This window comes from Lentzea sp. NPDC051838, from assembly GCF_040681245.1.
Lineage (GTDB): Bacteria > Actinomycetota > Actinomycetes > Mycobacteriales > Pseudonocardiaceae > Lentzea.
The window spans coordinates 1-53,971 of sequence record NZ_JBFAYI010000044.1 but is presented as its reverse complement, the minus strand read 5'-3'; the positions used below and the strand labels follow the sequence as shown (position 1 = coordinate 53,971).

General features: G+C 68.1%; 61 protein-coding genes and 1 rRNA gene. 40 read left to right on the top strand and 22 right to left on the bottom strand.

Annotated elements, in window-relative coordinates:
- Nucleotides 1-98, top strand: a 5S ribosomal RNA gene (gene rrf, locus AB0M24_RS44485); the annotation flags it as partial.
- 341 nt (nt 99-439) lie between these two features.
- Nucleotides 440-1,138 carry a GNAT family N-acetyltransferase gene (locus tag AB0M24_RS44480; RefSeq protein ID WP_363780646.1) on the top strand — a complete coding sequence of 233 codons (699 nt, stop codon included), beginning with the start codon at nt 440-442 and terminating at the stop codon, nt 1,136-1,138.
- Nucleotides 1,139-1,214: 76 nt separating this feature from the next.
- On the opposite strand, the gene AB0M24_RS44475 is transcribed toward AB0M24_RS44480, so the two are convergent.
- A complete protein-coding gene (locus AB0M24_RS44475; RefSeq protein WP_363780644.1) occupies nt 1,215-1,664 on the bottom strand; it encodes an Lrp/AsnC family transcriptional regulator in 450 nt (149 codons plus the stop codon).
- A gap of 80 nt (nt 1,665-1,744) precedes the next feature.
- Here AB0M24_RS44475 and AB0M24_RS44470 point away from each other — a divergent pair, with 80 nt between their 5' ends.
- The 6 genes from AB0M24_RS44470 (at nt 1,745) to AB0M24_RS44445 (ending at nt 8,215) form a co-directional block, all read left to right on the top strand.
- Nucleotides 1,745-2,176 (top strand): rhodanese-like domain-containing protein, encoded by a 432-nt coding sequence (locus AB0M24_RS44470; protein ID WP_363780643.1) that lies wholly within the window; start codon nt 1,745-1,747, stop codon nt 2,174-2,176.
- Nucleotides 2,177-2,201: 25 nt separating this feature from the next.
- A complete protein-coding gene (locus AB0M24_RS44465; protein ID WP_363780641.1) occupies nt 2,202-2,957 on the top strand; it encodes a type 1 glutamine amidotransferase in 756 nt (251 codons plus the stop codon).
- A gap of 85 nt (nt 2,958-3,042) precedes the next feature.
- Nucleotides 3,043-4,176, top strand: a complete 1,134-nt coding sequence (locus AB0M24_RS44460) for an inorganic phosphate transporter (protein WP_363780640.1) — start codon at nt 3,043-3,045, stop codon at nt 4,174-4,176.
- Nucleotides 4,173-4,358 (top strand): hypothetical protein, encoded by a 186-nt coding sequence (locus AB0M24_RS44455; RefSeq protein WP_363780638.1) that lies wholly within the window; start codon nt 4,173-4,175, stop codon nt 4,356-4,358. Before AB0M24_RS44460 ends, AB0M24_RS44455 begins: the two co-directional genes overlap by 4 nt.
- A gap of 27 nt (nt 4,359-4,385) precedes the next feature.
- Nucleotides 4,386-7,286, top strand: a complete 2,901-nt coding sequence (locus AB0M24_RS44450; protein WP_363780636.1) for a bifunctional [glutamine synthetase] adenylyltransferase/[glutamine synthetase]-adenylyl-L-tyrosine phosphorylase — start codon at nt 4,386-4,388, stop codon at nt 7,284-7,286.
- Entirely contained in the window at nt 7,283-8,215 is a 933-nt protein-coding gene (locus AB0M24_RS44445; protein ID WP_363780634.1) for an NADP-dependent oxidoreductase, read from the top strand. The genes AB0M24_RS44450 and AB0M24_RS44445 overlap by 4 nt, the downstream gene beginning before the upstream one ends.
- A 66-nt stretch (nt 8,216-8,281) precedes the next feature.
- On the opposite strand, the gene AB0M24_RS44440 is transcribed toward AB0M24_RS44445, so the two are convergent.
- Nucleotides 8,282-8,515, bottom strand: a complete 234-nt coding sequence (locus AB0M24_RS44440; protein ID WP_363780632.1) for a hypothetical protein — start codon at nt 8,513-8,515, stop codon at nt 8,282-8,284.
- A gap of 101 nt (nt 8,516-8,616) precedes the next feature.
- Between AB0M24_RS44440 and AB0M24_RS44435 the strand changes: the two genes are divergently transcribed.
- Complete coding sequence (locus tag AB0M24_RS44435; RefSeq protein ID WP_363780630.1) at nt 8,617-9,192, top strand: hypothetical protein; 576 nt, start codon at nt 8,617-8,619, stop codon at nt 9,190-9,192.
- The gene (locus tag AB0M24_RS44430) at nt 9,189-9,692 is read left to right on the top strand and encodes an NADAR family protein (RefSeq protein WP_363780628.1); all 504 of its coding nucleotides are present in this window, start codon (nt 9,189-9,191) and stop codon (nt 9,690-9,692) included. Before AB0M24_RS44435 ends, AB0M24_RS44430 begins: the two co-directional genes overlap by 4 nt.
- Here AB0M24_RS44430 and AB0M24_RS44425 read toward each other — a convergent pair.
- On the bottom strand, nt 9,679-10,203 hold the full coding sequence (locus AB0M24_RS44425; RefSeq protein WP_363780626.1) for an NUDIX hydrolase: 525 nt from the start codon (nt 10,201-10,203) through the stop codon (nt 9,679-9,681). The genes AB0M24_RS44430 and AB0M24_RS44425 overlap by 14 nt on opposite strands.
- Nucleotides 10,204-10,277: 74 nt before the next feature.
- On the opposite strand from AB0M24_RS44425, the gene AB0M24_RS44420 reads away from it, so the two are divergent.
- A complete protein-coding gene (locus AB0M24_RS44420; RefSeq protein WP_363780624.1) occupies nt 10,278-10,547 on the top strand; it encodes a hypothetical protein in 270 nt (89 codons plus the stop codon).
- 51 nt (nt 10,548-10,598) lie between these two features.
- On the opposite strand, the gene glnA is transcribed toward AB0M24_RS44420, so the two are convergent.
- On the bottom strand, nt 10,599-12,023 hold the full coding sequence (gene glnA / locus AB0M24_RS44415) for a type I glutamate--ammonia ligase (protein ID WP_363780622.1): 1,425 nt from the start codon (nt 12,021-12,023) through the stop codon (nt 10,599-10,601).
- Between the two features lie 169 nt (nt 12,024-12,192).
- Between glnA and AB0M24_RS44410 the strand changes: the two genes are divergently transcribed.
- Nucleotides 12,193-12,666 (top strand): RDD family protein, encoded by a 474-nt coding sequence (locus AB0M24_RS44410; protein WP_363780620.1) that lies wholly within the window; start codon nt 12,193-12,195, stop codon nt 12,664-12,666.
- Nucleotides 12,667-12,837: 171 nt separating this feature from the next.
- On the opposite strand, the gene AB0M24_RS44405 is transcribed toward AB0M24_RS44410, so the two are convergent.
- Nucleotides 12,838-13,566, bottom strand: a complete 729-nt coding sequence (locus AB0M24_RS44405) for a DUF4191 domain-containing protein (RefSeq protein ID WP_363780618.1) — start codon at nt 13,564-13,566, stop codon at nt 12,838-12,840.
- A 61-nt stretch (nt 13,567-13,627) separates the two neighbouring features.
- On the opposite strand from AB0M24_RS44405, the gene AB0M24_RS44400 reads away from it, so the two are divergent.
- From AB0M24_RS44400 to AB0M24_RS44380, 5 genes are all read left to right on the top strand, one after another.
- The gene (locus AB0M24_RS44400; protein ID WP_363780616.1) at nt 13,628-15,697 is read left to right on the top strand and encodes an ATP-dependent DNA helicase UvrD2; all 2,070 of its coding nucleotides are present in this window, start codon (nt 13,628-13,630) and stop codon (nt 15,695-15,697) included.
- A gap of 135 nt (nt 15,698-15,832) precedes the next feature.
- Nucleotides 15,833-16,108: a hypothetical protein gene (locus AB0M24_RS44395; RefSeq protein WP_363780614.1), complete on the top strand. Its 276-nt coding sequence runs from the start codon at nt 15,833-15,835 to the stop codon at nt 16,106-16,108.
- Between the two features lie 97 nt (nt 16,109-16,205).
- The gene (locus AB0M24_RS44390) at nt 16,206-16,529 is read left to right on the top strand and encodes a WhiB family transcriptional regulator (protein WP_363780612.1); all 324 of its coding nucleotides are present in this window, start codon (nt 16,206-16,208) and stop codon (nt 16,527-16,529) included.
- A 286-nt stretch (nt 16,530-16,815) separates the two neighbouring features.
- Nucleotides 16,816-17,688: a methyltransferase gene (locus tag AB0M24_RS44385; RefSeq protein WP_363780610.1), complete on the top strand. Its 873-nt coding sequence runs from the start codon at nt 16,816-16,818 to the stop codon at nt 17,686-17,688.
- 782 nt (nt 17,689-18,470) lie between these two features.
- The gene (locus tag AB0M24_RS44380; RefSeq protein ID WP_363780652.1) at nt 18,471-19,502 is read left to right on the top strand and encodes an IS30 family transposase; all 1,032 of its coding nucleotides are present in this window, start codon (nt 18,471-18,473) and stop codon (nt 19,500-19,502) included.
- A 280-nt stretch (nt 19,503-19,782) separates the two neighbouring features.
- On the opposite strand, the gene pdxH is transcribed toward AB0M24_RS44380, so the two are convergent.
- The 6 genes from pdxH to AB0M24_RS44350 form a co-directional block, all read right to left on the bottom strand.
- The gene (gene pdxH / locus AB0M24_RS44375; protein WP_363780608.1) at nt 19,783-20,439 is read right to left on the bottom strand and encodes a pyridoxamine 5'-phosphate oxidase; all 657 of its coding nucleotides are present in this window, start codon (nt 20,437-20,439) and stop codon (nt 19,783-19,785) included.
- A 155-nt stretch (nt 20,440-20,594) separates the two neighbouring features.
- A complete protein-coding gene (locus AB0M24_RS44370; RefSeq protein ID WP_363780606.1) occupies nt 20,595-21,296 on the bottom strand; it encodes an urease accessory protein UreD in 702 nt (233 codons plus the stop codon).
- Nucleotides 21,293-21,955, bottom strand: coding sequence for an urease accessory protein UreG (ureG, locus tag AB0M24_RS44365; RefSeq protein WP_363780604.1), 663 nt, complete (start codon nt 21,953-21,955; stop codon nt 21,293-21,295). The genes AB0M24_RS44370 and ureG overlap by 4 nt, the downstream gene beginning before the upstream one ends.
- On the bottom strand, nt 21,918-22,529 hold the full coding sequence (locus AB0M24_RS44360; protein ID WP_363780650.1) for an urease accessory UreF family protein: 612 nt from the start codon (nt 22,527-22,529) through the stop codon (nt 21,918-21,920). The genes ureG and AB0M24_RS44360 overlap by 38 nt, the downstream gene beginning before the upstream one ends.
- On the bottom strand, nt 22,526-24,208 hold the full coding sequence (locus tag AB0M24_RS44355; protein ID WP_363780602.1) for an urease subunit alpha: 1,683 nt from the start codon (nt 24,206-24,208) through the stop codon (nt 22,526-22,528). The genes AB0M24_RS44360 and AB0M24_RS44355 overlap by 4 nt, the downstream gene beginning before the upstream one ends.
- On the bottom strand, nt 24,205-24,804 hold the full coding sequence (locus AB0M24_RS44350; protein ID WP_363780600.1) for an urease subunit gamma: 600 nt from the start codon (nt 24,802-24,804) through the stop codon (nt 24,205-24,207). The genes AB0M24_RS44355 and AB0M24_RS44350 overlap by 4 nt, the downstream gene beginning before the upstream one ends.
- A 144-nt stretch (nt 24,805-24,948) precedes the next feature.
- Here AB0M24_RS44350 and AB0M24_RS44345 point away from each other — a divergent pair, with 144 nt between their 5' ends.
- From AB0M24_RS44345 to serC, 5 genes are all read left to right on the top strand, one after another.
- Nucleotides 24,949-25,773 (top strand): ABC transporter ATP-binding protein, encoded by an 825-nt coding sequence (locus AB0M24_RS44345; protein WP_363780598.1) that lies wholly within the window; start codon nt 24,949-24,951, stop codon nt 25,771-25,773.
- Nucleotides 25,770-26,582, top strand: a complete 813-nt coding sequence (locus tag AB0M24_RS44340) for an ABC transporter permease (protein ID WP_363780596.1) — start codon at nt 25,770-25,772, stop codon at nt 26,580-26,582. The genes AB0M24_RS44345 and AB0M24_RS44340 overlap by 4 nt, the downstream gene beginning before the upstream one ends.
- A complete protein-coding gene (locus AB0M24_RS44335) occupies nt 26,561-27,616 on the top strand; it encodes a sensor histidine kinase (protein ID WP_363780594.1) in 1,056 nt (351 codons plus the stop codon). The genes AB0M24_RS44340 and AB0M24_RS44335 overlap by 22 nt, the downstream gene beginning before the upstream one ends.
- Nucleotides 27,613-28,215: a response regulator transcription factor gene (locus AB0M24_RS44330; RefSeq protein ID WP_363780592.1), complete on the top strand. Its 603-nt coding sequence runs from the start codon at nt 27,613-27,615 to the stop codon at nt 28,213-28,215. The genes AB0M24_RS44335 and AB0M24_RS44330 overlap by 4 nt, the downstream gene beginning before the upstream one ends.
- A gap of 123 nt (nt 28,216-28,338) precedes the next feature.
- Entirely contained in the window at nt 28,339-29,466 is a 1,128-nt protein-coding gene (serC, locus tag AB0M24_RS44325; RefSeq protein WP_363780590.1) for a phosphoserine transaminase, read from the top strand.
- Between the two features lie 52 nt (nt 29,467-29,518).
- On the opposite strand, the gene AB0M24_RS44320 is transcribed toward serC, so the two are convergent.
- Genes AB0M24_RS44320 through AB0M24_RS44305 form a run of 4 tightly spaced genes read right to left on the bottom strand, consistent with a single transcriptional unit; the run spans nt 29,519 to nt 32,851 of the window.
- Nucleotides 29,519-30,631 carry an ABC transporter permease gene (locus AB0M24_RS44320; RefSeq protein ID WP_363780648.1) on the bottom strand — a complete coding sequence of 371 codons (1,113 nt, stop codon included), beginning with the start codon at nt 30,629-30,631 and terminating at the stop codon, nt 29,519-29,521.
- Between the two features lie 29 nt (nt 30,632-30,660).
- Entirely contained in the window at nt 30,661-31,311 is a 651-nt protein-coding gene (locus tag AB0M24_RS44315) for an ABC transporter ATP-binding protein (RefSeq protein WP_363780588.1), read from the bottom strand.
- A complete protein-coding gene (locus AB0M24_RS44310) occupies nt 31,308-32,348 on the bottom strand; it encodes a peptidoglycan-binding domain-containing protein (RefSeq protein ID WP_363780586.1) in 1,041 nt (346 codons plus the stop codon). The genes AB0M24_RS44315 and AB0M24_RS44310 overlap by 4 nt, the downstream gene beginning before the upstream one ends.
- A gap of 8 nt (nt 32,349-32,356) precedes the next feature.
- Nucleotides 32,357-32,851 (bottom strand): hypothetical protein, encoded by a 495-nt coding sequence (locus AB0M24_RS44305; RefSeq protein WP_363780584.1) that lies wholly within the window; start codon nt 32,849-32,851, stop codon nt 32,357-32,359.
- 89 nt (nt 32,852-32,940) lie between these two features.
- Between AB0M24_RS44305 and AB0M24_RS44300 the strand changes: the two genes are divergently transcribed.
- The 9 genes from AB0M24_RS44300 (at nt 32,941) to AB0M24_RS44260 (ending at nt 38,254) form a co-directional block, all read left to right on the top strand.
- On the top strand, nt 32,941-33,600 hold the full coding sequence (locus AB0M24_RS44300) for a response regulator transcription factor (protein WP_363780582.1): 660 nt from the start codon (nt 32,941-32,943) through the stop codon (nt 33,598-33,600).
- Complete coding sequence (locus AB0M24_RS44295; RefSeq protein WP_363780580.1) at nt 33,597-34,751, top strand: ATP-binding protein; 1,155 nt, start codon at nt 33,597-33,599, stop codon at nt 34,749-34,751. The genes AB0M24_RS44300 and AB0M24_RS44295 overlap by 4 nt, the downstream gene beginning before the upstream one ends.
- A gap of 101 nt (nt 34,752-34,852) precedes the next feature.
- On the top strand, nt 34,853-35,809 hold the full coding sequence (gene sepH / locus AB0M24_RS44290) for a septation protein SepH (protein WP_363780577.1): 957 nt from the start codon (nt 34,853-34,855) through the stop codon (nt 35,807-35,809).
- A 40-nt stretch (nt 35,810-35,849) separates the two neighbouring features.
- On the top strand, nt 35,850-36,158 hold the full coding sequence (locus tag AB0M24_RS44285) for a hypothetical protein (RefSeq protein ID WP_363780575.1): 309 nt from the start codon (nt 35,850-35,852) through the stop codon (nt 36,156-36,158).
- Between the two features lie 64 nt (nt 36,159-36,222).
- A complete protein-coding gene (locus tag AB0M24_RS44280) occupies nt 36,223-36,633 on the top strand; it encodes a hypothetical protein (protein ID WP_363780573.1) in 411 nt (136 codons plus the stop codon).
- Nucleotides 36,627-36,989, top strand: coding sequence for a hypothetical protein (locus AB0M24_RS44275; protein WP_363780571.1), 363 nt, complete (start codon nt 36,627-36,629; stop codon nt 36,987-36,989). The genes AB0M24_RS44280 and AB0M24_RS44275 overlap by 7 nt, the downstream gene beginning before the upstream one ends.
- The gene (locus AB0M24_RS44270; protein WP_363780569.1) at nt 36,986-37,441 is read left to right on the top strand and encodes a hypothetical protein; all 456 of its coding nucleotides are present in this window, start codon (nt 36,986-36,988) and stop codon (nt 37,439-37,441) included. The genes AB0M24_RS44275 and AB0M24_RS44270 overlap by 4 nt, the downstream gene beginning before the upstream one ends.
- An 8-nt stretch (nt 37,442-37,449) precedes the next feature.
- Complete coding sequence (locus tag AB0M24_RS44265) at nt 37,450-37,866, top strand: hypothetical protein (RefSeq protein ID WP_363780567.1); 417 nt, start codon at nt 37,450-37,452, stop codon at nt 37,864-37,866.
- Entirely contained in the window at nt 37,832-38,254 is a 423-nt protein-coding gene (locus tag AB0M24_RS44260) for a hypothetical protein (RefSeq protein WP_363780566.1), read from the top strand. The genes AB0M24_RS44265 and AB0M24_RS44260 overlap by 35 nt, the downstream gene beginning before the upstream one ends.
- Here AB0M24_RS44260 and AB0M24_RS44255 read toward each other — a convergent pair.
- On the bottom strand, nt 38,241-38,465 hold the full coding sequence (locus AB0M24_RS44255; RefSeq protein WP_363780564.1) for a hypothetical protein: 225 nt from the start codon (nt 38,463-38,465) through the stop codon (nt 38,241-38,243). The two genes, AB0M24_RS44260 and AB0M24_RS44255, sit on opposite strands and share 14 nt — an antisense overlap.
- 157 nt (nt 38,466-38,622) lie before the next feature.
- On the opposite strand from AB0M24_RS44255, the gene AB0M24_RS44250 reads away from it, so the two are divergent.
- Complete coding sequence (locus tag AB0M24_RS44250) at nt 38,623-40,365, top strand: ABC transporter ATP-binding protein (RefSeq protein ID WP_363780562.1); 1,743 nt, start codon at nt 38,623-38,625, stop codon at nt 40,363-40,365.
- The gene (locus AB0M24_RS44245; protein ID WP_363780560.1) at nt 40,362-42,203 is read left to right on the top strand and encodes an ABC transporter ATP-binding protein; all 1,842 of its coding nucleotides are present in this window, start codon (nt 40,362-40,364) and stop codon (nt 42,201-42,203) included. Before AB0M24_RS44250 ends, AB0M24_RS44245 begins: the two co-directional genes overlap by 4 nt.
- 48 nt (nt 42,204-42,251) lie before the next feature.
- Here the strand turns inward: AB0M24_RS44245 and AB0M24_RS44240 are convergent, their stop codons facing one another.
- The gene (locus AB0M24_RS44240; RefSeq protein WP_363780558.1) at nt 42,252-42,680 is read right to left on the bottom strand and encodes an SgcJ/EcaC family oxidoreductase; all 429 of its coding nucleotides are present in this window, start codon (nt 42,678-42,680) and stop codon (nt 42,252-42,254) included.
- Nucleotides 42,681-42,770: 90 nt separating this feature from the next.
- Here AB0M24_RS44240 and AB0M24_RS44235 point away from each other — a divergent pair, with 90 nt between their 5' ends.
- Together AB0M24_RS44235 and AB0M24_RS44230 are read left to right on the top strand one after the other, a co-directional pair.
- Nucleotides 42,771-43,184 carry a MarR family transcriptional regulator gene (locus AB0M24_RS44235; RefSeq protein ID WP_363780556.1) on the top strand — a complete coding sequence of 138 codons (414 nt, stop codon included), beginning with the start codon at nt 42,771-42,773 and terminating at the stop codon, nt 43,182-43,184.
- A gap of 59 nt (nt 43,185-43,243) precedes the next feature.
- Nucleotides 43,244-43,849, top strand: coding sequence for a DUF2537 domain-containing protein (locus tag AB0M24_RS44230; protein WP_363780554.1), 606 nt, complete (start codon nt 43,244-43,246; stop codon nt 43,847-43,849).
- Here the strand turns inward: AB0M24_RS44230 and AB0M24_RS44225 are convergent.
- A complete protein-coding gene (locus AB0M24_RS44225) occupies nt 43,846-44,637 on the bottom strand; it encodes an RNA methyltransferase (protein ID WP_363780552.1) in 792 nt (263 codons plus the stop codon). The two genes, AB0M24_RS44230 and AB0M24_RS44225, sit on opposite strands and share 4 nt — an antisense overlap.
- A 209-nt stretch (nt 44,638-44,846) precedes the next feature.
- Between AB0M24_RS44225 and AB0M24_RS44220 the strand changes: the two genes are divergently transcribed.
- A complete protein-coding gene (locus tag AB0M24_RS44220) occupies nt 44,847-46,343 on the top strand; it encodes a glutamate--cysteine ligase (protein WP_363780550.1) in 1,497 nt (498 codons plus the stop codon).
- Nucleotides 46,344-46,346: 3 nt separating this feature from the next.
- Here AB0M24_RS44220 and AB0M24_RS44215 read toward each other — a convergent pair whose 3' ends face one another.
- From AB0M24_RS44215 to AB0M24_RS44205, 3 genes are all read right to left on the bottom strand, one after another.
- Nucleotides 46,347-47,231, bottom strand: coding sequence for a hypothetical protein (locus AB0M24_RS44215; protein WP_363780548.1), 885 nt, complete (start codon nt 47,229-47,231; stop codon nt 46,347-46,349).
- Nucleotides 47,232-47,299: 68 nt separating this feature from the next.
- Complete coding sequence (locus AB0M24_RS44210) at nt 47,300-47,710, bottom strand: hypothetical protein (RefSeq protein WP_030467775.1); 411 nt, start codon at nt 47,708-47,710, stop codon at nt 47,300-47,302.
- Nucleotides 47,707-49,359 carry an ABC-F family ATP-binding cassette domain-containing protein gene (locus AB0M24_RS44205; RefSeq protein WP_363780546.1) on the bottom strand — a complete coding sequence of 551 codons (1,653 nt, stop codon included), beginning with the start codon at nt 49,357-49,359 and terminating at the stop codon, nt 47,707-47,709. Before AB0M24_RS44205 ends, AB0M24_RS44210 begins: the two co-directional genes overlap by 4 nt.
- Before the next feature lie 91 nt (nt 49,360-49,450).
- Between AB0M24_RS44205 and AB0M24_RS44200 the strand changes: the two genes are divergently transcribed.
- On the top strand, nt 49,451-50,071 hold the full coding sequence (locus tag AB0M24_RS44200; protein ID WP_363780544.1) for a superoxide dismutase: 621 nt from the start codon (nt 49,451-49,453) through the stop codon (nt 50,069-50,071).
- A gap of 285 nt (nt 50,072-50,356) precedes the next feature.
- On the opposite strand, the gene AB0M24_RS44195 is transcribed toward AB0M24_RS44200, so the two are convergent.
- Nucleotides 50,357-50,623 carry a DUF2530 domain-containing protein gene (locus AB0M24_RS44195; protein WP_363780542.1) on the bottom strand — a complete coding sequence of 89 codons (267 nt, stop codon included), beginning with the start codon at nt 50,621-50,623 and terminating at the stop codon, nt 50,357-50,359.
- Nucleotides 50,624-50,639: 16 nt separating this feature from the next.
- Between AB0M24_RS44195 and AB0M24_RS44190 the strand changes: the two genes are divergently transcribed.
- Genes AB0M24_RS44190 through AB0M24_RS44180 form a run of 3 tightly spaced genes read left to right on the top strand, consistent with a single transcriptional unit; the run spans nt 50,640 to nt 53,917 of the window.
- Nucleotides 50,640-52,073, top strand: a complete 1,434-nt coding sequence (locus tag AB0M24_RS44190) for an NCS2 family permease (protein WP_363780540.1) — start codon at nt 50,640-50,642, stop codon at nt 52,071-52,073.
- Nucleotides 52,074-52,113: 40 nt separating this feature from the next.
- Nucleotides 52,114-52,539: a MarR family transcriptional regulator gene (locus AB0M24_RS44185; RefSeq protein ID WP_363780538.1), complete on the top strand. Its 426-nt coding sequence runs from the start codon at nt 52,114-52,116 to the stop codon at nt 52,537-52,539.
- 58 nt (nt 52,540-52,597) lie between these two features.
- Nucleotides 52,598-53,917 carry an MFS transporter gene (locus tag AB0M24_RS44180; protein WP_363780536.1) on the top strand — a complete coding sequence of 440 codons (1,320 nt, stop codon included), beginning with the start codon at nt 52,598-52,600 and terminating at the stop codon, nt 53,915-53,917.
- Nucleotides 53,918-53,971: the final 54 nt, after the last annotated feature.

Sequence of the window (53,971 nt, the reverse complement as noted above, 5' to 3'; positions counted from 1 at the left end):
GGGAAACACCCGGTCCCATTCCGAACCCGGTAGTTAAGCCCTTCTGCGCCGATGGTACTGCACTGGTTACGGTGTGGGAGAGTAGGTCGCCGCCGGACAATCTTTCAGAAGACCCCTGAGGGTCGAGCACTTCGGTGCTCCCCTCAGGGGTCTTCTGCATGTCCGGACCGAATTCCGCTTGCCCACCCTGATCTGATGGATCCCATGGACGCGGTGGTGCACCCAGACCTGGCATCGTTCGACGCCGCCACGCACGATCGGCTGGCAGCCGATCCGGTGCGCAACACAGTGGCGCTCACCTCACTGGACCGAATCCGCCGCCTCCCACCCGAACACCCACCCACCCTGATCACCTTCCACGACAACGGCGAGGTGATCGGCTCCCTGATCCGCACTCCACCCTGGCCCTTCCAAACAGCCGATCTCCCCCCTGGAAGCAGTGGCTCTGGCAGCGCACACCGCCGCCGAGATCGACCCGGACGCCCCAGGAGTGACCGGCCCGCGGGCAACATCAGAGGCGTTCGCCACAGCCACGGGCAAGAACTACATCGAATCCCTGGCAACCAGGCTCTACCGCCTGGGCACCCTCACCCCACCCAGGACAGCGGCCTCGCCCCACGAACCACCCGCCGCCGACCCTGCAACTGCTCCACCCGCGGAGCATGTCGACCGCCCAGTCACCGCCGCCGAGCCCTCGGACTCCCCAACCGTCGCGGGATCCGGCCGCCTGGCAACAGAAGCCGACCTCGAGCTCCTCACCGCCTGGCGCCAGGCCTTCCTCACCGAAGCCGTCCCCGAAGCCCCGACCGAGAACCTGACCGAAGTCGTCCGCGGCTCCCTCCGCCTGGGCAACGGCCATGCCCTCTGGGAAGTCGACGGCACGCCGGTCGCCTGGGCCGTGGCCAGCCTCCCGAACGCCGGCATGACCCGAGTGGGCCCGGTCTACACCCCACCGGAACACCGCAAGCACGGCTATGGCGCCGCGGTCACCGCGATGGTCAGCCAGTGGGCCCTCGACCAGGGTGCCTCCGACGTCCTCCTCTTCGCGGACCTGACCAACCCGGTCTCAAACTCGATCTACCAACGCATCGGCTACGAGCCACTCGACGACTGGGCGGAGTTCTGGTGGCAGCGGTGACCCACGAGTTCCTCAACGCCGACCCGGTCAACCACAGCGCCTGCCTGACCACAGCGGACTCAGCCCGCGGGTGGGACTAGTCGAACAGCTCGGGCGTCACAGGCCTGTTGCGGACGTGCGAGGAGAAGACGAGCGAGGTGGTGGTGTCGCCGTAGCGCTGCATCACCTCGACCAGGTCTTCCAGTTCGACCATTGAGCGGCAGACGACGCGGAGCAGCCAGCAGTCATCTCCTGTCACGTGGTCGGCGTCGAGGATCTGCGGCAGGGTCAGCACGGCCGAGCGGAACCGGGGTGTGTCCAGGGAGCGCACGCGGACCCGGACGATCGACTCGATCGGCAGGCCGATCCGGCTGGGGGAGACCACGGCGACGAAGCCCGTGATGACGCCCAGGGATTCCAGGCGGCGGACGCGTTCGGTCACGGCCGGCGCGGACAGCGACACCTCGCGGCCCAGCGCGGTGAACGACATGCGGCCGTCGGCCTGCAGCAAGGTCAGGATCTTCCAGTCCACCGCGTCGAGTTCCACCTGGAAATCATAGGCAGAACGAGGCAAACGCCTTGACTTCCGCATGCCGTGACCGGGGCAAAGCAACCAGGATCAAAGGCATGACCAACGCACTGCGCTTCCCCGCCGCCGACCCGGACCAGGCCGCGAAGTTCTTCGAGGCGGAGCTCGCGTTCGAAGCCGACCCGGACGACGTCTACCGCGACATGCAGGACAACAACACACACGGGTACGTCCTCGTCGAGACCAGAAGCGCGGAAGCGTTCGCGCAGGCACGCATCCCCGGGGCGATCAACCTGCCCTATCGTGACCTGCCTGACCAGCTGGATCTCGACCCGAACCTGGTCTACATCTGTTACTGCGAGAGCTTCCAGTGCAACGCCGCCACCAAGGGTGCTCTCGCCCTCGCGCGACGCGGCTTCAAGGTGAAGAGGCTCGCCGGAGGCATCACGGCCTGGAAGAGCGCGGGCTACCCCGTCGACACGGACGTGCAAACCCTGGCAGGTGTTTCTAAGGTCGCGTGTCATTGCTGAGTCAAGCCGACATAGGCTCACATGCGTGACCGCACCGCGCTTGCTCGTCCTGCAGCCTTCGAAGTCCGACCCGTTGGCCAGGCTGGGTGACTGGCTGGAGGCCGACGGGATCGAGCTCCACCTCGTGTCGCTGCGGGACGAGCCCGCGCCGGACAGCCTCGACGGCTACCAGGGCGTGGTCTGCCTCGGCGGTGAGATGGGCGCGCTCGACGACCTCGACTACCCGTGGCTCGCCGACGCCCGGCGCCTGCTCTCCAAAGCCGTCGCACAACGCGTCCCCACCCTCGCGATCTGCCTCGGCGCGCAGCTGCTCGCGGCCGCGACCGGTGGGCAGGTGCGGAAGGGGCCGAAGGGGCCCGAGGTCGGCGTGCTGCTCGTCGCCAAGCGCGATGCGGCGGGCAACGACCCGTTGTTCGCGGATCTGCCGTTCACGCCGGACGTGCTGCAGTTCCACGAGGACGAGGTGCACCTGCTGCCGCCGGGTGCCGAACATCTGGCAGCTTCCCCGAAATATCCCAATCAGGCGTTTCGGGTGGGGGCGTGCGCGTACGGGCTGCAGTTCCACATCGAGACGACGCCGGAAATCGTCTTGAACTGGGCGGCCAAGGATCCTGAATCGGCGGCCTGCGCGCGGGCGCACCACTTCGACCTGGACTTCCTCGAAGAGGCGCACCGCGACTTCGAGGAGGTGTGGCAGCCGTTCGTCGCCAGATTCGCGAAGCTGGTGCGGGGAGAACTGTCGCCCGCGGGGTGTTTGGGCACACAACTTCCCTTGGTGTGACGTTACTTTCGTAGGTTATAAGGCATCCTGAGTACCCGGTACCGTCATCATCGAGCACCTTGTTCGATCCAGCCGGAGGATCAGTGTGGATCCCGCTCTTGTAGTGATCATCGTCGTTGTCACTGCTCTCATCTTCGACTTCACCAACGGGTTCCACGACACGGCCAACGCCATGGCCACCTCCATCGCCACGGGTGCGCTGAAGCCGCGCACGGCGGTAGCGCTGTCGGCGGTTCTCAACCTCGTCGGCGCCTTCCTGTCCGTCGAGGTGGCCAAGACCATCTCCGGCGGCATCGTCGACGACGCCCAGATCACGCCCGCGGTCATCTTCGGCGGGCTGGTCGGCGCGATCATGTGGAACCTGGTGACCTGGTACATCGGTCTGCCGTCGAGCTCGTCGCACGCGCTGTTCGGTGGTCTGATCGGCGCGGCCTGGGTCGCGTCCGGAGTGGACGCCATCCACTTCGCCAAGGTCCTCGACAAGGTGATCGTGCCCGCGATCGCGGCACCGCTGGTCGCCGGTCTGGTCGCGGCGCTGGCCACGATCGTCGTCTACCGGCTCAAGAAGTCGACCGACCCGCGCGTCTCGCACACCGGGTTCAAGGTCGGCCAGGTCGCGTCGGCATCGCTGGTCTCGCTCGCGCACGGCACGAACGACGCGCAGAAGACCATGGGCATCATCACGCTCGCGCTGATCACGTCCGGTTCGCTCGCTCCCGGTTCGGCGCCGCCCGTCTGGGTGATCGTCAGCGCCGGTCTCGCGATCGCGCTCGGCACGTACCTCGGCGGCTGGCGCATCACGCACACGCTCGGCCGCGGCCTGACGACGATCGAGCCCGCGCAGGGCTTCGCGGCGCAGACCTCGACGGCCACCGCCATCCTCGCGTCGTCGCACCTCGGCTTCGCGCTGTCCACCACGCACGTCGCGTCCGGCGGCATCATGGGCTCCGGCCTCGGCCGTGACCGCCGCGGTGTGAAGTGGGGAACCATGGGCAAGATGGCGGCCGGATGGCTGCTCACGCTGCCCGCCGCGGGCATCGTCGGCGCGATCGCCGGCAAGTGGGCCTCCAGCGGCACCACCGGCGTCATCGGGGTCGCCGTGATCGGCGGCGCGGTGGCGATCGGCATCTGGATCCTGTCCCGGCGGGAACCGGTCAAGCCCGAGCACATCGTCGACGAGGTGGCCGCGCAGGCCGAGCTGCACAAGGTGGCGGCATGACGATCAAGTGGGAAGCGCTGCTGCAGGTCTTCGGCGCCACGCTGCTGGTGACGTTGCTGGTGGTCACGCTGTTCGTGCTCGGCATCCGCGCGCTGTCGGGCGACAAGAAGGTCCCCGCCTACGCGAGCTTCGCCGGGTGCGTCGCGGTCGTGTTGTACGGGCTCTCTCTGATCGTCTTCTAGCGCGGTGAGGACTAGGTTTAGCTCTTGATGAGCGAACCAGTCCGCCACGCGTCACCGGCAAGATTCGGACTCACCGAGCCGCGCAGCGAGGAAGTGCTGCGCGGCCTCGGCCTGTGGGGTGACCGGCGACCCGCGGACGGTTCCGAGCCGGTGCTGGCCGCGCTCTCCCGTTCACCCGACCCAGACCTCGCGCTGCGAGGATTGGAGCGCCTCCAAGCTTCCGCCGACTGGGATGCGGTGTCGGTCGCGCTGCACAAGGACGAGTTGGTGCGCGGGCGGCTGCTCGCGGTGCTCGGCTCGTCCACCGCGCTGTCGGACTTCCTCGTGGTCAACCCCGAGCGCTGGCGTTCGCTGACTGATGACGTGGACGTGTCGCTGGAGTTGGCCGACGGTGACGTTCTGCGCACCGAGTACCGGGCGAAGCTGTTGCTCGTGGCCGCCAACGACCTGGCGCACGTCGTCGAGCCGTCGCTGCCGTTCGTGCCGTACGACACCGTGGCCGCGCAGCTCTCGGATCTGGCCGTGTCGGCGTTGCGGGCGTCGCTGAAGCTCGCTGCTCAGAAGGTCAACGGCGCGGACCGGTGCCAGCTCGCGGTGATCGCGATGGGCAAGTGCGGTGCGAACGAGCTGAACTACGTGAGCGACGTCGACGTCGTGTTCGTCGGCGAGGGCGATCTGGGCGTGGCGACGCGGCTCGCCAGCACGATGATGCAGATCGCGGGCCAGTCGTGCTTCGAGGTGGACGCGGCGCTGCGGCCGGAGGGCAAGGCGGGCGCGCTGGTCAGGACGTTGGACGGGCACGCGTCGTACTACAAGAAGTGGGCGCGGACCTGGGAGTTCCAGGCGCTGCTGAAGGCACGGCCGGTCGCGGGCGATGCCGAGCTGGGGCAGGCGTACCTCGACGTCGTGCGGCCCTATGTGTGGACGGCGGCGGAGCGCGAGAACTTCGTCGAGGACGTGCAGGCGATGCGCCGCCGCGTCGAGGACCACGTGCCTTCCGGGCTCGCTGATCGGGAGCTGAAGCTCGGCCGCGGTGGTCTGCGGGACGTCGAGTTCGCCGTGCAGCTGCTGCAGCTCGTGCACGGTCGGTCGGACGAGGATCTGCGCATTCAGGCGACGACCGCCGCGTTGGCCGCGCTGGGCAAGGGCGGGTACGTCGGGCGCAACGACGCTGCTGATTTCGGGCGTTCGTACCGGTTCCTGCGCACGTTGGAGCACCGGCTGCAGCTGCAGCGTTTACTGCGCACGCACCTCTTCCCGGCCGACGACGACGCGACGGCGTTGCGGTGGCTGGCGCGGTCTGTCGGCTTGGCGGCGGACGGGCGGAAATCCGAGGGGCAGGTGCTGCTCGCGGAGTTCCGCAAGCACGCCAACCAGGTTCGGCGGCTGCACGAGAAGCTGTTCTACCGGCCGCTGCTGCAGTCCGTGGCGGGCGTGCCGACCGAGGCGTTGCGACTCACGACCAAGGAAGCCGTGGCGCGGTTGGCGGCTCTCGGCTACACGTCGCCGGACGGAGCGTTGCGGCACATCCAGGCGTTGACGCACGGGGTGTCGCGGCGTGCTCGCATCCAGGGCGCGTTGCTGCCGGTGCTGCTGGACCTGTTCGCGCTGACGCCCGATCCGGACGGTGGGCTGCTGGCGTACCGGAAGGTGTCGGAGGCTTTGGCCGAAACGCCTTGGTACCTGCGGCTTCTGCGTGACGAGGGCGCTGTCGTCGAACGGCTCGCGGCGCTGCTTGGCACCTCGCGGTTCGTACCGGATCTGCTGGTGCGGGCGCCGGAGGTGTTGCGGCTGCTCGCGGACACCGACGCGCTGGTCGGGCGTGATCCGCACTCGATCGGAAACCCGTTGCGCAGCGCGGTTTCCCGGTACGACGACCTGCCGCGCGCGGTGGCGGCCGCGCGGTCGTTGCGGCGGCACGAGATGCTGCGTGTGGCGGCCGCGGACCTGTTGGGGTTCATGCCCATCGAGACTGTGTGCGTCTCGTTGTCCGAGGTGTGGGGCGCGGTGCTGCAGAGCGCTTTGGACGCCGCGGTGCGTGCGGGTGGCGCGCCCGTTGCCTCGTTGGCCGTGATCGGCATGGGACGGCTTGGCGGGCACGAGCTCGGGTACGGTTCGGACGCGGACGTGATGTTCGTGTGCCGGCCCTTTGAGGGCGTGTCCGATGCCGAGGCGGTGAAGTGGGCGAGCGGTGTCGTGGAGAACATCCGCCGGCTGCTGGGCGCGCCGTCGCAGGACCCGCCGCTGCAGGTCGACGCGGATCTGCGGCCTGAGGGCCGGCAGGGACCGCTGGTGAGGACGCTGGACTCGTACCGCGCGTACTACCGGCAGTGGGCGGAGATCTGGGAGAAGCAGGCGCTGCTGCGGGCGCGGTTCATCGCGGGCGATTCGTCGTTGGGCGCCGACTTCGAGGCGTTGATCGAGCCGCTGCGGTATCCGGCTGAAGGTTTGGACGCCGCGTCGGTGCGGGAAATCAGGCGGATCAAGGCGCGGGTCGACGCCGAACGGCTGCCGCGCGGTGCCGACCCGAGCACGCACACGAAGCTCGGGCGCGGCGGGCTGGCGGACGTCGAGTGGACCGTGCAGTTGTTGCAGCTGCAGCATTCCGGTGCCGTGCCGGGGTTGCGCACGCCGTCCACAATGGCCGCGATGGAGGCCGCTGTGTCCGCGGGTTTGCTGGCTTCCGACGACGCGGCTGCTCTGACGGCTGCCTGGAATCTCGCGACGCACGCGCGCAACGCCGTGACGTTGGTGCGGGGCAAGGCTTCCGACCAGCTGCCGACGTCCGGGCGCGATCTCGTCGCCGTGGCTTCCGTGATGGGGTATCCGCTCGGTGGCGATCCGGGAGTGTTCCTGGAGGAGTATCGCCGTACGACCCGTCGTGCACGTGCAGTGGCGGAACGAGTCTTCTACGGTGAGGGACTGTGAAAGCGATCGCGTTTACCCGGTTCGGCGATGCCGACGTCATGTCGTGGCAGGAGCTGCCCGACCCGCTGCTCGGGCCTGACCAGATCCTGGTGGAGGTTCGCGCGGCCGGCGTGAACCCGGTGGACTTCAAGATCAGAGCCGGGTACCTGCAGGGTCTGATGCCGCACCACTTCCCGTTGATCCCCGGCTGGGACGTCTCCGGTGTCGTGCGGGCGGTCGGCATCGGCGTGACCGACTGGAAGCCGGGCGACGAGATCCTGGCGTACGCGCGCAAGGACCACGTCCAGTTCGGTGCGTACGCCGAGCTGATCTCCATTCCTGACCGGATGATCGCGCGCAAACCGTCCAACGTGGACTTCGTGACCGCAGCCGCCTTGCCGTTGACCGGTTTGACCGCGTTGCAGTCGTTGAAGGCTGTCGGCACGGGCGCCGGCGACGTGGCCCTGGTGCACGCCGCCGCGGGTGGCGTCGGGCATCTTCAGGTGCAGATCGCTCGCGAGCTGGGTGCCGCGCGGGTGCTCGGCACGGCGTCGCCGCGCAACCACGAGTTCGTGCGGTCGCTCGGGGCCGAACCCGTCGCGTACGGGGATGCGCTGGTCGACGCCGTCGCGGAGCTCGTCGGTGGTGACGGCAAGGTCGACGTGGTGATCGACAACGTCGGCGGGCTGGCGTTCGACCAGTCGTTGCAGCTGGTGCGGGACCGGGCGCGGATGACGTCCATTGTGGACGGACCGAGGGTGCTGGAGAACGGCGTGATCAACACCTGGGCGCGGCCGAACGCGGAGCAGACCCAGTGGCTGGTCGATCTTGTGGCGGCCGGTTCGTTGCGCGTCGAGGTGCAGCAAACGTTTCCACTGGCCGAGGCGGTGAAGGCGCACAGGTTGCTCGAAGGCGGGCACGTGCGCGGGAAAGTCGTACTAACTAACTGAAATCTTCATGTATGGCTTCAGGTTTGGGGGCACTCCTGGTGGGGTGCCCCCATCTTTCTGGGCTGCTCAGTCCTCGTCCGAGTCGGGGTCGACAGCAGGAGCGCTGGTGTAGACCTCGACGACCCACTCCTCCTCCAACGCCTCCGCGTCGTCCGTGTCGGGCACGAGACGGTTGTAGACGCGGACACCGAGGTCGAGCACGTCAGCGGCCTGAACCGCTTCGAGCGCATCAGGTGCGGAGTCGAAGATGTGGGTGGTGAGCAGCTGCGGAGCCGTGAATTCGGCGACTTCTTGAGACACGCGCGGACACTAGCGCATTGACGTTTCACCCATTCGAGATGAGACTAGGCGCGCTCAACGGGGGAGCTGTGTTTTGTCACGGGGGTCGAACAGAGGAAGTCATGCAGCATCGTCGGGTCACGCGCCGAGGGAAGACCGTGATCGCCATTGCGGGCGTGGCTGCCGGTGTGCTCGCGTTACTCGGTGTGATTCAGTTTGCACTGAGTGGTGACAACTCCGCCGCACAGCCGAACGTGACGGCCACGACGACTACGTCGAACGGCGTCGAAACCCCTGATGGCGCACTGGAAACCACCGAGCCGTCGGCCGACGTCAAGGTCACCACGGGCTCCTTCAAGCAGCAGCGCGGCATGCTCACCGTCGAGGTGACCCGCGTAGAGGCCGCGAACGGGCGCGTGAAGCTCTTCGTGACGGCCACGAACGCCTCCCAGGCCCGCATGACCCTCCCCGTCGACGGCATCGCGGTCCTGGACGATCTGAAGCGCACCTACGCGGCCTCCAGCAGCAAGTGGGACAGCCTCGTCACCCAGGGCACCACGACGTCGGGCACGGTCGTGCTCGACGAGAAGCTCGGCTCGGGTGTGAACTCGCTCACGCTGACGTTCAGCTCGATCTCCGGTCAGTTCGCTCCGACCGGCGCCGCGATCACCGTGACGGGCATCCCGGTCCCGAAGTGAAGTTCCTCTTCTTCTGGGGCCATCGCCCTGAGCGCGACGGCAGCATCGGCAAGGGCTGCCTGTCCCAGTGGTGGCCGTGCACCTTCGACGTCGACGGCGTCTCGTTCGCGTCCGCCGAGCACTACATGATGTGGCGCAAGGCGTTGCTGTTCGACGACACCGCCGTCGCTGCTGAGGTCCTGGCAGCGCGCACTCCGGCCGAAGCCAAGGCGTTGGGGCGCAAGGTGTCCGGTTTTTCCGAGTCTGCCTGGGTCGCCGCGCGCATGGAGATCGTTGTGGCTGCCAACCTGGCGAAGTTCGGCCAGGATCCCGCGCTGCGTTCCTACCTGCTGGGAACGGGTACTCGCGTGCTCGTCGAGGCCAGCCCGCTGGACCGCGTGTGGGGCATCGGTTTGGAGGCTTCTGACCCGCGTGCCTCGGATCCTGCTGCCTGGCTCGGCCAGAACCTGCTCGGCGAGGCCCTGATGGAGGTCCGCGCCGAGCTGGCTACTTCAGCGTGAGGTAGGTGGTCAGTGCCGCCAACGTGATCCCGCACGGCACCAGTCCTTTTCGGATGGACGCGGGAATCTCGTTGAGCGCCACCCACTCGACCTTCGCGGCCTCGGCCGGATCGTGCTCACCCGTCTTGACCGCTCCGGTGGCGACGAAGAGGTGCGTGGTGTGCGAACTGATGCCGCTCAACGGGTTGATGGTGGTGAGCCGCTCGATCGTCGTGGGCCTGTAACCGGTTTCTTCCTCGGTCTCCCTGAGCGCCGCCTGCTCCGCGGTCTCACCGTCCTCGCAGCGGCCGGCAGGGATCTCCCAGCCCCACGCGCCGGTGGTGAACCGGTGGCGCCACATCAACAGCACCTGGTCGTTCTCGACCACCACCACGGCCGTGGACGGGTGGGGCAGCCGGACCACATGGTGCTCGAACCGTTCGCCGTCGGGGATTTCCACGTCGTCGAGGTCGACGCTCATCCACTCCGACTCGTAGATCCGGCGAGTGCCGTGCACTGTCCACTGTGTCACGGTGAAGCAGTACCACGTGAACCCCGAGCCCGCGCCGTACGTGTGTCCAGGCGTCGGGAAAGCAGGGAGAGGCGATGTTCAGCTACTCGGGACCGGCCTGGCTCGTCTACGCGGATGGCAGAACGGTGGAGCTGGACCGCGCGGACCTGATCGAGACGGTGGCCGACGGCCTGTGGCAGTGGTCCGGCGCGGGAACGTCCTCGGAACCGCTCATCGACGGTGAAGCCCTGATGAAGCTGCCGACCGGGACCGAGGCCGGCATCGTGGTCTCCAACGTCCGGGTCATCACCGGCGCGCGCGGCGTGGCGTGCAGCGCGACGTTGTTCGGCACCTACACGGACTGAGGGCCGGGTGACTGTCCAGTCACCCGGCCCTCAACCGCAATGCTCAACCGATCACACGTCGTAGTACAGCGCGAACTCGTAGGGGTTCGGGCGCAGACGCAGCGGGTCGATCTCCTGCTCACGCTTGTACGAGATCCAGGTGTCGATCACGTCCGGGGTGAACACGCCGCCCTCGAGCAGGAACTCGTGGTCGGCCTCCAGGTTGTCGAGCACGGCGTCCAGCGTCGCGGGGACCTGCTTGACGTCGCGGGCCTCCTCGGGCGGCAGCTCGTAGAGGTCCTTGTCGATCGGGGCCGGCGGCTCGATCTTGTTCTTCACGCCGTCGAGGCCCGCCATGACCATCGCCGAGAAGGCGAGGTACGGGTTGCCCGAGGAGTCGGGGCAGCGGAACTCGATGCGCTTGGCCTTCGGGTTGTTGCCCGTGATCGGGATGCGGACGCACGCCGAGCGGTTGCGCTGGGAGTAGACCAGCGAGACCGGGGCCTCGTAGCCCGGGACCAGGCGGTGGTAGCTGTTCACCGTCGGGTTGGTGAAGGCCAGCAGCGACGGGGCGTGGTGCAGGATGCCGCCGATGTAGTGGCGGGCGGTGTCGGACAGACCCGCGTAGCCGCTCTCGTCGTGGAACAGCGGCGCGCCGTCCTTCCACAGCGACTGGTGGGTGTGCATGCCCGAGCCGTTGTCGCCGAAGAGGGGCTTCGGCATGAAGGTGACGGTCTTGCCGGCCTGCCACGCGGTGTTCTTGATGATGTACTTGAACAGCATCAGGTCGTCGGCGGCGTGCAGCAGCGTGTTGAAGCGGTAGTTGATCTCCGCCTGGCCCGCGGTGCCGACCTCGTGGTGGGCGCGCTCGACGGCGAAGCCGTTCGCCTCCATGTTGAGGACCATCTTGTCGCGGAGGTCCGCGTAGTGGTCGGTCGGCGTGACGGGGAAGTAGCCGCCCTTGTACTTCACCTTGTAGCCGAGGTTGCCGCCGTCTTCCTCGCGGCCCGTGTTCCACCAGCCGGACTCGGAGTCGATCTTGTGGAACGACGCGTTCGCGGTGGTGTCGAACTGGATCGAGTCGAAGATGTAGAACTCGGCCTCGGCACCGAAGTACGCGGTGTCGGCGATGCCCGAGTCGGTGATGTACTGCTCGGCCTTGCGCGCGATGTTGCGCGGGTCGCGGCTGTACGCCTCACGCGTGAACGGGTCGTGCACGAAGAAGTTGACGATCAGCGTCTTCTCGATCCGGAACGGGTCGAGGCGCGCGGTGTAGAGGTCGGGCAGCAGAAGCATGTCCGACTCGTGGATCGACTGGAAGCCGCGCACGGAGGAGCCGTCGAAGGCGAGACCCTCTTCGATCGCGTCGGCGTCGAACGCCTTGGCCGGCAGCGTGAAGTGCTGCATCACGCCGGGCAGGTCGCTGAACCGCACGTCGACGAACTTGACGCCCTCGTCGGAGATGAACTTCAGCACCTCGTCGGAATTCTTGAACACCCTCGTCGACTCCTTGACTATGGACAACGGCTGGTCATCGCGAGCGACCGTATGCGGCTGGTGTTGCCCGTCCGTCACTCGGATGTTTCGCCAGTGTTAACGGGGCCGCCCAACCGGGCAAGGCGACCTGCCGGTCCTCACCCGTTGAGCACGGCTTTACTCTGGTGGGGTGAGCAGGTGGACCGGTTCGTGGCTGTCAGGACCCCGCTCGGTGCTCGAGCCGGGTGACGAGTCGAACGACGGCAGGCAGCAGCGCTGGCGTGGCGAGCGTCACGGCTTCCCCGAGAAGGGGCCGGGCTCCATCGCCTCGATCGGGCGGCGCACGTTCGCCATCCTCGTCGACTTCCTGCTCAGCGCCGGTGTCGCCGCCGTGTTCACGCAGCCGGACCTGCCGAAGAACTGGAGCCTGCTGGCCTGGTTCGTCATCACGGTGGTCGCCGTGGCGTTCTTCGGGTTCACGCCGGGGCACGCGCTGCTCGGCCTGCGGGTCGCGCGCATCGACGGCAAGACGTTCGTGCACCTGCCCCGCGCGCTGCTGCGGACGATCCTGATCTTCCCGCTGATCCCGGCCCTGGTCTGGGACGCGGACGGACGATGCCTGCACGACAAGGCGGCCGGCACCGTCGTCATCAAGGTCCGCTAGCTCACTCACCGACGCGGCTCTGGGTGTCCGCACCGGTCCCGTCGGCAATGACGATTGGCGCACGCGACACCGCACACGACGCCCATGACGAAGAAAGCCTCTCCGATCACCGCGGCGGCGGCTTCTCGGAGAGGCTGTCCAAGTTCTGGCGGGGAACTACCTAGCGGCTGATCAACGACGGCGGAGCGTGCGCTGAACGTTGCGCATCTTGGCGCCCGCGGGCATGGGGCCCTTGGGCAGCGCGGCGCCGCGGCTCGACAGCGCGGCGAGGCGGGTCTCCAGCGAGTCGACCTGGGCGGCCGTGATGTTGCGCGGCAGCTTCATCAGGGTCGACTGCAGCTTCTTCAGCGGGACCTGGCCCTCTTCGGTGCCGATGATGAAGTCGTAGATCGGGGTCTCGCCGACCACGCGCGAGATGCGCTTCTTCTCCTGGGCGAGCAGCGGCTTGACCCGCTGCGGAGCACCCTCGGCGACGAGCACGACGCCAGGACGGCCGAGCACGCGGTGCACAGCGTCGAGCTGGGTGGTGCCCGCGACGGCCGGCGTCACGCGCCAGCGGCCGCGCAGGTTCTCCAGCGCCCACGCGCCGGCGCCCGGCTGGCCGTCGGCCTTGCGGAAGACGTTGCTCTGCACGCGGCGACCGAAGATGATCACGGCCAGCAGCGCGCCGATCGCGACGCCCAGCGGCACGAACATCCAGACCGCGTTGAAGACCAGGCCCAGGACCACGGCGATCGCGGTGACACCGAGGATCGCCCCCAGCATCAGCGGAATCAGCGCCTTGTCCTCGCGGCGCTGCATCTTGAACGCCTCGAAGATCTGCTTGCGCCGTTCGCGTGAAGCCGCGCGGCGAACCTTCGCCGCTTCCTTCGCCGCCGCTTTGTCCTGCTTGCCTGCCATACGCACAGGATACGGCGCGGTGGTCTCGGCGTTGCATCGGCCATCTGCGAGACTGCCGGGCATGGAGGCGTTGCTGGAGGGTCTAGATCCGGAACAGCGCGCAGCGGTGGAAGCACCGCGCGGCCCGGTGTGCGTGCTGGCCGGAGCCGGCACCGGCAAGACCCGCACGATCACCCACCGCATCGCCTACCTGTGCCAACGCGGTCACGTCGCTCCGTCGCAGGTCCTCGCCGTCACGTTCACGAAGCGCGCCGCGGGGGAGATGCGCACCCGTCTGCGTTCGTTGGACGTGCACGGCGCACAGGCCGTGACGTTCCACGCCGCCGCGTCCCGCCAGCTGCGCTACTTCTGGCCGCGGGTCATCGGCGGCCCGCGCTGGGACCTGATCGACCAGAAGATCCGCGTCGTCGGCCGTGCCGCGTCCCGGCTGGGTCTGCCGACCGAGGCCGACGCGCTGCGCGACCTCACCGGTGAGATCGAGTGGGCGAAGTCGTCGCTGCTCACGCCGGACGCGTACCCGGCGGCGGCGTCTCGTGCCGCGCGCGACATCCCCGCGCCCGCCGAGCAGATCATGAAGCTCTACGCGATGTACGAGCAGCTCAAGAACGAGGCGCAGCTGCTCGACTTCGACGACCTCCTGCTGCACACCGCGGCCGCGTTGGAGGACAACCTGGAGGTCGCGCAGGAGTTCCGCGACCGCTACCGCTGCTTCGTCGTCGACGAGTACCAGGACGTGACGCCGCTGCAGCAGCGCGTGCTCGACGCGTGGCTCGGCGACCGCGACGACCTGACCGTGGTCGGCGACGCGAACCAGACGATCTACTCGTTCGCAGGAGCCTCGCCGCAGCCGCTGCTCAACTTCGGGCGTCGGTTCCCCGAGGCCGTCGTCGTGCGGCTGGAGCGCGACTACCGCTCGACGCCCCAGGTCGTGGCGCTGGCCAACGACGTGATCAAGTGGGCGCGCGGGCGTCCGGCCGGCTCCCGGCTCAAGCTGATCGGGCAGCGGCCGGAGGGGCCCCAGCCGCGGTTCCACGAGTTCGACGACGAGCCCGCCGAGGCCGACTCGGTCGCTCGGCGCATCAAGACGTTGCTCGACGAGGGCGTGGCGGCCTCCGAGATCGCGATCCTCTACCGCGTCAACGCGCAGTCCGAGGTGTACGAGCAGGCGCTCGCGTCGCTGGGCATCCCGTACCTGGTGCGCGGTGGTGAGCGGTTCTTCGAACGCACCGAGGTGCGCCAGGCGATGATCACGTTGCGCGCGGCCGGTGACGTCTCCGGCTCGCTGCCCGAGGTCGTCCGCTCGGCGCTCGGCAAGGTCGGGCTCACCGATGAACCGCCGACCGGTGGCTCCGCGCGGGAACGCTGGGAGTCGCTGCTCGCACTGGTCGAGCTCGCCGAGGAGTTCGCGGCCGCCGCGCCCGAGGCCGACCTGCCGCGGTTCTGCGTGGAGCTGGACGTGCGGGCCGAGGCGCAGCACCCGCCGACGGTCGAGGGCGTGACGCTGGCGTCGCTGCACGCGTCGAAGGGCCTGGAGTGGGACGCCGTGTTCCTCGTCGGGCTGGTCGAGGGCACCATGCCGATCCAGTACGCAGACGGCGACGAGGCGAAGGTCGAAGAAGAACGCCGCCTTCTGTACGTAGGCGTCACGCGCGCGCGTGAGCACCTCTGGCTGTCGTGGGCGTTGTCGCGCGCTGCCGGCGGACGCAAGTACCGCCGCCGGTCGCGATTCCTCTACAGCCTCGTGCCGGAGAACCACCCGGCCGCCCGTGTATCTGGCGGCGCTCAGCGGCCCCCTCTCATGAAGAAGGAGAAACCGACTTGCCGGGTGTGCGCGTCGACGCTGGTCGAAGCGCAGGCCGTCAAGCTGGGACGCTGCAGGTCCTGCCCGTCCGATGTGGACGAAGAGCTGCTCGAGTCGCTGCGCCAGTGGCGTGCGGGACGGGCGCGGGAGCTCAAGGTGCCCGCGTACGTCGTCTTCACCGACGCCACGCTGATGGCGATCGCGGAGCAGCGACCCACGGATTCGGCCGGACTTGTCGCGATCTCGGGCATCGGCGCCTCGAAGCTTGATAAGTTCGGTGACGACGTGTTGGGCCTGGTCCGGGCCGGTGTCGGGTACTCCGCCACCTGATCGGGACAAGTTTCGTTAAATAGGTTGCGAGCCCGTGGGACGGGGTCATAACCTGCTCATGCCGGGTCCGGAGGACCCGTCTGGGGAAGAAGAACTACTACCGGCTCGTAGAGCCCACCGAGGGAGGTGCCCATTGTGAACACGATGTTGAACATCCAAGCCACCCTCGGCACCTCCGTGTCCGAGCACCTCTGCATGCCCACCGCAGCTCCGGCCTCGTGGCAGAAGTCTGCCCTGAAGCCAGTGGCACTGCTGGGTCGCGAGCGCGGCACCGCCCTGTTCGGCACCGCTCTGCGGGGCATCGAACTGCGCAGCGAGCAGCCGACTGCTCTGCCGGTCATCGATGCGGTTCACAACTACACGAATGCGCTGTCCGCGCATCAAGTGAGAAGGCTCCTGCCGACCCCATAGGGGGTCGAAGGACCACCAGGCTCACGAAAGCCGCGGACTCGCACAGAGTCCGCGGCTTTCGTGTTTTTGCAGTACCCCACACAAGGAGAAAACCCTGATGTTGACGGCAACTGTCCCGCTCACCGGCGAGACACTTCCGGACCTCGCGGAGGGGCTCGACCTGCCCTGCCGCACCCACAACCCCGACCTCTGGTTCGCTGACGCACCGGCCGACCTCGAGAAGGCGAAGTCCTTCTGCGGGACCTGCCCGGTCTTGGCGGAGTGCCTCGCCGGCGCGATCGCACGTCACGAGCCGTGGGGTGTTTGGGGTGGAGAGATCTTCGAGCGCGGTGTCGTGATCGCGCGGAAGCGGCCGCGTGGCCGTCCGCGCAAGGACGCGGCAGCTGTCGTCACTGCTGACAAGACGGAGGCGGCGGCGTGAACACCGTGCGGACCAGCAACAGCGCAATCCCCACCTACCTGAACGAGGGCCTGACTCCCATGTCTCTGAACGAAGAACTCGTGCGAATACGAATACAAGAAGCCCAGAGGTTCGCTGAAGAGCAACGCCTGGCGAACCGCCTCGCGTCAGCGCAACGTTGGCGCAGGTTGGCGCGATGGGCCGGTCGCAGAGCGGCTCGCTTCGACCTCTGACAGTCTCGAGCTGAGGCCGTCATCCACGAGAAGGTGGATGGCGGCCTCGGCCGTTCCCTCGTACCGTTCTTTAGGTGCCGCACCACACTCACGACGGAATCGACTGGTCTGCCCGCCTCCACGCGATGAGGCGCTACGGCTCGCTGCAGTCCGAAGCGCTGTCGGCCGTGGCCCGCAGACTCGTCTCGTTGCTCCCCGACTCACCGGTGGTGATGGACGTCGGCTGCGGCGCCGGATCCATGAGCGTGCCGCTGGTCTCGGCCCTGCGCGAACACGGCGGCGGCGTTCTCGTCCTGGTCGACGCCACGCCCGAGCTCCTCGACGCCGCCTGCACCGCGGCGCGTGCCGAAGCCGACGGCGCCGTGTCGGTGAAACCTGTCCTCGCCGACCTGGCGTCCGAGGACCCCCTGTCGTTCGCCGGACCGGTCGAGCTCATCTGGGGCTCGCGGGTTGTCCACCACCTTCCCGATCAGTTGCGCGGGATGCGTCGGCTGGTTTCTGCGCTGGCTCCCGGCGGTTGGCTGGCGTTGGCCGAAGGAGGGTTGGAGACTCGCTTCCTGCCTTGGGACCTCGGCGTTGGAGAGCCGGGGCTCGCTGACCGGATGGCTGCCGCTCGCGCCGAGTGGTTCGTGTCGATGCGCGAGAACATGACCGGGTCGGTTCGGCTGCCGGTCGGGTGGAACGTCGCCCTCGCCGATGCCGGGCTTGGCGAGATCTCTGCCTTCAGCTTCGTCGTCGACCATCCGGCGCCCGCGAAACAGCTCGTTCGGGAGTGGGCGGTTGATCGGTTGACCTGGTTGTCCGAGATCACCGGGGCTTACTTGCACGCGGCTGATCGTGATGCTCTGCGGCGGTTGCTGAACCCTTCTGACTCCGAGTTCGTCGGGGGGCGGGAGGACGTGTTCTTGCTGGAGACCGACACCGTGCATTTGGGGCGGCGGCGGTGACTGTGTGCCACAGATGTGGGCGGCTGCGGTCTTCCGTTTCTGACCTGGAGTTTTTGGCTTGGTCGTCTGAGCGGAGCGGTGGGTCGGTTCGGTGGTTGTGCCACGTTTGCGCTAAGACGCATGTGCGGGACATTGAGGGGAAGTTGCCGGACGAGTACTGGCGTTAGCTGTCTTTGGGGTTGGCGCCGTTGGTGGGCTAGCGCCGTTGGTGGGCGTTGGTCGCGCTTGGTTGGCAGCCCTTGGTGGGCGGTCTTTGGCGGGCTGCCTTTGGCGGGCGCGTCGGTTGAGTGGGTCGTCCCCTGGTGCCGTTGGCGGCTGGCTGTTTTGTGTTCGTAGGTGGTTCTGTTGCTTGCGGGTGGTCGCTTTGCGATCCGCGACTGGGCGGGTGGTCGCCTTGCGGTGGGCGTGTTCCTGTTCCGTACGCGGGTTGGGGCGGTGGTCGCCTTGCTCTGGGCGCGTTCCGGGTTTAGTCCGTGCCGTTCCCCAGTTGCGTGCGGGCTGTTGCTGTTGCGTGCTTCCCCTTGGGAGCTCTGCCCCCAAACCCCCGCCAATCTCTTGGGTTCTAGCGGTCGTTGCAACACCTGAGTTGTGCAGGGGTTGTGATGTTCGAGATCCGGGAGGATCGCTCGGGACGTAGGCGGCTGGATCGGGAACGAGCCGCCTATCTTGATCTTGTGGCGAGTGGTGTGAGCAGCCGGGAGGCGTGCCGGGTCGTCGGTGTCAACTATCGGACCGGCAAGCGGTGGCGTAACGGCCGCCCGGCGTCGAAGTGGAACAACGCGCTGCCGCCGATCACCGAGGTGGCGGCGCCACCGGTGCGGGGCCGGTTTCTGAACGAGGACGAGCGGATCGTGATCGCGGACCTGAGCCGGGCGGGTGCGTCGACGCGCCAGATCGCCGCGGAGCTGGGCCGTGACTGTTCCACGATCAGCCGGGAGTTGCGGCGCAACCGCGATCAGGTCTCCGGGCAGTATCGCCCACACGCGGCCCAGGCCCGTGCCGACGCTCGCCGGCCCCGCCCGAAGACCGGCAAGATCGCCGCGAACCCCGCGCTGCGCCAGGCCGTCCAGGACGGCCTGGACCAGCGGTGGAGCCCGCGGCAGATCGTGAAACGCTTGCGCCGCGACTTCCCCGATCGGCCGGAGCTGCACGTGGTCCACGAGACGATCTACCAGGCCCTCTACGTCCAGGGGCGAGGTGAGCTGCGCCGTGAGATCGCGTCGGCGTTGCGCACCGGGCGGGCGCTGCGCTGCCCACGCCGCCAGGCCCAGCAGCGTGTCCCGCGGATGTCCACCCCGATGGTCATGATCAGCGAACGTCCCGCCGAGGCCGACGACCGCGCGATCCCGGGCCACTGGGAAGGCGACCTGATCATCGGCAAGGACAAGAAATCCGCCATCGGCACCCTGGTCGAACGCGCCACCCGCTACGTCATGCTCGTGCACCTACCCCACGGCCGCTCAGCAGACGTCGTCCGTGACGCCCTCATCGACACCGTCCAGGCCCTGCCCACCCACCTCTGGCGATCACTGACCTGGGACCAAGGCGCCGAAATGTCAGGCCACGCCAGATTCACCGCCGCCACCGACATCCCCGTCTACTTCTGCGACCCCCACAGCCCCTGGCAACGCGGCAGCAACGAAAACACCAACGGCCTGCTCCGCCAATACTTCCCCAAAGGCACAGACCTCTCCGTCCACACCCGCGCACACCTCGACGCCGTCGCCGTCCAACTCAACGGCCGCCCACGCGAAACCCTCGGCTGGGACACCCCAGCCGAACGCCTCGCTAACCTCCTCAACGAAGCCAGTTGATCACCCGTGATGCAACGACCCCTGGAATCCGCCAGATTGGCGGGGGTTTGGGGGCAGAGCTCCCAAGGGGAAGCACGCAACAGCACCAGCCCGCACGCAACAGGGGAACGCTACGAAACCGGAACTCCGACGACGCAAGGCGACCACCTACGGACACGAAACCGCCAGCCGCCAACGCAACAGGGAGACGACCCCAAAAACCGGCGCGCACAAACAAAAAGGGGCGCCTCCCGCCCACAGGAAGCGCCCCATCGCAAAAGTCGAAACCAGGCCGAAGGCCCTACGGAGCTACTCGCTCCACACCCCAAGAATCCCGCCCCAACCGGTACCTCAACCGGTCATGCATCCGATCCCGCCGCCCCTGCCAGAACTCGACCTCCTCAGGCCGAATCCTCCACCCACCCCAGTGCGGCGGAACAGGAATCTTCTCGGTCTCAGCGAACTGCCGCTCGATCTTGTGCAGCGCAGAATCCAAAGTGGACCGCCCGGACACCACGCGCGACTGCGGCGAAGCCCAAGCCCCGATCTGCGACCCACGAGGCCGGGAGTTCCAGTACTCAGCAGTCTCGACGGGCCCGACCTTCTCCACGGTCCCGCGCACGTGCACCTGACGCTGCATCGCGAACCAGGGGAACGTGGCGGACGCATACCGCGTGGCCATCAGATCGTGAGACTTGTTCGACGTGTAGTTCGTGAAGAACACGACCCCACGGGCGTCGAGCCCCTTCAGCAACACAGTCCGCGACGAGGGCCGGCCCTTGGTGTCGGTCGTCGCCAAAACCATCGCGTTCGGCTCGGCCAGACCAGCGTTCGTAGCGGCGTCCAACCACAGCTGGAGCTGTTCATGCCAGGTGGCGGCAAGCTCCGACTCGCTCAGCGAGCCCTGCTCGTATGACACGCGCATCGCCGGTAGCGCGATGTTCGTGGTCTCCGTCATCGGCGAACCTCCAAGCAGCGGCAGAACTCGTGGTCCCTGGACCCGCGACCATACGCACGGCGAACGAATGGCGAAACCGCCTGCGTGGTGATGACCACCACCTGAACGGTGACTGTCCGTACAAAGAACAGATCTGGATCGAGTTCGTGATCGAGTCAGATGGCGTCGAGCACACGTGTGACTGTGACCACGTCATCACCCAGTGCGGTGGCAAGGGTTCCGCCTGCTGCCAACGGCACCACGTTCCACCACTCCCCGCCGTCCGCGGCGCGCTCGACCCCGTCCAACATCAACGAAGTCCCGACGACCCTACGGCCCGCCAAGCCGGCAGCCGACCCGTCGACCAACGCGTCCCCGACGACGAGCTGTTGGTGCAACAACGGCTTGCCACAACGGGTTGCGCGCACGGAAGTCGACAGCGACCCAGCCGTCTCGCCCGCGCGTCCCAGCACGAGAACCTCGCGCAATGACAACTCTGCGTGACCGTCCAATTCGGCTTCCACCACGGCGGTGTGACAGGCACGCGACGTCACGACGGTCGGCTCTGGCAGGTAACGCACAGCGCCCTCGACCGAAAACCGCACGGACGAAAAAGACGGCAAACCGGTCGGCCCCGGCAGCATCAAAGTCGCCGCCACGCCACGTAGATCAAGTGACGCTCCGGAGCCGACTTCGACCGTCAGCTCGAGCGAGTCTCCACCGAGCGGCGAGGTCACGGACGAGACCAGGTGCACCAACGCGACCCGACCTACCCGACGGGCCGGCACCAGCGTCAGAGGCGACTGCGAGCGCAGGACTCGCACGACGCTGTTGCCGTGCGAGTCCAACGCCACCACCAACCGAGCAGACGACTTCACAGCTGCTCAAGCACCCACTTGGCGACCTCGGGCGCCTCGGGCGTGTCCACCAGCGACTGCGCGATGACCGGCAGCGAGCCGCGCATCCGGTGCGCGTCCGAGATCATCACGTCCATGTCCGCGCCCACGTACGGCGCGAGGTCGATCTTGTTGATGACCAACAGGTCCGCGGTCGTGACGCCAGGGCCGCCCTTGCGCGGCACCTTGTCGCCGCCGGCCACGTCGACGACGAAGATCTGCTTGTCGACCAGCCCGCGCGAGAACACCGCCGTCAGGTTGTCGCCGCCGCTCTCGATGATCACCAGGTCCAGCGACGAGAACTTGTGCTCCAGCCGCTCGACCGCGTCCAGGTTCGCGGTGATGTCGTCGCGGATCGCGGTGTGCGGGCAGCATCCCGTCTGCACCGCCTCGATCCGCGACGGGTCCAGCACGCCGGCTCGCCGCAAGAAATCGGCGTCCTCGGTCGTGTAGATGTCGTTGGTGACGACCGCCAACGACAGCTGCTCCCCCAACGCCCGGCACAACGCCGCGGTCAGCGCGGTTTTGCCGCTGCCGACCGGGCCGCCGATGCCGATCCGCGGTGCGGATCCGTGGTGGTGGTCGTGCGGGTCGGGCCCGTGGTTAGCTCCCAAAGAGACGCACCCCTTCACGTCGAACATGTGCCTCAGCAAGGAGATCCAAGGCAGGTGAACCGATCGCGGGCAGTTCCTTGCACGCCCGCTGAGCGACGTCCTCCACAGGAAGCGCCGCCACGATCGCGTTGACCCCGAACGGGTCGAGTCCCAGCAACCTGACCGCAGCGGACGCAGGCCCGCTCACCGCCAGGTACGCGCAGGTCAAAGCAGCCTCATCCGGATCACAGACCAGCACACCGATCACCAACGGCTGGTGAGGGTCACGAGACAGAGCGTCAAGCCGCGCCGAAGGCCAAGCCCGCCGAGCCGCCCGCAACATGCCCCGCCCCTGCGCCCGTGAAGCCTCGCGCTGAGCCGGCGACGGCGTGCGCGCGTCCAACTCCGCATCCAACAGGTCGAGGTCCTCGCCACGAGCCGCCGCGGCCGCGAACCCCGCCGCCAGCAGCCCGGCCGTCAGCAAACGCCCGTGCAGGAACGACCTCAGCGACGGCTCGTCCACGACCAGCCCGCGCGCGGCAGCCTCCTCCAGGCCACCGGAGTGCACGTGTCCGCCTCCCGGGAACCGGGAGTCGGCGAGGATCAGCGCGGTCAGCATCAGAACAGGAAATACCTTTGCGCCATCGGCAGTTCGGACACCGGCGAAGGCTCCACCAGATCCCCGTCGACGTGCACGGCGAAGCTGTCCGGATCCACCCGCACGTCCGGCATGGCGTCGTTCAGCACCATGTCCGCCTTCGAGACAGAACGCGTCGACGACACGGGCAGAACCCGCCGCGCATAACGCGAATCGATCCCCGCCTCGATCGCCTCAGGCGCAACGAAGAACACGGAGGAAGCCGCACCGGCGGTCGCACCGAACATCGGCCGCGCCCACACCGGTTGCGGCGTCGGAATCGAGGCGTTGGCGTCCCCCATCGCACCCCAGGCGATGAAGCCGCCCTTCAGCACCACAGAAGGCCGCACCCCGAAGAACTTGGGCTCCCACAACACGAGGTCCGCGAGCTTCCCGACCTCGACCGACCCGACCTCGTCAGCAATCCCGTGCGCCACAGCGGGGTTGATCGTGTACTTGGCGACGTACCGCCGAGCCCGCAGGTTCGAGTCCAGCGACCGGCGCGACTGCATCACGTGCGCCGTCTGCCAGGTCCGGATGATCACCTCGCCGACCCGCCCCATCGCCTGCGAGTCCGACGAGATCATCGAGATCGCGCCCACGTCGTGCAGCAGGTCTTCAGCGGCGATCGTGGTCGGCCGGATCCGCGACTCGGCGAACGCCAGGTCCTCGGGCACGGACGGGTTGAGGTGGTGGCACACCATCAGCATGTCGAGGTGTTCTTCCAAAGTGTTGACCGTGTGCGGGCGCGTCGGGTTCGTCGACGACGGCAGCACGTTCGGCAGCGACACGACCCGGATGATGTCCGGCGCGTGCCCGCCGCCGGCGCCTTCCGAGTGGTAGGCGTTGATCGACCGACCGGCGATGGCGTCCACAGTGGACTCCAGGAACCCGGCCTCGTTCAACGTGTCCGTGTGGATCGCGACCTGAACGCCCGATGAGTCAGCCACCCGCAGACACGCGTCGATCGCGGCCGGAGTCGTGCCCCAGTCCTCGTGCAGCTTGAACCCACCGGCGCCACCGACGAGCTGCTCGCGCAGGCCCTCCTCGGAGACAGTGTTCCCCTTGCCCAGCAACAGAACGTTGATCGGCATGTGGTCCATCGACGTCAGCATCCGGTCGAGGTACCAAGCGCCGGGCGTGACGGTCGTGGCCTTGGTGCCCTCCGCCGGACCGGTGCCGCCACCGACCAACGTCGTGAGGCCCGAAGCCAGTGCCTCGTCCACGATCTGCGGGCAGATGAAGTGCACGTGGCAGTCGATACCGCCCGCGGTCAGGATCTTCCCGTTGCCGGACAGGATCTCCGTCGACGGCCCGATCACCAGCGCCGGGTGCACGCCGTCCATCGTGTCCGGGTTGCCCGCCTTGCCTATCGCGACGATCCGCCCGTCCCGCACGCCGACGTCGGCCTTGACCACGCCCCAGTGGTCGAGGATCACCGCACCCGTGATGACCAGGTCGGGAGCGCCCTCGGCACGGGTCGCGATCCCCTGCCCCATCGACTCGCGGATGACCTTGCCGCCACCGAAGATGACCTCGTCACCCGATCCCGCACCGCGCGAAAGGTCCTCGGTGACCTCGATGAACAGGTCGGTGTCGGCGAGCCGGATCCGGTCACCGACCGTCGGCCCGAGCAGTTCGGCATAGCGCTCGCGGTCGATCATCGCTGCAACCCCCGGACAATCCTCAAGCCTGCCAACGGAACCAGCGTGACCTCGCGCTCCACCCCCGGCTCGAACCGCACGGCGGTGCCGGCGGGGATGTCGAGCCGGTAGCCGAAGGCCGCCGAGCGATCGAAGGACAGCCCGGTGTTCACCGACGCGAAGTGGAAGTGCGATCCGACCTGAACGGGCCGGTCGGCGACGTTCACCACGACCATGGAGATCCGCGGCCGTCCGGGGTTCAGCTCGACGGGCTCGGAGCCGACGACCACCTCACCCGGCGCCGGTCCGGCGGACGGCGCGATCGGGTGGTGCACCGTGACGAGCTTCGTGCCGTCCGGGAACGTCCCCTCGACCTGGACCGAGTCGATCATCTCCGGCACCCCGCGCATGACCTGCTCCGGCGCGAGCACCGTGCGGCCGCTCTCCATCAGCTCGCTGACCGTGCGACCATCCCGCGCGCCCTCCAGCACGTGGTCGGTGATCAGCGCGACGGCCTCGGGGTAGTTGAGCAACACCCCGCGTTCCAACCGGCGGCGGGCCACGTCGGCGGCAACGTGCACGAGGAGCTTGTCGCGTTCATGCGGCGTCAGATGCACCCGGTTGTTCTAACACGCGAAAGCTCGCTATCGCGGAGTGGAAACACGGAAGAAACACGGGCGCGTGTCCACCGGTCGGTTGACAACCGGAGTCAGCGGTGCGGTCGTCCCGGAGAACCCCCGTGAGAACGCAGGATTTTCCCCATGAACGCGATTCGAGTGAGGGGCCTGCGGAAGGCCTACAAGGGCCACCAGGCGGTGGCAGGGGTGGACCTCGACGTCGCACGAGGCGAGGTCTTCGCGGTTCTCGGACCGAACGGCGCGGGCAAGACGACGACCGTGGAGATCCTGGAGGGGCACCGCGGCCGGGATGCCGGCGAGGTCAGCGTGCTGGGCAGCGACCCGGCCAAGGCGGAGCGGGTGTGGCGCTCGAAGCTCGGCATCGTCCTGCAGAGCGCGACGGACGCCGCGACGCTCACGGTGCGCGAGGCCGTGCACCACTACGCCAAGTACTACGCCGACCCGCGGGACCCGGAGGAGGTCATCGACCTCGTCGGGCTCACCGAGAAGGCGAAGTCCCGCGCCGGCACGCTCTCCGGCGGTCAACGGCGCCGGCTCGACGTGGCGCTCGGCATCATCGGACGGCCTGAGCTCGTGTTCCTCGACGAGCCGACCACCGGTTTCGACCCCGAGGCGCGCCGCCAGTTCTGGAGCCTGATCAAGCGGCTGGCCGCCGAAGGCACCACGATCCTGCTGACCACGCACTACCTCGACGAGGCCGAGGCGCTCGCCGACCGCGTGGCCGTGCTCGCCGGTGGCCGAATCGTCGCGGAGGGCACGCCGCAGACGTTGAACGGCCGCGCGCACGCCGACGCGACCGTGCGCTGGATGTCCGACCAGGGGTACCGCGAGATCAAGACCTCCGAGCCCACGAAGGTCGTCGCCGAGCTCTACAAGCACGGCGAGCTGTCCGAGCTCACCATCACCCGCCCGTCGCTGGAAGACGTCTACCTGGAGCTGATCGCGTGACCACCGCAACGCAGTCCTTGCCGGCACTGCCCGGAACCCTGTCGCTCGGTCTCTCGAGGGGTGCGACCGAGCTGCGGGAGTTCTTCCGGCAGAAGGAAAACCTCATCTTCACGGTGTCGCTGCCGGCGATCCTGATGCTGCTGCTCGGCACCGTCTACGTGAAGGAGGTCGCGGCGGGCCAGATGTTCGCGGCCAGCATGATCGGCGCCGGCATCATCTCGACGTCGTTCGTCGGACTCGGCATGAGCGTCGTGGCCGACCGCGAGGACGGCACGCTGAAGCGGTTGCGCGGCACGCCGATGCCGTTCACGTCCTACTTCATCGGCAAGATCATCCTGGTCTTCGTGTCGAGCCTGGTCGAGGCCGTGCTGCTGATGATCGTCGCGATGGTGCGGTTCGACGTCGAACTGCCGTCCACGGCGGAGAAGTGGTTCACGTTCGCCTGGGTGTTCGTGCTCGGCGTGATCTCGTGCTCGCTGATCGGTGTCGCGCTCAGCTCGATCGCCAAGTCCACCCGCAACGCGGCGGGCGTGCTGAACCTGCCGTACATCGTGCTGCAGTTCCTGTCGGGTGTTTTCATCAGCACGGCGGCGCTGCCGGAGTCCCTGCGGGTCACGGGCTCGCTCTTCCCGCTCAAGTGGGTGTGTCAGGGTTTCCGCTCGGTGTTCGCACTGGACGACGGCTACGCGGTCATGGAGGCGGCGGGATCATGGGAGCTGGGGAAGATCGCGCTGGTGCTCGGGGCGTGGACGATCGCCGGACTGGTGCTCGTCAGCAGGACGTTCAAGTGGAGCAACACAACCAGCTGATCACCTGGTACGTGCTCTTCGCACTCACCCAGGCCACCGCGCTCGTGCTGGTCGTGATCGACAACAACCCCCTCGCCGACCGTCTGACGGCGGTGGGGTTGTTGTCCCTGAACGCGGTGTGGTTCGTGCTCTACGGCAGGCGGCTGGTGGCCCGCGGCGAGGACGACTGGCAGGGGTTCGTCTACGCGGCCGGCTCGCTCGCCACCTTCGCCCCGGCGGTCTGGTTCAGCGGCAGCGCGACGTTCGCCCTGTTCGGCCTGGTCCCGCAGATCTACATGGTGCTGCCGATCGGGTGGGCGTTCTTCCCGATGGTGTTGTTCGTGCTGACACCGCAGATCCTCACCTGGGCCGCGGGCGCGACACCGGCACTGCCGTGGCCCGCCGCGGTGCTGATCATCGGTTTCTCCCAGGCCTTCGGGTGGGCCATCCACCGGATCGCCGCCCAGAACGCGCAGCGCGGCGAGCTGCTGGAACGGATCGAGGCGCTGACCATCGAGGCCGAGCGAGCGCGGTGGTCGGCGGACATCCACGACACGCTGGCGCAGGGCTTCACGTCGATCATCACGCTGCTGCAGGGCGCGCAGCCGAACGTGGAGCTGGCGTTGCAGACCGCGCGGGAGAACCTCCGCGAGGCACGGGCACTGGTGGCGTCCACCGCACCGTCGCCTTTGGACGGTTCGTCGTTGGAGGACGCGTTGCGGCGCCTGGTTTCCGGGGTCGCGCTGCCGTCGTCGTTCCGCGTGATCGGGGATCCGGTGGCGCTGCAGACCTCTGTCGACGTGGTGCTGCTGCGAACCGTGCAGGAGGCGTTGAACAACGTGGCGCGGCATTCCGGCGCCTCGCGGGTCGACGTTGTGATGAGGTTCGACGAGGACGGCGTCTCGCTGGAGGTGCGTGACGACGGCCGCGGGTTCGGTGACGCTTTGGAAGGCTTCGGCCTGAGGGGCATGCGGGCCCGGTTGGAACAGGTGGGTGGGACGCTCTCGCTGTCCAGCGACGAGGGGGCGTCCGTGCTGGTGGAGGTGCCGCTGTGATCAGGATTCTGCTGGTGGACGACCACCCGGTGGTGCGTCAAGGGCTGCGCGGGATGCTCGTGGCCGACGATCTGGAGGTCGTCGGCGACGCCGGGTCGGGCGCGGAGGCGATCGCTCAAGCCGCCCTGTTGAAGCCCGATGTCGTGCTGATGGATCTCCGGATGCCCGAAATGGACGGTGTCGCGGCGACCGCGAAGATCGTCGGCACCGGGCCGCGCGTGCTCGTGCTCACGACGTACGAGACCGATTCGGACATTCTTCGCGCTGTCGAGGCGGGTGCGTCCGGGTACCTCCTCAAGGACTCGACCACCGAGGACCTCATCGCGGCGATCCGGGCGGCGTCGCGCGGCGAGACCGTGCTGGCGCCGTCGATGGTCGCCAAGGTCGTCGGGCAGGTGCGCACGCCACCGCTGTCCGCGCGCGAGGCCGAGGTGTTGCGCCTGGTCGCGAAGGGTATGTCGAACGTCGAGATCGGACGGACGCTGTTCATTTCGGAGGCGACCGTGAAGACTCACCTCCTGCGGGTGTTCAACAAGCTGGGGGTGTCGGACCGCACCGCGGCGGTCACGACGGCGCTGGATCGGGGCATGTTGCAGTGAGCTGTGACGTGACCGAGGACACCCGCCTGACACCTCCCGGCTACCCGCCTGCAACACTGTGAACTCCGGCAACGGCGCCGGTCAGGTCCACTTCAAGTCCGATCGCCCCGGAGGCGTGACCACATGACCCAGACCGCCGATCCGACCACGTTGGTGCTGCCAGCCGACCTCAAGCCGTCCGACGGCCGCTTCGGCTGCGGACCGTCCAAGGTGCGCCCCGAGGCCGTCGCGGCCCTCGCGTCCGAGGGTGCGGCCCTGCTCGGCACCTCGCACCGGCAGAAGCCCGTCAAGAACCTCGTCGGCCGCGTCCGCTCCGGACTGCGCGAGCTGTTCCAGCTCCCGGACGGCTACGAGGTCGTGCTGGGCAACGGCGGCACCACGGCGTTCTGGGACGCGGCCTCCTTCGGCCTGGTCCGCGAGACCGCGCAGCACTTCACCAACGGTGAGTTCTCCTCCAAGTTCGCGAAGGTCACGCAGACCGCCCCGTTCCTGAAGGACTCGCTGGTCACCAAGGCCGAGCCGGGCACCGCACCCGAGCTCTTCTACGCCGAGGGCGCCGACCTGGTGGGCTGGGCGCAGAACGAGACCTCGACCGGTGTGGCGATGCCCGTCACCCGCATCGAGGGCGCGGGCGACGCGCTGATCGCGATCGACGCCACGTCCGGTGCCGGTGGTCTGCCGGTCAAGGCCGAGGACTTCGACGTCTACTACTTCGCGCCGCAGAAGTCGTTCGCGAGCGACGGTGGCCTGTGGCTCGCGCTGATGTCGCCGGCCGCGCTGGCTCGCGTCGAGGAGCTCAAGGACCGCTGGGTACCGGAGTTCCTGTCGCTGCCGACCGCGCTCGACAACTCCACCAAGGACCAGACGTACAACACGCCGTCGGTCGCCACGCTCTTCCTGCTGGCGCACCAGATCGACTGGATCAACGGCAACGGCGGCCTCGAGTGGTCCGTCGCACGCACGAAGGACTCGTCGGACCGCCTCTACTCGTGGGCCGAGAAGACCGCCTACACCACGCCGTACGTGGAGAAGGCCGCCGACCGCTCGCAGGTCGTCGGCACGATCAACTTCTCCGACGACGTGGATGCCGCTGTCGTGGCGAAGGTGTTGCGCGCCAACGGCATCGTGGACGTCGAGCCGTACCGCAAGCTCGGCAAGAACCAGCTGCGGGTCGCGATGTTCCCGGCCATCGAGCCGAACGACGTCATGATCCTGACGCAGGCGATCGACTGGGTCGTCGGCCAGCTGTAGAGGTAGCGCACTTGGGGTGCACCGAACGAGTTCTCGGTGCACCCCAAGGCATTCAGGCAAGCGCTTCGGTCGGCGACTGACGTGCCGCCCGCACTGCCGGGTAAACGCCGGCGATGGCGCCGATGGCCACGGCCGCACCCACTCCCCCGAGCAGGGCGGGCCAGGGCAGTGCCGCGGGCCACTTCTGGCTGATCGAGTATCCGGCCGTGACCGCGATTCCGACGATCACGCCGACCAGCCCGCCGAGGCCGGACAGCAACACCGACTCGGTGAGGAACTGCCATCTGATCTGCCTGCGGGTCGCCCCGAGCGCCCGCCGCAGACCGATCTCCCGCCGGCGTTCCAGCACGGAGATCACCATCGTGTTCGCCACGCCGACGCCTCCTACCAACAGCGCGACTCCGCCCAAACCCAGGAACAGCGCGTCGTAGGAGCTTTCCGCGATCTGCTGGGCTTCCAGTGCCTCGGACGGCCGGGAAACCTTGACCTCGTTGGACTTCTGCGGGTTCAACGTCGGCCCGAGCAGCTTGCGGACGTTCTCGACCTCGGACTCGGTCGTGCGCACGTAGACGGTGTTGGCGTGGCCGTCGAAGCCGAACGCCTCCTTCGCCGCGTCCCAGCCGACCAGCACGGACCTGTCGATCTCCGGCGACAGCGGCAACGGGCCGAGGATGCCGACCACGGTGAACCACTGGCCGTCGATCCACACCTGCACACCGGGCTTGTCGACACCGAGGCGCGACGCCGCGGTGCCCCCGAGCACCACCGACTTCTCGCCGGGGTTCAGCCACCGGCCCGCGCGGATCTCGGCGTTCAGCACCTTCAGCAGATCCTTCTCCGCGGCCTGCACCTGCAGCCCGAGCGTGTCGCTCGACGGCACGAGGTCGTTCTTGCGGGCGTTCGCGGAGATGCTGCCGGTGGCACTGGCGGCCGACACCGCGCCGATCCGCTTCGCCATCGGCACGGCGGTCTCCGGCAGTTTCGCGTCCTGACCGAAGAAGTCCTGGCCGGGGCCTGCGGTCAGCAGGTTGGTGCCCAGCTTGGACATCTTGTCCTTCAACGCGGCGGCGCTGGAGGCGGGGATGCCGACGACCGCGACGACGGCGGCGATGCCGATCGCGATGCCCAGCGCGGACAGGACGGCGCGGATCGGGCGGGTCCGCATGCCGAAGAACCCGAGGCGGAGGAGGTCGATCACACGATCACCCCGTCGCGGACTTCCACACGTCGCGGCGCCCAGGCCGCGATGTCACGGTCGTGCGTGATCAGCACAACGGTGGTGCCGTCGGAGTTGAGGCTCTCCAACAACTCCAGCACTCCCGCGCCGTTCTGCGTGTCCAGGTTTCCCGTCGGCTCGTCGGCCAGCAGGATCCCCGGCGTGTTCACCACGGCACGAGCGATCGCGACCCGCTGGCGTTCACCACCGGACAGCTCGTGCGGCTTGTGCAGCGAGCGGTGGATCAGCCCGACTCTGTCCAAAGCGGACATCGCCATCGCCCGTCTCTTCGAGCGCGGCACCCCGGCGTAGACGAGCCCGGAGGCCACGTTCTCGATCGCGGACAGCCCGTCGGTGAGGAAGAACTGCTGGAACACGAACCCGATCGTGCGCGCCCGCAGTGCCGACAAAGCGTTGTCCGACAACGAGGAGATGTCGTGGCCGTCGATCTCGACCTTGCCGGTGGTCGGCTTGTCGAGCGTGCCCATCAGGTGCAGCAGCGTCGACTTCCCCGAGCCGGACGGGCCCACGATCGCGAGCATCTCGCCGCCCCCGACGGTCAGGGAGACGTCGCGCAACGCCTGCACGCCACCGGGATACGTGCGGCTCGCGTGGTCGACGGTGATCACTCGGTGGTCACCACCTTCATGCCCTCGCGCAGGCCGTCGCCCTGCACCTCGACCTGTCCCTTGGCGAAGATGCCGACGGTGACCGGGATGGTCTTGCCGTCCTCGGTGACGACGCCGTAGCCGCCCTCGTTCAACGCGAGCAGCGCGCCGACCGGGACCGCGAGCACGTTCTGCTTCTTGGACACCGTGAACAGCGCGGTGACGTTGGCGCTCTCCAGGCCTTCGGCGGCCTTGGGGTCGTCGACCGCGATCGTGAGCACGATCTTCGGCTTCTGGCCCTGCGAAGGGTCGCCCGCGGTGCGGGTGATGCCGGTGATGGTGCCGGTGGTGGGCTTGCCGCCGACGATCGACAGCTCGACCTTCTCACCCTGCTTCGCGAGACGCTGCTTGGCCTGGTCCAGCTCGACGGTCACCGCGCGTTCGGTGCCGGTGACCTTCATCAGGTCGCCGCCGGCGGGCGAGCCGAGCTGGGAGGCGATCGACGAGACGCGGATCGCGCCGGGCTGGACGATGACGTCGCCCTGGCCGAGCTTCCCGTTCTGCTCGAAGCCGTTGGCCTTCTGCCACTTCTTCAGCGCGGAGGCCGTGTACGAGGTGAACTTCTCGTCGGGGGCGCCGAAGTCCTTGTACCCCAAGGCGGCGAGGTTCTCCTCGACGACTTTGACGTCGGGGCCGTTCGACATGCCCGCTTCCAGGTCGCGGTAGAGCGGCATCGTTCCGTAGAACAGCGGCACAGGCTTGGCGTCCGAGAAGAACACGGGTTTGCCCTGCTCGATGACGTCGCCCGGTTTCGGCAGCCCGGTGATGGTGCCACTTTTTTTCGACGCCAGGCCTCGTTCCGCGCCGAAGCCGAGCTGGCCGTTCACCGACTGCTGGTCGGCCAGGCTCGTCTTCTTCACCGGGGCGGTCTTCGCCGGGTCGTTCTGCAGCGGCGCGGCGTTGGCCTGGTTGGACGCGACTCTTGTGAGCACCACGACCCCGCCGGTGCCGAGCACCACCGCGGCGACGAGCGCGGCGATGAGGATCTTCCTGTTCACGCGCGGTTTCATCCCCGGCTCACCGTCAGGCCGCCGCCCTCGAAGCCGCAGTCCTTCATGTCCTGCTTGGCCTTCTCGTCGTCCAGGTTGGGCAGCTCGATGGCCTCCATCGAACCGCCACCCTCGAACTTCGGGTCGGGCCAGTTGTAACCCTTGTCCCGCATGCACTTCGCCTGCTGACGCATCTTGTCCTGCTCCTCGGGCGACGGCGGTTTGAACTCGCCGCCGTTGGGCAGGTACTGCTTGCAGGCCGCGCTGGCGGCGTTCATCTTCTCCATGTCGGGAGCGCCGCCCTCGCCGTCGGCGGGCAGGCCCTGGATGACCATGCCGCCGCCTTCGCCCTCCTTCGGGTCCGGCATGTCGACACCGTTGTCCCGCATGCACTGGGCGTACTTGAGCATGTCGCCCTTCTCGTCGGCCTTGGCGTCCTTCGGCTGCTCTTTGGACCCGCAGGCGGTGAGCGCCAGAAGCAGGGCCAGCAGCACTGCGATGGTGGATTTCACGACGACAGGTCTACGGAGGCGGCCATTCGAGGGCGTTAAGCGAAAGGCTTTATCCGGCGCTTATCTCCGTTGCGCGGAAAATAGGTGTCATGCGTGTGCTGGTGGTCGAGGACGAACAGCTGCTCGCGGACACGATCGCCGAGGGGTTGCGCAGGTACTCGATGGCGGTCGACGTCTGTTACGACGGCGAAGCGGCGTTGGAGCGGGTAGGGGTGCACGCGTACGACGTCGTGGTGCTGGACCGCGACCTGCCCCTCGTCCACGGTGACGAGGTGTGCAAGGCGGTGCACGCGACCGGTGGCGAGGCACGGGTGCTGATGCTGACGGCGGCGGCCGACGTGGACGATCGGGTGGCCGGGCTCGGGCTCGGTGCCGACGACTACCTGACCAAGCCGTTCGCGTTCGCCGAGCTGGTGGCGCGCGTGCAGGCGCTGGGCCGCCGCGCTCGTCCTGCCTTGCCACCGGTGCTCGAACGGGCGGGCGTCACGCTGGACCTGCCGCGGCACCAGGCGACGCGGGACGGGAAGTTCCTGCCGCTCTCGCCCAAGGAGTTCGCCGTGCTGGAGGTGCTGATGCGGGCGGAGGGCAACGTCGTGAGCGCGGAGGAGCTGTTGGAGAAGGCCTGGGACGAGCACGCGGACCCGTTCACCAACGCCGTGCGGGTGGCGGTGATGACGTTGCGCCGCAAGCTCGGCACACCGCAGGTCATCGAGACCGTGCCCGGTGCCGGTTACCGGTTCGGCGCATGACGCTGCGGACCAGGCTGACGGCCTGGTACGCAGGGGTGTTCCTGATCGCGGGCGTCGCGCTGATCGGGCTCAACTACTGGCTGCTCTCCGACTTCTCCCCGCTGAACGACGGGGTGGCGGTCCAACGGGGCCTCATACCGACCGAGATGGCCCCGTACGGCGACTACACGAGGGTCGACGCGATCGAGGCGTCCCAGCTGCCCGCCGACACACTGGTGGTCAGCGCTGCCCAGGTCAAAACCGATGTGATGAGCACCGTCCTCTGGCAGTCGATCATCGCGTTGGTCGTCGCCGCGATACTCGCGGTCTGGCTCGGCTGGGTCGTGGCCGGACGCGTGCTGGCGCCGTTGCACTCGATCACCTCGACCGCGCACCGGCTGGAGGCGGAGCGGCTGGACCAGCGGATCGAGCTCGACGGGCCGCCGGACGAGCTGAAGGAGCTCGCGGACACGTTCGACGGGATGCTCGACCGGCTCGCGTCGTCGTTCGACAGCCAGAAGCGGTTCGTCGCGAACGCCTCGCACGAACTGCGCACGCCTCTCGCGGTGCAACGGACGTTGATCGAGGTGGCGCTGGCCGACCCCGAGGCCACTCCCGACATGCGCAAACTCGGAGCGCACCTGCTCGACACGAACGAGCGAAGCGAGAAGCTCATCGACGGGTTGCTGCTGCTTGCACGCAGTGATCGCGGGTTGGCCACGCGGGAGCTCGTCTGGCTGGACGAGATCGTCGACGACGAGGTCGAGTCGTGCGCCGCGCTGGCGGCCTCGAAGGAGGTGACGTTCGAGGTGTCGACGCGGCCGTACCTCGTCGAGGGCGATCCGGTCCTGCTGGCGCAGCTCGTCGGCAACCTGCTGCGCAACGCCCTGCTCTACAACAAACCTGGCGGAACCGTGACGGTCCGCCTTGATCGGGAACTGGTGGTCTCCAACACCGGACCGACCGTTCCCGCGGAGGCCGTGCCAGGGCTCTTCGAACCGTTCCGGCGCCTCCGCGATCGCACCGGGACCGCGGGTTCTGGCCTGGGTCTGTCGATCGTGCAGTCCGTCGCGAGGGCTCATCAGGGGTCGGCGAAGGCTCGTCCGAACGGGGGAGGGGGCCTGGTGGTCCAGGTGAACCTTCCGGAAACGGGCGTGCGACAGCCCTCGTGAACTGGCAAGATCACGTAGAGATATCGGCGAGTCTCCCACGCAGTGACGGCTCGTTGTCCTAACGTTGTCTGCTGGCGAGGTGCAAATTCAGGGAGGCCACGATGCGAGCGCTGCGAGTCATCGGGCTCGACGAGGACGGCAAGTCCGTCATCCTCGAGGACCCCGAAAACCGCGGCGAGCGCTTCACGCTCCCCGCCGACGAGCGCCTTCGGGCGGCACTGCGCGGTGACCTGGCCCGCCTCGGCCAGATGCAGATCGAGGCAGGCGAGGCCCAGATGCGGCCACGCGAGATCCAGGCCCGCATCCGCGCCGGTGAGTCGATCGAGCAGGTCGCGGCCGCCGCGGGCATGCCGACGCACCGCATCGAGCGCTTCGCCTACCCCGTGCTCCTGGAGCGTTCGCGCACGGCCGACCTGGCCCAGCGCGCGCACCCGGTCCGCGAGGACGGTCCCGACGTGCAGACGCTCGGTGAGGTCGTCGCGCACTCGTTCGGCCTGCGCGGACACGACCTGTCCGACACCAAGTGGGACTCGTGGCGCGGTGACGACGGCCGCTGGATCGTGCAGCTGCACTGGAAGACCGGGCGCTCGGACAACCGCGCGCACTGGCACTTCCACCCCGGTGCGCAGGGCGGCACGGTGACGGCGCTGGACGACGCCGCGGTCGACCTCATGGACCCGAACCCGAACCGGACTCTGCGCACGGTGCGGCCGGTGACGCAGCTGGCGCGCCAGGCGCTGGAAGCGACTCCGGCACCTGCTCCTCCCGCTCCCGTGGCGGAGGAGCCGGCACCGGTGCCGGTTCAGGCGCCTGCTCCCGCTCCGGCTCCTGCCGTGGTGGAGAAGCCGGTGCCGCGGGTTCAGCAGCCGGTTCAGGAGAAGCTGCCGGAGCCGGAGCCCGCACCTGCCCCGCCACCTGCCGCTCCGCCCGCGAAGAAGGAAGAGCCTGCCGCCGAGAAGCCGGTGCGCAAGGACCCTCCTCCGAAGCGGGGGAAGAAGAACCACCCCATCGTCCCTTCGTGGGAGGACGTTTTACTGGGCGTGCGGTCGAACCGCTGATTGACCCCCAGTGGGACGCCGTGTCGCGCTGGCTGCCGGAGTGGGTGCACTCCTCGGGCTGGCTTGGTGGGGAGTGTTCGAGCTCATCGCCTCGGGCGCTGTCTGCTCGTTCGAAGACTGGGGCTGCCTCGGCGCCGCCGTGAAGACCATGCCGGTCTTCACGGCGGTTGCCGCGTTTCTGGGGTGGTTCGCGCTGCGGTCGTCCGGCGTCTCGCGGCCGGCGTGGGTCGCCGTGCCCGCGACCCTCATGTCCGTCGTCGCGATGATCGTCTTCGCGCTCGGCCTGCCGTATCTCGCCTTCCTGGTCTTCGCGCTGCTGTACTCGCTGACCGCCGTGCTCACGCGGTGAAGGTGCTGTGGAGGGTTTGTGCAGATCGGGCTGCGTGAAGCCTTGATCAGGTAGCTCTTGGCGCATGGTTCTGCGCAGTGTTGTGGGGGCGTGCGCCGGAGCGCTCGCAGGCGGTGGGTTCGTGCTCACCATCGAGGGTTTCAACCAGTACTGCCGTTCCTGGCCCGGCAACGCGGGATGCGGCGACGCCGGTGTGTTCCTCGTGCTGCCGATGATCGCGTTCTGGATGCTCGTCGCGGGTGTGCTGATCTACGCGGGATTCCGGCTGGCCCGCGCCGAACGCGGGTGGTGGACGGCCGCGGCCGGCAGCGCGTTGTGGATCGTGCTGGTCGTGGTGGTCATGTGGTTCCGGATCAGCTACGTCGACCTGGGGCCGGGAGATCGTCAGCTGTTCTTCGTGGCGGCCGCGGTGGTCACGGCCGGTGTGTCCTACCTGCTGGCCGCTCTGTCCGTGGGACGGGCGCGGACGTGCTGACGCGTGCGTTGACCGGTGTCCTCGCCGGGGTCCTGGGAGCGGTGGCGATCGTGGCGACGACGCCGTTGGTGGCCATGGTGCTGACCCGCGGGCCGTTCGTCGCGTACGGGATCTGGCCGATCGTGGCGGTGGTCTTCGGCGCGCTGGGCGGGACGGCGTTGCTGCACGTCATGCTGCTGAAGCTGCTCGGTCAGCAGCGGGCGTGGTCGGTGGTCGCGCCGGGGATCGTCCTGGCCGTCCTGCAGGTGGTGACCGGCGGCGACATCGGGTTCATCCGCCTCGCCGTCGTGCTCGCGGCCGCCTTCGCGGTGGCCGGGTTGGTCACCGGGCCGTGGCGGGAGGTCCTGGCGAGATGAGCCGAGCTTTTCTCGACGCGATCGGGCGCGCCGTGCTGGGTGCCGCGGCGGGCGCGGTCGGCGGCGCCGGGGTGCAGCTGACGTGGCGGTCGTGGATCCTGCCGGGGGAATGCTTCCGGCCGCGCGGCTGGCGGTGCGGGGTGTGGCTCGACGGCGACCTGTTCATCTACGCGTTCAGCTGGGCGATCATGGCCGGACTGGTCCTGTCCGGGGTGCTCGGCCTGCTGAAACGTCCCCGCGCGTGGACGGCTTTCGTCCTCGCGTGCGGTGGGTGGCTGGTCCTGTGGGTCGCGACCGGACTGCTCGGGCTGGTACCCGACGGCCGGAGTCTGGCCGTGATGCTCGTCGTGGTCCACGTCGCGGCCGGTGCCCTCTCCGTGCCGCGGCCCGCGTTCGCCGAAGACGAGCCGAGTAGTTCTCCTCATGGCGAGGTCACCCGCGGGCCGACATGATCGTGCGCATGAGGGCGGCGACGGCGGCGTTGGTGGGGGCGTTGTGCGGGGCCGGGTGGTTCTGGTCGTTGGAGCCGTCCAGCCAGTTCCTGTGCCGGGACAGCGGGTGGACGTGCGTGATCAGCCTGATCTTCCTGGTCATCCCGGCATTGGTGGTGGTCTGGGGTGTCGTCGGGTGGGGGCTGCTGCGACTCGCGCGGTACTCCCCCGCCTGGCCGACGGCCGTGGTGGGGACGGCCGGGGCGGTGGTGTTGCTGATGATCAGCACGTTCGCGCTGAGGTTCGTGCAGGTTCAGCTGCCCGAGGACGCAGGGATGTTCCTGGTCGCCGTGGCGGCGGCAGGCGGGTATGCCTTGGCTGCTGCCGTGACCGGTCGTTACCGTGGTCGGCGTGACGGAACAGAGCACAGCGGGCAAGACGGGTAGGACAGGGCGCCGGTTGCTGTTCCGGGTCGTGCTGTCGATGGCCGTCGGGGCGGGGCTCGTGCTCGGGTGGACCTGGGCGTACGAGTCGGGCTTCCTGAAGACGTGGCTCGACAGCACGTCGATGTCGACGTTCCTGCTGCTCGTGCTGATCGGGTTGCCGCTCGCGCTGGTGTCGTCGCTGGTGCTGGCAGGGCCGATTCTGTGGATCTTCGGGGTGCGGCCGGTGTGGCCGATCATCCTGCTCGGGCCGATCCTGCTGGGGCTCGGCCTCTACTTCAAGGTGCACGAGCCGGTGCTCGGGTGGTTCTCGAACCGGCACCACGCCGAGGCGTTGCTCGCGGCCGTCGCCTACGGGTTGGTCGGCCTGTTCACGTTCAAGAGGTCGTAGGCACCTCGTCGAGGAGGTGCAGGTCCCAGCCCTCGCGTTCGCACCAGTCCTCGGCGTCCTCACGGGAGACGAGCATCGCGTGCCGAGGCCTCGGTCCGGCCAGGTGGTCCCAGCCGTCCGGGGCCAGCACGTAGTTCGCTCCATCGCGTGAAGCGATGAGCCGTCCGTGTGGAAACGCCATCGTCTGCTCGGTTCGCAGAAACCGCGTCATGGTGGTCATCGTGCCCTTGACCTCGACCTAAGTCGAGACAGCAGGCTCCGGTGGGGAGAAAAACCGGATGCTGACTGTCGGTCGTACTTCGTACTTTGGAGACGACCTGGAGGGGGCTCACCGCGTGAGCGATCAACGAAACTCGACAATCCGGACCTTGCGAAGGCTGTGGCCGTACGTGCGGCCCTACCGCGCACGGATGGCTGTCGTGCTGTCGGCGACGATGCTCGCGATGCTGTGCGGTCTTGGCATCCCGCTGCTCACGCAGCGCATCGTCGACGGTCCGATCCAGAACAAACAAACCGCGGCGCTGCCGTGGCTGATCATCGGCGTCCTGGTGCTCGGCATCGGCGAGGCCGTGCTCTTCTACATCCGCCGCAAGGTCGTCGCCCGGCCGGCGGCCCAGGTCGAGGCGCGCATGCGGTTCGACCTCTACCAGCGGCTGCAGCGGCTGCCGGTGGCGTTCCACGACAGGTGGCAGTCGGGTCAGCTGCTGTCGCGCGGCACCAACGACCTGACGACGGTGCGGCGGTTCGTCGCGTTCGGGATGGTCTTCCTGGTGGTGAACACCCTGGTCGTCGTGGTCGGGATGGGCATCATCGCGTCGCTCTCGCCGACGCTGCTGGTCGTCTCGCTGTGCGGTGCGCTGCCGTTGATCGTCATCTCGTACCTGTTCGAGGCGAAGTTCAAGGTCGTGGCGCGCCGGGCGCAGGACCAGTCGGGCGACCTGACGACGATCGTCGAGGAGTCGGTGCTCGGCATCCGCGTTCTCAAGGCGTTCGGGCGCGGGCCGGTGCTGACGAGCCGGTTCCTGGCGCAGGCACGTGACCTGCGGAAGACCGAGCTGAACAAGATCTCGATCCTGGCCGCGCTGTGGTCGGTGCTGATCGTGCTGCCGGAGCTCTCGATCGCGGGCATGCTCGGCGTCGGCGCGTTCGGCATCGTCAACGGCACGATGACGGTCGGCACGCTGGTCGCGGCCGTCGCGGTGAGCGCGTACCTGCGGTGGCCGATCGACTCCATCGGCTGGTTGCTGGCGGAGACGAACATGACCGCCGCCGCGCTGGAGCGCTACTGGGAGGTCATCGACTCCCCCGTGACGATCACCAGCCCCGCCTCGCCCGTGCCGCTGCCGACGCCGCTGCGCGGGCACGTTCGTTTCGAGGGCGTGCGGTTCGCGTTCGAGGACGGCCGCGAGGTGCTGACGGGAGTCGATCTCGACCTGCGTCCCGGTGAGACGGTGGCGCTGGTCGGCGCGACCGGATCGGGCAAGACGACGCTGACCGCGCTGGTGCCGCGGCTGGCCGACGTGACGGGTGGCCGGATCACGATCGACGGCGTCGACGTGCGGGACCTGTCGCTGGAGGACCTGCGGACCGTGGTCGGCACGGCGTTCGAGGAACCCGTGCTGTTCTCCGCGTCGGTCACCGAGAACGTGGGCCTGGGCGTGCCGGACGTGTCCGAGGCGTCCGTGCGCGAGGCGTTGCGGGTGGCCAAGGCCGAGGAGTTCGTGGACGCGCTGCCGTGGGGTCTGCAGACCCGGATCGGCGAGCAGGGTCTGTCGCTGTCCGGTGGTCAGCGGCAACGGCTGGCGCTCGCCCGCGCGGTCGTCGGCAGGCCCGCGGTGCTGGTGCTGGACGACCCGCTGTCGGCGTTGGACGTCCACACCGAAGCCGAGGTGGAGGCCGCGCTGCGCAGGGTTCTGCGCGGTGTGACGGCACTGGTGGTGGCGCACCGGTCGTCGACGGTGCAGCTCGCGGACCGCGTGGCGATGCTGGCCGACGGCAAGATCACCGCGATCGGTTCGCACCGGAAGTTGTTGGAGACCAACGAAGAATACCGGCGACTGCTGTCCAGTTTGGACGCTGACGAGGTAGTGGAAGAGGAGGTGGCGTCGTGAGTGGGACAGTGACACCTGTTCAGCAGGAAGAGGAGTGGCGCGGCGTCGCCGCCGAGGAGATCGTCGAGATCTCGCACTCGACGGGTCTGCGCCTGCAGGCCCGGTCGCGCAAGCTGCTGGGTTCGTTGGTGCGCCCGCACATCGGCCGTGCGTCGCTCGCGGTCGCGTCGGTGATCGGTGGCAACCTCGCGAACCTCGCGCTGCCGCTGCTGATCGCCGCCGCGATCGACAGCGGCATCCCGGCCGCGATGCGCGGGGACGTCTCGGTGCTGCTGTGGTGCGTGGCGGGCTACGCGATCTGCGCGGGCCTGACGACGTTCCTGCGCTGGGCGTTCCTGCGCGTGTCCGGCCGCGTGGGCCAGGACATGCTCCTGGACCTGCGCGAACGGATCTTCCGCCACTCGCAGCGGCTGTCCGTCGGCTTCCACGAGTCCTACACGTCCGGCAAGGTCATCTCACGCACGACCAGCGACGTCGACGCGTTGCAGGATCTCGTGGAGGAGGGCCTCGACAGCCTGTTCAACGCCCTGCTGTCGGTGGCGGGCATCGCGATCATCCTGCTGTGGCTGGACATGCCGCTGGCGTCCGTCGTCGTCGCGGGCTTCGTGCCGCTGTTCTTCATCTGGCGCTGGTTCCGCCGCCGCTCGATGGAGGCCTACCGCGGCACGCGCGGCGCGATCGCGAAGATCATCATCCAGTTCGTCGAGTCCATGAACGGCATCCGCGCGGTGCAGGCGTTCCGGCGCCAGCCCCGCAACGAGACGATCATGACGGGCTTCAACGGCCAGTTCCGCGACGCGAACGTGGACGCGCTGGGCGTGATGGCCACGTTCGTCGCGACGATCCGCCTGATCGGCAACGTGTCGCTGGCCGTCGTGCTGGCCTGGGGCGCGTACCGGGTGGCGGGCGGCTCGCTGGAACTGGGCGTGCTGACGGCGTTCACGGTCTACCTGCGCCGCTTCTACGACCCGTTCGACGAGCTGGCGATGTTCGCGAACTCCTACTCCTCCGCCACCGCCGCGCTGGAGAAGATCTCCGGTCTGCTGGAGGAGGAGCCGTCGGTGCCGGAACCGACGTCGCCGGTGGCTCTGCCGCACGCGAGGGGCGCCATCCGGTTCTCCGGGGTGGAGTTCCAGTACCCCGGCACGACCCGCCAGGTGCTCCCGCGCTTCTCGCTGGAGGTCCCGGCGGGCCAGACCGTGGCACTGGTCGGTGCCACCGGCGCGGGCAAGACCACGCTGGCCAAGCTGGTATCGCGCTTCTACGACCCGACCGCGGGTTCGGTGCTGCTGGACGGGGTGGATCTGCGCTCTGTGGCCGACACCGACCTGCGCCGGGCCGTGGTGATGGTGACGCAGGAGAACTTCCTGTTCTCCGGCTCGGTGGCGGACAACATCGCGCTGGGCAAGCCATCGGCGTCCCGCGCGGAGATCGAGGCCGCGGCCGCCGAGGTGGGAGCGCACGAGTTCATCGCGGCTCTCCCCGACGGCTACGACACGGACGTCCGCAAGCGGGGCGGCCGGCTGTCGTCGGGTCAGCGTCAGATGGTCGCGTTCGCGCGCGCATTCCTCGCGAACCCGGCCGTTCTGGTCCTGGATGAGGCAACATCGTCCTTGGACGTGCCCACCGAACGCGCCGTGCAGGCCGCGCTGGAGACGGTCCTGGCCGACCGGACGGCGTTCATCATCGCCCACCGCCTGTCCACGGTCCTGATCGCGGACCGCGTTCTGGTCCTGGATGGTGGCATTGTGGTGGAAGACGGCTCCCCAGAGGAGCTGATCGGTGAGCGGGGTCGTTTCGCGGCCCTGCACACGGCCTGGCGCGACTCGCTCGCCTAGGCCGGCAGGTCGCGTTCGCGCCAATGGGGATCTGGCGCGAACGCGACCTCACGCCGCCGGCCTGATGCCCGGCTGGAACCGGAACGAGATCGTCTCCAGGATCGAGTGGCGCTTCGTGTTCTGGAACGCCGCGATCTTCCACTCGCCGTCCTGCCGCACGACGACGGTCGTCTGCACCTTGCTCGGCGCCTTGGCCTTCTTGCCGACGTCGCCGCGGGTGGTCACCACCGCCGCGTCCTGCCCGTAGAAGCGGATCTCGGGCTCATCCTGGCCGACGATCTTGGTGTTCTTGAGGAAGGTGTCGAACAGGACCTGGTGCGTCCGGCCGATGTCCTTGCCACCGCGGTAGATCGTGCCGACCCAGGCCACGTAGGTCGCGTCGTCGGTGAAGCACTCCCCGTACGCGGCACCGTCACCGCGGCTCCACGCGTCGGCGAGCTTGGCGAACAGCGCGCGCACTCCGGCTTCGTCGTTCATGGTTCCCCCTGCTAGTTTCTCTTCGTTGAAGCAGTCTCTTCGTTTGAGAAGTATCTGCGTTGAGGAAGAGATTACGAACGGGGTGTGCCGGTGTCAACAGACGCGCACGAGACCTACCGCCGCTACATCGGCGCGATGGTGCTCCACGGCCTGCACGCGGCGAGAGAGTGCGGCCTCGGCGGCACGGACCTGTACGCGTTGAACGTCCTCGACCTCAACGGCCCGATGACCCCCGGCGAGCTGTCCGCGCTGACGGGCCTGACCACCGGACCGACGACCCGGCTGATCGACCGGCTGGAGCAGGCGGGTTTCGTGCGGCGGACCCCGTCACCGGACGACCGGCGCAAGGTCATCGTCGAGCCGCTCGGAGAGCCGACGAGGCTGGCCGAGGCGCTGGCGCCCGCGCGGAAGAAGCTCGGCGACCTGTTCGCGAGCTACAGCGAAGAGGAGCGGCGGACGCTCTTCGACTACTTCGAGCGGGCCGCGGAGGCGCTGCGGCCCTAGCACCGGCCGGGAGTCCGATAGGTTCTGCGACGAGGCTCCGGAAGACCGTAGGAGGGTTCGTGGAGTTGCGAGTCCGGGACGGCCGCGCCGTGCTCGCCGGGAACGACGAGTCCGGTGAGCGCGAGGTCGACCCGCACAGCCTTCCGCTGGGTGCCGACCTCGCCGAGGCGCTGCACGAGTGGGCGAAGGTGGCCGACGCGGTCGTGCGCACCGAGACGCCCAAGGACGGGGTCGCCAGCGCGCTGATCACCCGCCGCGGCAAGCAGCTGGCGGGCAGGATCGCGGCGGTCATGAACGCCGCGGTCAGCTACACCGACCCGGTCAGCGGCGAGCTGGTCAGCGTCGAGGCGCCGGAAGACCCCGCGAAGGACTTCGAGCCCGCGCACGCCGCACCCGAGGACGAGCCCGAACCGACCCCGTGGGGCACCGGGCTGACGGTCAGCTTCATCACCGCGGCGATCGTCACGGTCACCGTGGTCTCGCTGTCGCTGGGCCTCGGCGAGACCAGCAACTGGCTCGCGCTCGTCGCGAACGTGCTGGTCGTCGGCGGTCTCGCGCCGAGCGTGTGGCTGGGCCGCCGCGTCCCGGTGTGGCGCTGGGTGGCGTACGGCGTGGTCACGGGTGTGGTCGTGGCCTGGCTCGCGCTGATCCTGACGTTGCTCTAAAGAAGCGCGTAGAACGCCACCGCCCCGGCGGTGGCCACGTTCAGCGAGTCCACCCCGGACGACATCGGGATCCGCACGGCCACGTCGGCGGCCTCGATGGCTTCCTCGGTCAGCCCAGGCCCCTCGGATCCCAGCAGCACCGCGACCCGTCGCCCTCGCAAACCCGCGTCCGCAAGATGCAGGGCCGATGCGCGCGGCGTGAGAGCGGCAACTGTGAACCCCTTGTGCCGCAACATGTTCAACGTCGCGGGCCACTGATCCGTGGTAGCGAACGGCACCCGCAGGACGTGCCCCATCGACACCCGCACGCTGCGTCGATACAGCGGATCGCTGCAGCCGGGACCCAGGACGACGCCGTCCACGCCGAGGGCCGCGGCGTTGCGGAAGATCGAGCCCAGGTTCTCGTGGTCGCCCACGCCCTCCAGCACCGCGAGGCGCTGAGAACGATCAGCCAGGTCGGCGACGTCCCAGGCAGGAGCCCGGTCGGCGGCCGCGAGCACACCCCGGTTCAGGTGGAAGCCGACGACCTCCGCCATCACCTCCGCCGACGTCGCGTAGGCAGGAACGTCCAGGTCGGAGAGGTCCAGCGCGTCGATCCGGCGCCGCACCCCGAGCAGGCCGCGCACCGGGTACGGCGAGGCCAGCAGCCGTTCGACCACCACGACGCCCTCGGCGATGACGAGACCACGGCCTCCGGGGCGGTCTGGCCTGCGGTCGGCCGTCGAGAGGTCCCTGAAGTCGTCCAGCCGCGGGTCGGCCGGGTCGTCGATCTCGATCACCTTTGCCACCGAGGAAGTTTCGCATCCGGCTCGGCGTGGAACAGGCGAGGTAGTCCGGAGGGCGGTACCGCGCACGTCCGACCAGCGGATGATCGCTGGTTGTTACCTCGACGTGACAGAGAGCACCGATTTGGGCGATGTAAAGGAGGTTTCCGCTGTGTCACGTTTGGCGTTCCGCCTGGCCCGCGCCCACCGGCGCCGAGCGAAGGGGTAGCGGCATGGGAAGTGAAGTGTCCAGCCGCACGTTCACCAGAGATGATCGCCAGCGTTATCGGGAGAAGATGCAGCGAAGTCTGGACGCATTTTCCACGATGCTGGCCGAAGACACGTTTTCCTTTCCACGCAGGCAGATGGGGCTCGAGATCGAGCTGAACCTCGTCGACGACGCGATGCGCCCGGCGATGGCGAACTCGGAGGTGCTCGAGAAGATCGACGATCCCTCCTACACGCTCGAGCTGGGGCAGCAGAACCTGGAGATCAACGTCCCCCCGCGCGAGCTGGCCGGGGGTGAGATGCTTGGCCTGGAAGAAGAACTGCGCTCGTCGCTCGACAGCGCGGATTCCAAGGCACACGACGTGGGCGCCAACCTCGCCATGATCGGCGTGCTGCCCACGTTGCGGGAAAGGCACTTCGACCGGAAGTGGCTTTCCGAGAGCCCGAGGTACGCGCTCCTCAACGACACCATCTTCGCGGCCCGCGGCGAGGAGATGGTGCTGCACATGGAAGGCCCGGCGATGCCGGGCAAAGGACCCGAGAAGCTCCTCACGTACGCGGAGTCGATTCTCCCCGAGGCGGCCTGCACTTCGGTGCAGCTGCACCTGCAGGTCGAGCCCACGCACTTCGCCGGACACTGGAACGCCGCACAGTGCCTGGCCGGTGTGCAGGTCGCGATCGCCGCGAACTCCGCTTTCCTGCTGGGGAAAGCACTGTGGCACGAGACCCGCATCCCGCTCTTCCAGCAGGCGACCGACACCCGCCCGGACGAGCTGAAGAACCAGGGCGTGCGGCCGCGCGTGTGGTTCGGTGAACGGTGGATCACGTCGATCTTCGACCTGTTCGAGGAGAACGTCCGCTACTTCCCGAGTCTGCTGCCCGAAACCGACGACGAGGACCCTATCGAGACCCTCGAAGCCGGTGGCGCGCCTCGTCTTTCCGAGCTGCGCCTGCACAACGGCACGATCTGGCGCTGGAACCGCCCGGTGTACGACGTCGTCGACGGTGTGCCGCACCTGCGCGTGGAGAACCGCGTCCTGCCAGCGGGACCGACGGTGCTCGACACGATGGCCAACGCCGCGTTCTTCTACGGCACCCAGCGCGCGCTCACGTCCCAGGAACGTCCACTGTGGACGCAAATGTCGTTCCAGGCGGCCGAGGAGAACCTCTACACCGGCGCCAGGCACGGCATGAACGCCCAGCTGTACTGGCCGGGCATCGGCTGGATCCCGCCGGACGAGCTGGTGCTGCGCCGCCTGCTGCCGATGGCGCACGAGGGTCTGCGCGACTGCGGTGTCTCCGACGAAGCCCGCGAGCGCTACCTCGGCGTGATCGAGCAGCGCTGCCTCGCCCGTCGCACGGGATCGTCGTGGCAGCGGGAAACCGTTGCGCTGCTTGAGGAACGCGGCCTGTCCCGGGAAGCGGCCCTGTCCGGCATGCTCAAGCGGTACATGGAGCTGATGCACGCGGGCGAACCGGTGCACACGTGGCACGTCGGGTGAGCGTCACCCACCGAGTTCAGCGAGGAACTCCTGCCACACCACCCTGGGCAGGTCGGCGTCGACCGGGACGTCGGCCTGCTCCTCGCCGTACTGAGGACGTTTCTTCACGAGCACGGTGACCGCGAGCTGCGGTGTGTAGCCCGCGATCCAGGCGTGCTGGACCTTCCCCGGCTCGGCGGCGTACGGGCTCGGCGCGCAGGCGATCCCGTTGCACGCGGGGTTCTCCTTGAGCCGAGCGGTGAGCTGGTCGACGAACTCCCCGCTGTACGCCAGGTCCGCGGCATCGGGGGCGCGGTGGAGCGTCTTGCCGTCCTCGGCAGTGACCTCCGCGACGAAGTGCGTCTTGCGCTTGACGCCTCCGGCTCCGAACGTCGCGTACGTGGCACTCACGTCGAGCGCCGACACCCGCGCCTGCACGACGTTCTCGCCTGCGAGGACGAGACCCGGCCCCGGCTCGAGCCGCTCGCCCGCCACGTCGTCGCCCCAGCCGAATCCAGGCAGGTACACCCGCACACCACCGGACGCCGGATCGATCGCCGTCACCGCCGCCTGGACCGTCCGCTGAGGGGCGACCAACCTGCCGAGGACAGCGGCCGCGAGGGTCTGCTCCTTCGCTTTGATCGTCGTGCGCACCACGGCACCGGTGGCCCTGAGCGACTCCTCGGACAGCGACGCTTCGGCGAGCTCGGCGAACACCCGCGTCACCACCGCGTCCTTGTACTGGACGCCGGTGGTGCCCCACATCTTCGAACCGTCCGAGTACTGCAGAACGATGTCCTTGCGCGGCGCGGGTGGCGGCGGCGGTTCGGCAGGTCGTTGCCACACCACGTATCCGACGATCACGGCCACCAGCACCAGCGCACCCAGAACGGGCGGGAAACGCTTCATCGAGCCCCCAGAGTGAAACTCCCCAGGGACTGAATGTAGCGGCGCCGTCCAGCCGCGGCAGCCCGGATCTAGCGGCGGCGACCTGCCTTCAGAGGCGCGACGTCGGCACCGTCGTGCGAGATCCGGCACTCGTCAGGCGTCACGGCCTCGACAGCCAGCGTGAGCTCGCCCTTCACGCCCGTGTAGATCGACTCACCACGCGAGGCCAGCGACGCGTGCACGCGGTTGGAGTCGGTGAAGTCGCGCTCGTCCTTCACGCGCTTCTTGCCGGTCTCCTCCGGACGGGTGGCGCTGCGGAGGTTGACCTCCAGCCACGCCGCCACCTCGGCGGGCGAGGTCAGCACTTCTTCAGGCGTGCGTTCGAGCCGAACCTGCCGAGGGGAAGCGTGGTCGAGCGATGTGTGCTCCACATAGGCATGCCAGTGGGTGTTGCGCATCGACCAGGTCTGTTCGACCGGCCAGTCCTCCTCGGTGGTCATGACTCATATCTTCCACCCTTTCCAAGCGGAAACGTGAGGAGGTCGCGAACGTTGATCTCGTGATCCACCCGCACGGCCGAAGCGAGCCGCCGATCGTGCGTGACCAGCAACAACGTGCCTTCGTAATTTTCGAGCGCTTGTTCCAGTTGTTCGATCGCCGGCAGATCGAGATGGTTCGTCGGTTCGTCCAGAACCAAACACGTGGTGCCTTTCGCTTGCAACAAGGCCAAGCCCGCGCGCGTTCGTTCGCCCGGCGACAGCTCCCGCGCCGGCCGCAGCACGCTGTCCGCGCCCAGCCGGAACTTCGCGAGCAGGGTGCGCACCTCGACGTCCGGCAGCCCCGTCGCGCCGGCCACGATCCGCAACGCCGTCTCGTCGCTCGCGAACTCGGCCCGCAGCTGGTCGACCTCGCCGACCACCACACCCGGCCCGATCGAGCGGTCGCCTTCCCGAAGCGGAATCCGGCCGAGCAGGGCGCCGAGCAACGTCGACTTGCCCGACCCGTTCGGACCGGTGATCCGCCACCGCTCGCCCGCACCGATCGTGAGGTCGATCGGCCCGAGCGTGACGTCGCCGCGGCTGACCACGGCGTGGCGCAACGTGAACGCGACCGCGCTGCCCCGACCGGCCGACGGCAGGGTGAGCCGCAGCTGCCAGGCCTCGCGCGGTTCCTCGACCTCCTCCAGCCGGTCCAGCTGACGGTCCACAAGGGACGCTTTGGCCGTCAGGCTCTCCGCGCCCTTCTTGTGAGCCGCACGGACGTTCTTGTCCGGCTCGTCGTTGCGCATCTTGGCACTCGTCGCCCTGCGCACGCCCTTGCGCGACCACTCCCTGACCTGCCGGCTGCGCTGGGTGAGCTCGTGCCGCTTGGCCGCATACGTCTCGTACTCCTCCTGCGCGCGACGGTCCGCGTTCGCCTTCTCGTCGACGTACGCGTCCCAGCCGCCACCGAAGACGGTCAGCCTGTGCGAGAACTCGTCGAGCTCGGCGATCGCGGTCGTGGTGCGCGCGAGGAACTCCCGGTCGTGGCTGACCAGCACGATCGCACCCGAATACCCCTGCACGTGGGACTCCAGGAGATCGAGCCCGGTCGCGTCGAGGTCGTTCGTCGGCTCGTCGAGCAGCAGCACGTCCGCACGCGTCAGCAACACCGCGGCGAGCCTGAGGCGCGCCTGCTGGCCACCCGAGAGCTCGTCCGGCGCCCGGCCGTCGAGCAGGTCGGCTTGGAGCCCGAGGCGTTCGCACACCGCGTCCGCGCGTTCGTCGAAGTCACCGGCACCGATGGCGGTCCAGTGGTCGAGCGCGTCCGGGTAGTCGTCGCCTCCACCCTCACCGAGCGCCTCGGCCGCTTCTTGCAGCCAGACTTCGGCCTTCGCGACGCCGGTGCGGCGGGCGAGGTGGTCCCGCAGCGACTCTCCAGCTTGGTGGAGGGTCTCCTGCGTCAGGTGCGCGACCGTCCCGGTGCTTGAGACCTGACCGGTTTCCGGTTGCAGCTCTCCGGCGAGCAAGCGGAGCAAAGTCGACTTGCCGACACCGTTGGGCGCGATCAGACCGACACGGTCACCAGGCGAAACATCGAAATCAACCTCCGAGATCACGGTCCTCGGACCGAACGACAGCGAAATATTCCTGGCTGTCAGCACGGACACGCTTCCGACGGTACGTGCCCCGGCAACTGGTTTACTCGGCCTTGTTGCTAGTAAGTTGCAAGTACCAAGAGATTGCAAATGGGGAGATGTCATGGCCCAGTACGTGCTGCCGGATCTCGACTACGACTACGGCGACCTCGAGCCGGCGATCATCGGTGAGATCAACGAGCTGCACCACGGCAAGCACCACGCGGCCTACGTGAAGGGCGCGAACGACACGCTGGAGCAGATCGAGGAAGCCCGCGACAAGGAGTCCTTCGGCTCGATCGTCGGCCTCGAGACCACGCTGGCGTTCCACCTGGCAGGCCACGCGCTGCACCAGGTGTGGTGGAAGAACCTGTCTCCCAACGGCGGCGACAAGCCGGTCGGCGAGCTCGCGGCGGCCATCGACGAGCACTTCGGCTCGTTCGACAAGTTCCGCGGCCAGCTCAACGCCGCCGCGTCGTCCATCCAGGGCTCGGGCTGGGGCATCCTCGCGTGGGAGCCGATCGGCCAGAAGCTGGTCACGCTGCAGCTCAAGGACCACCACTCGAACCTGTCGATCGCGACCACGCCGCTGCTCGCGTTCGACATCTGGGAGCACGCGTACTACCTGCAGTACCGCAACCTCAAGGCCGACTACATCTCGGCGCTGTGGAACGTCGTGAACTGGGACGACGTCTCGGCGCGCTTCGAGGCCGCGCGGGCGGGCCAGAACGGCCTGCGGCTCTGACGCGCTGAAGCTTCGGCGGTGGGTGCTCCGACAAAGCTCCCCGCTCGCCGGATACGACGAGGCCCCCGCTCTGCCCAGAGCGGGGGCCTCGTCCGTTCCCGAACTGACTGCCGCTCCCACCACGAAGCGACGTGACTTAGGTTAGCCTAACTTGGCTTCCTTGGGAAGCCCTGTCGATCAGGAGCACGAGTTGTAGCCGGTGGGCCGGGCACACGGCAGCCCCCACCTGGACGCATACCGAGAAGAACACCCGAACGAGTGACAGGGTCGAGGCTTCACCCGCGGTTAGACGTCTTCGAGGCCCTGCTGAGCGGTTCGTGACCCTCGCCTCGCGGCCCGGCGTTGCCAGTAGAACACTCCGTACCCGATGATCCCGAGCAGACCGCCGGACAGGGTCGTCCAGAGCAGCGTGCTGTTCGAGCGGTCGAAGACCAGCACGATCAAAAACCCGAGGAACCACAGCGCGGTTCCGCCCAGCACGACCGGCACGGGGTCGGCCAGCCGATGAGGCAGCGGCGGCGGGTGCGGGGCGGCGGGGTCGCGTTCGGACACATCGTTAGGAGACCAGATGCTGGACGGGTTCTTCAAGATTTCCGAGCGCGGGTCGACCGTGGCGCGCGAGGTGCGCGGCGGGGTCGTGACCTTCTTCACGATGGCCTACATCGTGGTGCTGAACCCGCTGATCATCGGCAGCTTCGCGCCGACGGGGCCGGGATCGCACCCCGACGTGCTGGGCAACATCCTCCCGGTCGGCCAGGTCGCGGCGGTGACCGCGCTGGTGGCCGGCGTGATGACCATCCTCTTCGGACTGATCGCCAACTACCCGTTCGCGCTCGCGACCGGGCTCGGCATCAACTCGTTCGTGGCCGTGAGTGTCGCCGCCAAGGTGAGCTGGCCCGAGGCGATGGGCCTCGTCCTCGTCAACGGCCTCGTCGTGCTGCTTCTCGTCGTCACCGGCGTGCGGACCGCCGTGTTCAACGCCGTGCCGGACGAGCTGAAGGCCGCGATCGCGGTCGGCATCGGTCTGTTCATCACGTTCATCGGCCTGGTCGACGCGGGCTTCGTGCGCCGCCTTCCCGACGCCGCCAACACCACGGTTCCGGTCGGCCTCGGCATCAACGGTTCGATCGCCAGCTGGCCGACGCTCGTGTTCGTGGTCGGACTCGTGGTCACCGGTGTGCTGTTCGCGCGCAAGATCAAGGGCGCGATCCTCATCGGCATCGTCAGCACCGCGATCTTCGCGATCGTCCTCGAGGCGATCGTCAAGGCCGGTCCGTCCGCGGGCACCAACGCCAAGGGCTGGAACCTCGGCTACCCCGCCCTGCCGGACAAGGTCTTCGGCGTCCCCGACCTGAGCCTGATCGGCGAGGTCTCGTTCGGCGCGTGGACCAGGCTCCCGGCACTCGCCGCCGCGTTGATCGTCTTCACCCTCGTCCTCACCGACTTCTTCGACACCGTCGGCACCATGACGGGCCTCGGCAAGGAAGCAGACCTGATCGACAAGGACGGCCAGCTTCCGAACGTCAGCAAGGCCCTGTTCGTCGACGGCCTCGGCGCCGTCGCCGGTGGTGCCGCGTCGAGCTCGTCGAACACCGTCTACATCGAATCGGCGTCCGGCATCGCCGAGGGCGCGCGCACCGGCCTCGCGAACGTCGTCACGGGCGTCCTCTTCCTGCTGGCGATGTTCTTCACGCCGCTCTACGAGATCGTGCCCATCGAAGCCGCCGCTCCCGCACTGGTGATCGTCGGCGCGCTGATGATGATGCAGATCCGCGAGATCGACTTCAGCGACTTCACCGTCGCCCTCCCCGCGTTCCTCACGATCGTCGTCATGCCGTTCACCTACTCCATCGCGAACGGCATCGGCGCGGGCTTCGTCAGCTACGTGCTGCTCAGGACCATGACCGGCCGGGCACGCGGCATCCACCCGCTGATGTGGATCGTGGCGGCCGCGTTCGTCATCTACTTCGCGCTCGGCCCGATCCAGGGCCTGCTCAACTGACCTTTCGGCAGGAAACTATTTCGTGAGGTATGCTAACTACGTGGCGACCGAACAGCACGGACTGTCGAGCAAGCTCAGGCTTGCCGTGGTCCGCCTCAACCGTCGCCTGCGGGCCCAGCGCACCAACTCGTCGGTGTCGCTGACGCAGGTGTCCGCTCTGTCCACACTCCACAAGTGCGGACCACTGACCCCAGGCGAACTGGCGGCGAAGGAAGGCGTGCAACCACCCTCCATGACCCGCGTGATCGCGGCCCTGGAGGAGTTCGGCTTCGCAACGCGCAGCCCGCACCCCACCGATGGCCGTCAAGCCATCGTCGAGCTGACCGGCGAAGGCTTGTCGTACCTGGAAGACGAGATCACCGCGCGCGAGGCGTGGCTGGACAAGCGCCTGGCAGAACTGGAGCCCGACGAACGGGCCCTGCTCTCCCAGGCCGCCGAGATCATCGACAGGATGGCGGGGCAGTAACAACGTGACGAGCTACGCGGGTGGTGGAACGGAGAGTTCGCCACCTAGGCGTACCGGCATGTTCGGATCGTTAGGCATATACAACTACCGCCTCTACGCCTCCGGCCAGATCATCTCGCTCATCGGCGTCTGGATGCAGCGCGTGGCCCAGGACTGGCTGGTCCTGGAACTGACCAACGGCTCCCCGGTAGCCCTCGGCATAGCCGCCTCCCTGCAGTTCTTACCGGTCCTGCTGCTCTCGATGTGGGGCGGCGTCCTGGCCGACCGCAGCGACAAGCGCAAACTCCTGCTCTGGCTCGAATCCGCCCTGGGCATCTGCGCCCTGGCCCTTGGCCTCCTCGACGTGACCGGCGTGGTCGAGCTCTGGCACGTCTTCGTGCTCTGCTTCCTCCTGGGCTGCTTCTCAGCCGTGGAAACCCCAGTGCGCCAATCCTTCGTGGTCGAAATGGTCGGCCGCGACTCCCTGACCAACGCCGTCGCCATCAACTCGATGATGTTCAACCTGGCCAGAATCGTCGGCCCGGCCATCGCAGGCGTCACCATCGTCGCCATCGGCACGGGCTGGGTCTTCCTGGCCAACGCCATCAGCTTCGTAGGCGTAGTACTCGGCATCTACCTGATGCGCACGTCCCAACTACTACGCGCCGATCCAGTGCCACGAGAGAAGGGCCAGCTCCTCTCCGGCCTCCGCTACGTCCGCCACCGCCCAGACCTGCTGACCGTCATGCTCCTGGTCTTCTTCATCGCGACGTTCGGCATGAACTTCTACATGACGCTGGCGATCCTGGCCCGCAACGTCTTCGGCGGCGACGCCGACGCCTACGGCCTGCTCTCCACCCTGATCGCCGTGGGCACCTTCGCAGGCGCAACCTGGGCAACCCGCCGCAGAACGCCGCGCATGAGCGTGTTCATCGGCTCCGGCGTGCTCTTCGGACTGCTGGAAATCATCTCGGGCATGATGCCGACGATGCTCCTGACCGGCCTGATGATGATCCCGGTAGGCATCGCGATGATGACCTTCAACAGCACCGCCAACGCCACCGTGCAACTGGCCGTAGAACCGGAGATGCGCGGCCGGGTCATGGGCATCTACATGCTGGTCTTCTTGGGCGGCAACCCGATCGGCGGCCCTCTGATGGGTTGGCTGGGCGAGATCAACGGCCGCGCGCCGATCATCGTGGGCGGCATCGTCTCAGTAGTGGTGACAGCAACAGCCTGGATCATCCTGGTGCGGCGAGGGGACATCGCTCGCCCGAGGTGGCGAAAACGCCCCTCCGAAGCCAAAGCCGAAGGCGAGGCAAGAGGCGACGGCGAAGCCGAGCTGCCCTTAGCCAAGAAACGAACAGGTGGGGTGGGTCCCGTCACGAGTCGTGGCTGATCGTTGGCCGCGCCAGAGGGGTTGGGTCAAGTCGACACGCTTTTCGTCGACTTG

Excerpts from the sequence above, each read along its gene's own strand:
- AB0M24_RS44470 (WP_363780643.1), top strand. The coding sequence starts at position 1,745 with ATGACCAACGCACTGCGCTTCCCCGCCGCCGACCCGGACCAGGCCGCG.
- AB0M24_RS44455 (WP_363780638.1), top strand. The coding sequence starts at position 4,173 with ATGACGATCAAGTGGGAAGCGCTGCTGCAGGTCTTCGGCGCCACGCTG.
- AB0M24_RS44450 (WP_363780636.1), top strand. The coding sequence starts at position 4,386 with ATGAGCGAACCAGTCCGCCACGCGTCACCGGCAAGATTCGGACTCACC.
- AB0M24_RS44435 (WP_363780630.1), top strand. The coding sequence starts at position 8,617 with ATGCAGCATCGTCGGGTCACGCGCCGAGGGAAGACCGTGATCGCCATT.
- AB0M24_RS44420 (WP_363780624.1), top strand. The coding sequence starts at position 10,278 with ATGTTCAGCTACTCGGGACCGGCCTGGCTCGTCTACGCGGATGGCAGA.
- AB0M24_RS44405 (WP_363780618.1), bottom strand. The coding sequence starts at position 13,566 with ATGGCAGGCAAGCAGGACAAAGCGGCGGCGAAGGAAGCGGCGAAGGTT.
- AB0M24_RS44400 (WP_363780616.1), top strand. The coding sequence starts at position 13,628 with ATGGAGGCGTTGCTGGAGGGTCTAGATCCGGAACAGCGCGCAGCGGTG.
- AB0M24_RS44390 (WP_363780612.1), top strand. The coding sequence starts at position 16,206 with ATGTTGACGGCAACTGTCCCGCTCACCGGCGAGACACTTCCGGACCTC.
- pdxH (WP_363780608.1), bottom strand. The coding sequence starts at position 20,439 with ATGACGGAGACCACGAACATCGCGCTACCGGCGATGCGCGTGTCATAC.
- ureG (WP_363780604.1), bottom strand. The coding sequence starts at position 21,955 with ATGTTCGACGTGAAGGGGTGCGTCTCTTTGGGAGCTAACCACGGGCCC.
- AB0M24_RS44355 (WP_363780602.1), bottom strand. The coding sequence starts at position 24,208 with ATGATCGACCGCGAGCGCTATGCCGAACTGCTCGGGCCGACGGTCGGT.
- AB0M24_RS44345 (WP_363780598.1), top strand. The coding sequence starts at position 24,949 with ATGAACGCGATTCGAGTGAGGGGCCTGCGGAAGGCCTACAAGGGCCAC.
- serC (WP_363780590.1), top strand. The coding sequence starts at position 28,339 with ATGACCCAGACCGCCGATCCGACCACGTTGGTGCTGCCAGCCGACCTC.
- AB0M24_RS44320 (WP_363780648.1), bottom strand. The coding sequence starts at position 30,631 with ATGCGGACCCGCCCGATCCGCGCCGTCCTGTCCGCGCTGGGCATCGCG.
- AB0M24_RS44300 (WP_363780582.1), top strand. The coding sequence starts at position 32,941 with ATGCGTGTGCTGGTGGTCGAGGACGAACAGCTGCTCGCGGACACGATC.
- AB0M24_RS44295 (WP_363780580.1), top strand. The coding sequence starts at position 33,597 with ATGACGCTGCGGACCAGGCTGACGGCCTGGTACGCAGGGGTGTTCCTG.
- sepH (WP_363780577.1), top strand. The coding sequence starts at position 34,853 with ATGCGAGCGCTGCGAGTCATCGGGCTCGACGAGGACGGCAAGTCCGTC.
- AB0M24_RS44280 (WP_363780573.1), top strand. The coding sequence starts at position 36,223 with ATGGTTCTGCGCAGTGTTGTGGGGGCGTGCGCCGGAGCGCTCGCAGGC.
- AB0M24_RS44270 (WP_363780569.1), top strand. The coding sequence starts at position 36,986 with ATGAGCCGAGCTTTTCTCGACGCGATCGGGCGCGCCGTGCTGGGTGCC.
- AB0M24_RS44265 (WP_363780567.1), top strand. The coding sequence starts at position 37,450 with ATGAGGGCGGCGACGGCGGCGTTGGTGGGGGCGTTGTGCGGGGCCGGG.
- AB0M24_RS44255 (WP_363780564.1), bottom strand. The coding sequence starts at position 38,465 with ATGACGCGGTTTCTGCGAACCGAGCAGACGATGGCGTTTCCACACGGA.
- AB0M24_RS44240 (WP_363780558.1), bottom strand. The coding sequence starts at position 42,680 with ATGAACGACGAAGCCGGAGTGCGCGCGCTGTTCGCCAAGCTCGCCGAC.
- AB0M24_RS44220 (WP_363780550.1), top strand. The coding sequence starts at position 44,847 with ATGGGAAGTGAAGTGTCCAGCCGCACGTTCACCAGAGATGATCGCCAG.
- AB0M24_RS44215 (WP_363780548.1), bottom strand. The coding sequence starts at position 47,231 with ATGAAGCGTTTCCCGCCCGTTCTGGGTGCGCTGGTGCTGGTGGCCGTG.
- AB0M24_RS44210 (WP_030467775.1), bottom strand. The coding sequence starts at position 47,710 with ATGACCACCGAGGAGGACTGGCCGGTCGAACAGACCTGGTCGATGCGC.
- AB0M24_RS44200 (WP_363780544.1), top strand. The coding sequence starts at position 49,451 with ATGGCCCAGTACGTGCTGCCGGATCTCGACTACGACTACGGCGACCTC.
- AB0M24_RS44190 (WP_363780540.1), top strand. The coding sequence starts at position 50,640 with ATGCTGGACGGGTTCTTCAAGATTTCCGAGCGCGGGTCGACCGTGGCG.
- AB0M24_RS44180 (WP_363780536.1), top strand. The coding sequence starts at position 52,598 with ATGTTCGGATCGTTAGGCATATACAACTACCGCCTCTACGCCTCCGGC.